Genomic DNA, 57,671 nt, shown 5'->3' on the forward strand with positions numbered 1-57,671 from the left:
TGCCCGCGCCATCGCCAAGCGTCCCGATGTCTTGCTCTGCGACGAGCCGACCGGCGCGCTGGATTCCAAAACGGGCATCCGGGTGATCGAGGCATTGCTCAGCATCAATGCGCAGCTCGGCACCACGACACTAATCATTACGCACAACGCCAGCATCCAGAATGTTGCCGACCGCGTGCTGTTTTTTGCCGACGGTCAGATCTCCAAAATTGCCAGGAATGAGGTGCGCCGGACTGCCGCCGAGCTCGTCTGGTGATCCGCATGCGCGCGCTGGATATCAAGCTTCTTCGCGACTTCGCCCGGCTCTGGGCGCAGGCGCTGGCGATTGCACTCGTCATTGCCGGAGGCGTAGCGACGCTCATTCTCGCTGTTGGTTCCTACCGTTCCCTCGAAGAGACGCGCACCGCATACTACGAACGCTACCGGTTTGCAGACGTCTTTGCCACGGTGAGCCGCGCGCCAAGGACGCTTGTCGACCAGATCGCCGAGATTCCCGGGGTTGCTTCGGTCGACGCGCGAATAGCCAAACTCGTGCTGCTCGACATACCAGACTATCTGGAGCCGGCCACGGGCGAGGTCATCTCCCTGCCGCAGAGCGATGACGCTTCGCTCAACCGCCTATACATGCGCGTTGGTCGCAAGCCGGAGCCTGGACGAGCCGAAGAGGTCGTGGTGAACGAAGGCTTTGCCTTGTCCCACGGCTTTCAGCCCGGGGCCCGCTTCTCGGCAATATTGAACGGCCGAAAGCGTGAACTGACGATTGTCGGGATCGCGCTGTCTCCCGAGTTTATCTACGCGGTCGGGCCTGGCGACATCATGCCGGACGACCGCCGCTTCGGCCTCATCTGGATGTCGGAAAGAGCGCTCGGCAGCGCCTATGGCCTCGATGACGCGTTTTCGTCCGTTTCATTGAAGCTGCTGCGTGGCGCGTCCGAGAGCGAGGTGATGATGCGCCTCGACGCCATGCTCGAGCGCTATGGCGGACGAGCGGCCTATGGCCGGAAGGACCAGACTTCGCATGCCTGGCTGAACCACGAACTCGACATGCTCAATAACATGAGCCGAACGCTGCCACCGATTTTCCTTCTGGTGTCGGCATTTCTGGTCAATCTGACGCTCAGCCGGCTCGTTGCTCTGGAGCGCGAGCAGATCGGGCTCATGAAGGCGCTGGGATACGGCAACGCCAGCATCGTCGCCCACTACCTCAAGTTTGTCGTCGTCATCGTGATGATCGGCATTGTGATCGGCAGTGCGGCCGGCACGTGGCTGGGCACGCGCATCACCAGTCTGTTCGGCGACTTTTTCCATTTTCCGTTCCTCGTTTTCACCGGGAGCCCGGACGTCTACGTCATCGCAGCCGCGCTCAGCCTCGTCGCTGCAATCATCGGAGCGGTGCGCGCGCTTCGCGAGGTCGTGCGATTGGCGCCTGCCGTCGCAATGCAGGCGCCGGCGCCTCCGCGCTATCGGCGACTGCTGCCGGCGAGCTTCGGCGTCGACAGGCTCATGTCGCAACCGACCTCCATGATGTTGCGCAACATCACCCGCCATCCAGTCAGGTCATTATTCACGACGCTTGGAATTGCACTGGCGACAGCCATCCTGATCGTTTCACTTTTCACTGGCGATGCGATGGAGCAGCTCATCGACGTGACGTATTTCCTGGCCGACCGTCAGGACGCCACTGTCAGTTTCGTCGAAAAACGCCCGCGGGACGTCGTTCTGCAGATTGCGCGGCTTCCGGGCGTTCTCGCTGCCGAGCCCTACCGCGAGGTGCCGGTCCGCATCAGGAGCGGAAACGTCGAGCGCCGGATCATGATCAGCGGCAGGCCGCGAGATGCCGATCTCAACCGCATCATAGATGTCGACCTACGTCCAGTCGTTCTGCCGGAAGCGGGCCTGGCGATTTCGAGCATGCTTGCCAGGATCCTCGGAGTGAGGGTCGGCGATTCCGTCGAGGTCGACCTGCTCGAAGGAACGCGGCGGACCGTTGTCGTGCCTGTGGCGGCGCTGGTCGAAGATTACTTCGGCATCCGCGGGATGATGGATTCAGAGACGCTCGCGCGCCTGATGCGCGAAGCGCCGTCGCTGAACAGCATCAACGTTAGCCTCGACCAGAACAGCCGGGAGCCGTTCTATGCTGCCATCAAGGGCATGCCTATCGTCAGCGGTCTGGCACTGCAGCGCGTCTCGCTGGCGAATTTCCGCAAGCTGGTCGCCTTACTCATCACGACAATGGCCAGCATTTACACCGCGCTGGCTGCCGTCATCGCGTTTGGTGTCGTCTACAACAGCGCCCGCATCTCGCTTTCCGAACGCGCGCGAGAGCTGGCCAGCTTGCGTGTCCTCGGCTTCACTCGCGGAGAAGTGTTGCGCATCCTCCTCCTAGAACTCACCCTGCTCACCTTGATCGCACAGCCGCCTGGATGGGTCATTGGTTATGGGCTGGCCTGGATCATGCAGAAGAACCTGGCCGGCGAATTGATGCGGGTGCGTCTGATCGTCGAGCAATCCACCTATGTTCTCGCTAGTGCGATCGTAATAGCTGCGGCCGTGCTGTCGGCGCTCGTTGTTCGTCGAAGACTTAACGAGCTGGACCTAGTCACCGTTCTCAAGACGCGGGATTGAACCATGCGCACGATTTGGATGAAGCGAACGTTGGGCATTGCGGCCTTGGTGGCGTTGAGCGCCGGCGCCGTCTGGTCCGCATGGCCGCGGCCGATTGCAGTGGATCTGGCAACACTGACGAGAGGCCCCATGGAAGTCACGATCGACGACGAGGCAAAGACGCGCGTGCGTCACGTCTATACGGTGTCCGGCCCCATCGCTGGCAAGGTCCTGCGCATCTCTCCACCTCTCCACATCGGGGACCAGGTCACAAAGGACGAAACTGTCGTGGCGGTGATGCAACCGACGCTGCCGAGCTTTCATGATGCGCGCACCCATGAGGAGCTGCGGTCGGCGCTGGCTGCGGCCGATGCGGCGGTAAGCCTTGCGGCAGCCGAAATGCGCCGTATCGAAGCCGCGCTTGCATTTTCGCGAACGGAGTTGGGGCGGGCCGAAGCGCTTGCGCGCACCGAGGCGATCTCCCTGAAGGTCCTCGACGGAGCCAGGTTCGACGTCGAGACCAATGAAGCGGCCTTGGCCAGTGCGAAGGCTCAGCTGGAGGTTCGCCGAAATGAGCGCGACAGCGTTGCAGCACGGCTAGGTGAACAGTCGGGGGTCGCCCCGGATCCAGATCCGGCTTGCTGCATACAGTTGCGCGCTCCCGTGACAGGCAGCGTCCTGAAGATCATTCAGGAGAGCGAAGGAGTGGTCCAAGCCGGTGCACCGCTGATCGAAATCGGTGATCCGGTCGATCTCGAAATCGTCGCGGACCTGCTGTCGACCGATGCTGTCCGGATCAAGCAAGGCGCGCCCGTGTGGATCGACAACTGGGGTGGACCGCCGCTCCAGGGCCGCGTCTCCCGCGTCGATCCAGCCGGTTTCACCAAGATTTCCGCACTTGGCATTGAAGAACAACGCGTCCGCACGACCATCGACTTCGCCGACCCTCCCGCGAAATGGTCGCCTCTGGGACATGATTATCGGGTGATCGTGCATGTCACGATCTGGAAAGCCGATGATGTGCTGACCCTGCCGGTGGGCGCCCTGTTCCGACAAGGCGACGACTGGGCGGTGTTCGCGGTCCGGGATGGCCGTGCGCGGGCAACGATCATTAAGGTCGGTCAGCGAAATAGTCGGACGGCACAGGTTCTGGCGGGCCTTGCAGCAGGGGATCGCGTGGTCCTGCACCCGAGTGATAGAATCACGGACGGAGTGACCGTAGCGGAGCGTCTTTCACAATGAGGTGGAGCCTTGCGACAGGCCTTTCGCCTGGCGCAGCCGAAACCCGCACCTTGGAGGCGATCGTTCAGCCATTTTGTCGTCCGTCACAATGTTACAAAAGTCCTTGTAAGTTATTGATTTAATTGGGCTCGTTCAGAGTTCAATCCTTCTCGCAGCACCAGCCTATCTCCTTGAAATCATTGAAGCCCTTGATTTGCAAGGCATTGCGGCCATTGTCTTGTTGCAAAATTCGTAACAAATGGTTGCAAGCGTCATGGCCCGGAGCCAATCGGTATTTCTTATTACGCGACGGCCGCTACTACGCTCGGCCGGTCATTCTGAAGGACCTTCGCCCTGCCATGGCGGGAAAGACGTAACTTCGAACGCCCCTCCGAGCTGACCGCCGCGCCGCGCTGAAGAAACTTCCAGGGGCAGTTGCGACCATTAAACGGTGATCATGACCTTCCTTGCCGCAAGTGGTTCGCGCACCTGACTCGTGTTATCGTAGTTTCGGGAGACGGCGGACGCGCCGTGAGTGCCCGCCCGCTCCCACCATGGGAGGAACAAATGGCTTATTACGTATTGCTGTCAAATTTCACAGATCAAGGTATCAAGAGCATAAAGGATACTCAGAAACGCGCTGAGGCCTTCAAGGCGATGGCCAGCAAGAACGGCATCAAGGTTCACACCCTGTTGTGGACGCTTGGTCAACATGATGTCGTGGCGATTGCCGAAGCCGACGACGACATTGCTGCGACCGCAATGGCCTTATCGATCGCATCGCTAGGCAACATCAGAACTCAGACATTGAGAGCGTTCGACGCGGCGGATATGGCCAAGATAATGGCAAAGATGGCCTGACCGCCGCTGGGCTGCCTTGCGCAGACGATTGAAGCCGACCGCTGAGCCGAACGGCGGCAGGCCTGTCTGTTTTCCATTAAGCGAAACCCCGGCAGAGCCGGGGTTTCTTGAGGGACGTTCAACTCGACGCATGGGGCCTTTCCGGCTGGATCTACGCGGTCATGACCTCGTAATCTACTTGCCTAGGCCAAGCTGGTTCATCAGGTCCTGGTTGTCCCAGAACAGCCATTCGTGATCCAGGCCGACTGGTACCGATCCTGGAAGGCTGGAGCATGACCGGCTTCAGCCTCTATGCAATCTATCTCAGTCGGAAATTCCTGCCTGCGACAGTCCGGGTCTTGATCAATTACCTGGAAGAGGTTTCGTCCGCTCAACATCCCCGGCATCTAGGCGACGAAACCGGCTGAGGCTCGCGTAGTTCTTGCGCGGCCCTTTGACCCGCCACGCCTCGGCCCATTCGTCGGGGCCACGAAACACGAAGCGCCCGGCATAGACATCGGCGCCGCAATGATGCTGGACGATCTGTGTTGCCTTTGGCTCGAGCTCGATGAAGTCGCTGCCGTCGGCACGAAGAATCCGGATCGAACGGTCGCGCCGCTCAAGCCGGTAGGCCCGGCTCGCCGGCATCGCATGAGCGCCGATTTGTATGACGCCGCGCTCGGTGAATGCATCCGCGGTCACCACGGCGTTGCCGGTGAAATTGTATGTCGCACCGGCAAGGAAATCGATCATCGTGCGGCGGACCGTCCAGTCGCCGGCAAGGCCGTCGGCGATGCTCTGCCACGGCCTGGCGTCGGCGCCGGCCGCATCTTCGGTCAAATAGATGCGATCCACATTATACCCGTAACAATACCGCGCTTCGTGTCATGGATAACATTAAAGGCCCGGACAGCGTCGGGCAAAGCCATTCGACCGTGACGCCTGTCAGGGTCGTAAGACCGGGGTGACTTCGTTTCGTAAAGCGGCTCGCCGTTTCTCAGAAACGATGAGCCGCTTTGGAGACACAGCGCCGGCGGCTCACGCCACCGACCAGCCACCATCGACCAGGATGTTGGCGCCGGTGATCAGCGATGCCGCCGGCGAAGCCAGGAACACCACGGTTCCGGCGACGTCGATCGGGTCGCCGATGCGGCCGAGCGGAATGTGGCCGAGCACATGCGCATGAAACTCCGGCTCGGCCAGCGAGGGGCGCGTGCCATCAGTCCAGATGAAGGTCGGCGCCACGCTGTTGACGGCGATGCCGTGCTGCGCCCATTCGGCGGCCAGGCAGCGGGTCAGATGGTTTATCGCCGCCTTGCTCATGCAGTAGATGGCCTCGCCCTTCAGCGTCACCGTGCCAGCCTGCGAGCTGATGTTGATGATGCGCCCACCTTTCTGCGCAATCATCAGCTTTGCCACCGCCTGGGTGGTGAAGAAGGTGCCCTTGAGGTTGACGTTGACCGTCAGGTCGAAATCGTCCTCGGTGACGTTCTCGGCCAGGTTTTCCGGCCCGAGCCCGACATTGTTGACCAGAACGTCGATGCGGCCGAAGGCGGTATGCGCCTCGGCGACCGCCTTTCGCACGGTGGCAAGATCGGTCGCATCCATATGCACGGCAAGCGCTCGCCGGCCGATGCGCTCGATCTCGGCGACAAGCTCGGCCCCGTCGGCCTTGCTGCGCACGCCCACGATCATGTCGGCGCCAGAGCCGGCGCAGGCCAGCGCACAGGCGCGGCCAATGCCGCGTGAGGCCCCGGTGACCAGCACCACCTTGCCGGCAAGGTCGAATTTCGGCGTGTAATCCGTTGTCATTGCAAACCCTCCCCTAAGAAAGCCGTCAAGCCTGAATTGCATTATCCGGCGGCCATGCTGAACAGTATCCGCTCGCAAGCTGAAAGCCAGCCGGCGCCGTGCGCATCACGTGCTGGTCGATCTGGGCGCGGCCCGCAAGGACAAAGCGATGGCCGAGGAAGCCATCGCCGCTTGTCAGGAGGCGCTCGGCATCTTCCGCGACAAGAAGATGGACGATCTCGCCGCCGGTTCGGAAAAGAACGTCGCCGAAGCGCAGGCGCTGCTCGCCGAACTGCACTGAAACTGGAGTGCCGCGCTCCAGCGGGCGGACGAATGGTCGTGACGCCAGCATTAACGCTATAGCGCAAGCAAATGTCATCGGCTCGCCATGGCATGACAGGGAAGCGATGTGGCAGTATCGGCACTTGCGCCGGTTGCCGTCACCATCCAGGACACTTGCGCGACTATGTTCAGTTGGAGCGCTAGATGACCGTACTCACCCGCCGCAGGCTTCTAAAAACAGCCGCGGTAGCCGGCGTCGGCGGGGTCGGTCTTGCGGCGATGGCCAGGCTCGGCGGCTGGGCCGCGGCCGTTCCGGAGCCGGTGGTGCTCAAGACGGCAAAGGTTCAGGCGAAGTTCATGGATGTCGGCGAGACCCGGGACGTGCTGACTTATGGTGAAGGCGGAATGCCGCCGGTGCTCAGGATGAAAAAGGGCGAGCCTTTCGCCGCGCGCCTCGTCAACGCCATCGACGATCCGACGACCATCCACTGGCACGGCATTCGCGTTCCAAACAAGATGGACGGCGTCCCCTTCCTGGTTCAGCCCTACGTCTACACCGGCGATCATTTCGACTACGCCTTCACGCCGCCCGATGCCGGCACCTTCTGGTATCACCCGCATTGCAACACGCTGGAGCAGATGGGCCACGGCCTGACCGGCGTGATCGTGGTCGAGAATCCCAACGATCCGAAATTCGACGCCGAGGCGGTCGTCAATCTGCGCGACTGGCGGCTCGGGGACGACGCCCAGTTCATCCAGCAGTTCCGCCCGCGCGATGCCGCAAAAACCGGAACCTATGGCACGGTGCGCACCGCCAACTGGCTCGACCAGCCGCAATTCGACGCGCCGGCCGGCGGGTTGGTGCGCCTGCGCGTCGCCATCACCGACGTCACCCGCATCTACGCCTTTCGCGTCGAGGGCGCCGAGGCCGCGGTCATCGCGCTCGACGGCAATCCGGTGCCGCAACGTTTTTCGCCCGATGCCTTGCTGCTTGGACCGGGACAGCGCATAGACCTCGCCATTCGCATGCCCGACCAGGAGGGCGCCATCGTCAATCTGGGCGATGTCAGGGGCACCAAGCCCAAGACGCTCGCCACCTTGCGCAGCACCGGCAGCTCGCTCAAGCGGGACCTGCACGACCTCGCGCCGCTGGAAGCCAATCCGGTGGCAGAGGTGGACCTCACCAGCGCCAGGCATATTGCGCTCTCGCTCAGCGCCACGGCCGAAAACGTGCCGAGCGATAGCATATGCGGCCCGCTCGGCTACAGTTTCTGGGCCATCAACAAGGTGCCGTGGCCCGGCGACACGCCGGACCCGACCGCACCCTTGGCCGAGTTGAAGCTCGGCAAAAGCTATGTCATCGACATGGAGAATCTGACGCCGCAATCGCATCCGATCCATCTGCACGGCATGAGCTTCAAGGTGCTGTCGTCATCGACGCGCCAGGTGCAGCCGGCAATCTCCGACACCTATCTCATTCAGCCCAATGAGAAGGTGCAGCTCGGCTTCGTCGCCGACAATCCCGGCGACTGGCTGCTGCACTGCCACATTATCGAGCATCAGAAATCAGGCATGACGAGCTACGTCAGGGTGGTGTGACGCCGCACCTGTTCCTGCTCGACGGGGCGTATTGTCGGAGAAATTGCCACTGTCCGCCGGTTTCGTTGGCAAAGCAGGGTCGTTCCCTGCTATTCCCGCCTGCAAATCAAGAAGCCGTGGACACGCTTGCATGACCAATGTTGCCCTGACCGGACTGGCCCGCGATCTCGCCAGGCGCGCCGCCGAGGGCAAGCCGGTGCGCATCGGCGTCATCGGCTCCGGCGAAATGGGCACCGATCTGGTCACGCAAGGCATGCTGATGCCGGGCATTTCGATCTGCGCCATCTCGACGCGCCGCCCGCACACCGCGCGTGACGCCATCCGCATCGCCTACGGCGACGAAGCGATGGCGGTCGAGGCCGACACGGCATCGAAAGTCACCACCGCGATCGAGTCGGGGAAAATCGCCATCACCTCGAACGAGACGCTGGTCACCAATCCGCTGATCGACGTCGTCATCGACGCCACGGGAAAGCCCGGTGTCGCCGCAGACTTCGACCTCAAGGCAATGGAGCATGGCAAGCATCTGGTGATGATGAACGTCGAGGCCGATGTCACCATCGGCTGTTATCTCAAGCAGCAGGCCGACCGGCTCGGTGTCGTCTATTCGGTCGGCGCCGGCGACGAGCCGTCGAGCTGCATGGAGCTGATCGAGTTCGCCTCGGCACTCGGCTACACCATCGTCTCGGCTGGCAAGGGCAAGAACAACCCGCTCAACCACGATGCCGTGCCGGACGACTATCGCGAGGAAGCTATCCGCCGCAACATGAACCCGCGCATGCTGGTCGAGTTCGTAGACGGCTCGAAAACCATGGTCGAGATGTGCGCCATCGCCAACGCCACCGGACTGGTGCCCGATGTGCCTGGCATGCACGGCCCCAAGGCCGACCGCGACCAGCTGGCAAAGGTGCTCATTCCACGCGCCGATGGTGGCATCCTGTCGAAGAAGGGCGTCGTTGATTACACGATCGGCAAGGGCGTGGCGCCCGGCGTCTTCGTCATCGTCGAGGCCACGCATCCGCGCATCGTCGAGCGCATGGACGATCTGCATATCGGCCACGGCCCCTATTACAGCTTCTTCCGGCCCTATCATTTGACATCGCTGGAAGTGCCGCTGACCGCGGCGCGCATCATGCTCTATGGCCGGCCCGACATGGTGCCGCTGCCGAAGCCGGTCGCCGAAGTCTGCGCGGTCGCCAAGCGCGATCTCGCCGTGGGCGAAACGTTCGATGCCATTGGCGAGACCTGCTACCGTTCCTGGACCATGACCGCTGAAGAGGCGCGCGCCCACCGCGCCGTGCCGGTCGGCTTGCTCGAGGGTGGCAAGGTGCTGAAACCGGTCAGGAAGGGCGAATTGCTGACCACGGACAATGCCACGCCCGACCAGACGACAAGGCTGTACGCCCTGCGCAAGCTGCAGGATGAGATGCTTTACGGGGGCTGAAGTCTACTTCCCCAGTTCCACCGACCTGAGCCGCGCCGCTTCCACCGCCTCGGTCAGCAGCTTCGTCAGCCGGTCTTGGCCCATCAGCACCGCAAGTGCTGCGGCGGTCGTGCCGTTGGGGCTGGTGACCTGCTGGCGCAGCACGCCGGGATCCTCGCCGCTTTCGGCGGCGAGCGCGGCGGCGCCATAGACGGTCTGCATGGCCAGCAGCCTGGCGGTCTCGGTCGGCAGACCGGCCTTCTCGGCGGCGACCGTCAGCGCCTCGATGAAGTGGAAGATGTAGGCCGGACCGGAACCCGAAACCGCGGTCACCGCATCCATCAGGCCTTCATCGTCGATCGTCGTCACCACCCCGCTCGCCGACAGCAGCTCGGCGACGAAACGCCTGACATCGTCGGTCACCAGCGGGTTGGAATAGACCACCATCATGCCTTTGCCGATCGCGGCCGGCGTGTTCGGCATGCAGCGGATGACCGGCGCGAGATGGCCGAGGATGTGCTCGAACGTGGCGACCGGCGTGCCGGCAGCGATGCTGACGAAGGTGGTCCTGCCATCGGCGAAACGCTTGTAGGCAGCGGTGACGTCGCGGATCACTTGCGGCTTCACGGCGATGACGACGAGGTCGGGCTCAGCATCGACCGGGATGCCGTTGGCATCCTCGGCGACACCGCAGCCAAGATGCTCGGCGCGCTTGCGCAACTCGGCATTGGGCTCGACCACGAACACGGCATGCGGCGCAAGCTTGCCGGATTTCAGCCAGCCCGCCAGCATGGCGTAACCCATATTGCCGCAGCCGGCGAGAACAAGCCTGATCGTCATTGAGAGCCTCCGAGACAGGCTTCTCCTTAAACGCTCACCGACGGGCGGGGAAGACCCTCAAGGCTGGCTGGATCAGGCCAGCCGGTCAAGGTCGCCGGCGCACCGCGATCGGCCGCAGCGACACTTGCCTCAGGCCAAGCACGCCGAGCACGAAGAACAGCCAGACCGGGTCGCCGCGATGAAAAAAGAAGCTTTCGAGAAAGGCGTTCAGCGCCGTGAACAGCACCACCATCATGAAGAAATCACCGAGATAGATGTTCTCCTTGCGCGGCGGGATGCGCATGTAGTCGCGCAGCGGCGCGATCAGGAAGGTGTAGACGGCCACACAAAGCGCCGGAATGCCCATCAGCACGGCGATGTCGAGATAGCCGTCATGGCCGTGCACGATGGTCCTGATGTCCCAGGGCCGGTCGAAAGGCTGGTCCTGGCTGAGCAGCAGCGGCGTGCCCCAAAAACTTTCATAGCCGTAGCCGGTCCACGGCTTCTTCGCCAGCATCTCACCCGAGAACTCCCACAGCGTCGTGCGCCCTGTATAGGTGAGGTCGGGGAAGTAGGTTGCCGCCAGCTCCTTGACCGGTGGGATGAAGACGATGCCGAGCGTGCCGACCGCCGTGGCGATGATCGCCAGCGCAAACAGGATCGGCGTGCCGAACCGCATTCCGATCAGGCCGGGCAGCACCACGATCAGGATCGAGAACGGCACCAGACCCGCCGTCGTCTTGGAGCCGGTGTGCAGCATGAAGACCATCGCCGCGCCGAAGATCGCCGCGCCCCAGAACCGCTGCCCACGCCGGAAGAGATAGAGCCCGGCGAAGCTGAAGCAGGCCATGACAGGGCCGGCGATGTTCTTGTGAGCGAAGACGCCGCGCCACAGGCCGGCATGCTCGGGCTCCTGCGAGTCCGCCGTGTGCAGGGCTTCATGCGGAAAAACGATGAGGCCGATATAGGACAGGCCGATAACGACGATGGCGGTGAAGATGATGACTTTCGAAAAACTGTCGGCGTCGCGCGGCAGCACCAGGACCGTCGCTATCGTCAAAATACCGAGCAGCGTGAAGAAGGCCGCGCGCATCGCCGAGGACGGGTCGGTCGCGTTGACCACCGAAAGCATGAAAAAGCCGAGCATCAAGATCCAGGACGGGCTGAGCAACGAGCGCACCACCTTGGGGTCTGCGAACGTCAGCAGTGAGAAGATCGAAATGGCGCCGAGCGAACTGAAGCCGAGCTGGTTGACGATGTCGCCTCCGTCGCCGGTCAGTTCCGCACCTGCCGGCTGAAACGGCCGGAACGACACGATGATGACGGCAAACAACAGCGCGGCAATCGCCGTCGCCACGCCGTCGCGGGTGACGATGCCGCCCAGCAGCAGCTCGTCAGTTCTTCTCAGGCTGCCTGTATTGCTCATTGGCGTATCCGAATTCGGCAAGCACGCGGCCGAGCGCGACATAGACGGGATAAAGCGCTGTCGACGGGGAGCCTGTTCGCGCCAGCTTGACTGCACCGCGCAGCGGCGAGGCGGCAAGAAGCGCCAAGCTTTTAGCAAAAACCTTAACCCCGGCCAACGGTGTGCCGGCGCGTTTCTTCTTCTCGACCAGTGTCGAGATCACGCCGTTGCGCAAGGATCGGGCACGGATCCAGTCAGCCTCGACGCGCCTGGCCGGGACGCCTTCGCGCACCTTGGCCTCGGCGCACCAGCCAAGCACGAACCCTTTCTGCGCCGACCGGCTGAGAAAGTCGGAATCGCCGCCACCCATGAAATTGAAGCGGAGGTCGAGGAAGGGCGGCCCCATGGTGGTGAGCACGTTGCGCCCGACCAGAAGATTGCCCGAGGAATAGAGCGCCGCAACACGGCCAGTTTCGCGATAGGGCGGCGCAAACACCGGGTGCTCGGCCCATTTCGCATGGGCCGGATCGGCAAACACCGGTACTTGCGGCCCGCCGACAATGTCGGCGCCGAGTGTCTCCGACGCATTGCACATCCGCTCCAGCCAGTCGGCGTCGGCGATCTCGTCATCGTCGATGACCAGCAAATGCCTGAAGTCCGGAAAATGCAGGATCGCGGTTTGCCAGCCGGCATTGTAGGCGCTGCAGTTGCCGCGCTCATGCGCGATGATGACCATGCCCGTCATATCGCCGCGCTCGAACAGCGGCACTGCCGCCTTGGCGCCTTCACGCGCATCGGCTTCGTTTTCGATGACGATGACGGCAAAACGCCTGGCAGTCGTTTGCGCCTTGAGCGACGCCAGCGTTTCCAGGAGCAGTTGCGGCCGCTTGAAAGTCGGCAGCGTGACGACGGCTTCAATGGTGTCGGCGGCGAGCCCCGGAGAGCGTCCCGCGATCGATACCGAACCGTCCGATGGCAAAGGGATCATCCGCTCCAGCCGCATGTATTAAATCTGGCTTCCGATAGCACCGCGATGATAACGTTTCGTTAATCACCTTTCGCAGCGAGCCTGCTGATCGGTGCCTTTCATCCGTTGCGTTGCGTGACTTAATCAAGGGTTCACCCAGCTTTGATAGTGGCTGACGCCTGGATAGGTGAGATGCATCTGCTGTTCGCCACATCGATCGTGCCCGACGGCGCACTCGCTTCGGGCTATGAGATCGCCAACGCTGCGATCATCGCCGCCTTGCGGCGCGCCGGCGTGCGCGTCACCGTCATCGGCTTTATTTGGCCGGGCAAGGCGGCAAGCGACCCCGAAAACACAATCGTGCTCGGCGCCGTCGATGTGCGCACGGAAAGCGCATCGGCGATGCGGAAGCTCGCCTGGCTCGGCAAGGCGATGCTGTCAGGACTCACCTTCGCTTCCGTGAAGCTGCGCGCGGTTTCCGACAGCGAAGTCCGCGCCGCCATCGAACGTGCCGGCCCCTTCGACGGCTGTGTCCTGAATTCCGTGCAGTTCGCTGGCGCCTTTGAAAAACTGTTCGCCGACCGCCCATCGATCTTCGTCGCCCACAATGTCGAACATGCTTCGGCCAGGGAGAATGCGGCCGCAGCAAACAGTCGCTTCCAGCGCCTGCTGTTTGCCCGCGAGGCGAGGCTCCTCAAGACCATGGAAGAGCGGCTCTGCCGCCGGGCCCGCTTCATCTTCACGCTGGCCGAGGAAGACCGCGCCGCACTGGGTGTTGCCTCCGATGACCGCTCGGCGGTGCTGCCGCTGGTGACCACCGCCACGGCGCCGAAGCCGGTAAAGCCGCGCATCATCGATTGCGACGCGGCGCTGATCGGCACCTGGACCTGGCAGCCGAACCGAATCGGCCTCGACTGGTTCCTGGAAAAGGTCGTGCCGCATCTTCGCCGGGACTTTCGCATCAGGATCGCCGGGAACATGCCGTCCGACATCACCTCCGCGCATCCCGGTGTCGAGTTCGTCGGCCGCGTGCCCGACGCGCAGGCTTTCGTGCGCGCCGCCGCCGTCATTCCGCTGATCAGCACCGCCGGCAGCGGCGTGCAGCTCAAGACCATCGAAACCTTCGAGCTTGGCCTGCCGTCGGTCGCCACCAGCCGCTCGCTGCGCGGCATCGACCATCGCCCGCCCAATTGCGTGGTGTCGGATGATCCGGCCGCCTTCGCCGGCGCGCTGGAAGCGGCGGCGGCCGATGTCAGGGATGTCGACGGCACCGCATTCCATCGCAGTCAAATGAAGGCACTCGACGCCGCGATCAGGCTCGGCCTGGAAAGGCTCGGGCCGGTCGGGCAGGAGGTGTTTGCATGAACATGCACACCGCCCGCGCCGCCCTTGGGCTCGATACGCTGAAGATGATCCTCGGCATTTCGGTCCTCGCCATCCGCTGGGATGACGCGATCGCGCTGCTGGCCCGGCTGATTGCCGAGCGGCGCTTCACCAAGATCAGTTTCCTCAACGCTCACAATGCCAACATCGCCTATACCGATCCGGTCTTTGCCGAAGCGCTCGACGATTTCCTCATCCTGCCCGACGGCGTCGGCGTCGATCTGGCGGCAAAGCTGCTCTACGGCGCACCATTCCCGGACAATCTCAACGGCACGGATTTCATTCCGGCCTTTCTGCAGGCATCGGCAAGGCCGCTGACCGTCGGGCTGCTTGGCGCCACCCGCGCCAACGCCGAGGCGGCGTCGATCAAGCTGGCTGCGCTGGCGGTGCAGCACAAATTCGTCGTCATCCATGACGGCTATTTCTCGCCCGCCGAAGAGCAGGCAATCGTCGACCGCATCGAGGCGTTGCGGCCCGACGTGCTGCTTGTCGCCATGGGCGTGCCGCGCCAGGAATTGTGGATCGCCCGCCATATCGATGCTCGCCACTGCACGCTGCCGATCGCCGTCGGCGCGCTGCTCGATTTCCTCTCCGGCTCCGTGCCGCGGGCGCCGCTGTGGATGCGCCAGTTGAGGCTCGAATGGCTGTTCCGCCTGTGCATCGAGCCGGGCCGGCTGTGGCGCCGTTACGTCGTCGGCAATCCCTTGTTCCTGTGGCGTGTCGTCAGGCAGAAATTCTCGCATCGAACCAGGCCTGCCGGAGAGCTGCGGTGAACAGCCGCTTCGTGCCTGATGCCGCCGCCGACACGGGCGTCCTGCCGCAGACGCCGACAGCGGCGGTGGTGACCGCCAGCTATGCGCCGGATTTCGAGCGCTGCCGTCTGCTGTGCGAGACCCTCGACCGCCATGTCTCCGGCGTGGCGCATCACTACATATTGGTTGAGCATCGCGACGTGGCGCTGTTTCGCCAATTGGAAAACAGCCGCCGCACCGTCGTCGACGAACGCGATCTGCTGCCGCGCTGGCTGCGCGTGTTCGACGATCCGATGAGCCTGTTTCGCCGCCGCCTCTGGCTCAGCTTCAAGACCCAGCCGCTGCGCGGCTGGCATGTGCAGCAGCTGCGCCGCATCGCCATCGCTGGGCATGCTGGGGAAGACGTGCTGGTCTTCTGTGATTCCGACGTCGCGTTCGTCAAACCGTTCGATCTGAACGCCTTCTGGCGCGACGGCAAGGTGCGGCTGTTCCGGCGCGACGGCGTGCTGTCGAGCGAGGGTCACGACGAGCACCGCATCTGGTCGCGCAATGCGGGCTCGGCGCTTGGCATCGATCCATCCGAAGTTTCGACCCACGACTATATTTCGACGCTGATTGCCTGGCGCCGGCAGACCGTGACGGCGATGTGTGCCGAGATCGAGAAGGTGCATGCGCGCGGCTGGGTCGAGGTCATCGGTTCGGCACGCCGATTCTCCGAATGCATGATCTATGGCCGCTATGTCGACGATGTGCTGCAAGGCGCCGGCCATTTCCACGGCCCGGAAGAATTCTGCCGCGTGCACTGGACCGGCGAGGCGCTGTCGGACGGCGAATTTCGAAGCTTCGTCGCCGCCATGGCGCCCGAACAGGTGGCAATCGGCATGCAATCCTTCATCGGCACCGATATCGGCCGCATCCGCCGCCTGATCGGGCTGGACTAAATAGCTTTTGCCGGCTTGCGCATCGCTGAATAAGTCAGCAGCGCCGAGGCGAGATAGAGCAGCAGGAACACGACATTGAGCGACAGCACCAGCGTGGGCGTGTCGGCAATCGTGGTCAGCACATAGGTCAACAGCACCGCCTTCAGCCCGGCCAGCAGGCCGAGATTAAGGGCGCGGATCGCGGTCTGCCCGCGCGCGAACAAAAGCTCGGCCTGGTATTCGACCAGGTTGCGCAGTCCCGGCACGCCGATCGCCAATGCCACCAGCGGTGCTGCCTCGGCGACGTTCCGGCCCAACGCATTGGGGAAGAAATGCAGCACGATGCCGAGTGCCGCCAGCGCCAATGTCGACACCAGGAACACGCCGGCTTCGATGCCGCTCTTGACCCGCAGTCGCGACAACAGTTCCGGCGCCCGCATCATCCGCTGCACCAGCATCATCGAGAAGGTGCGGATCGGGATTGCCGTCAGATCGACCAGCCGCATGATGATGGCATAGATGCCGGCCAGGTGCGGCCCGCCGATCGCCAGCACGAGCAGCTTGTCGAATTCCGACTGCAGATAGAACAGCACTTCGGCGCCGGCGACATAGATCGAATCGGCAAGCCGCCTGAGGTAGAGTTCGGTGCGCAGCCTGAGCCGCTGGCGTGGATAATAGAAGCCGAAGGCGAGCAACAGCGAGGCAGCGTTGGCGCCGATATAGAACAACGACCACACCCAGACGCTGTGCTGACCCGAAAGCATGAACAGCACCGCGCCGAGCGCGCGGAACGCCGTGGTCACGATCGAAAGCACGGCGGCGCGGCCGAATTTGCCGAGCCCATTGTTGACGATCAGCACCACCTCGACCGGCCGCCACAAAAGTGCCTCGGCAAAGACGATTGCGGCAAAGACGGCCAGCGGCACGGTGCTGGCGAAGAAAATCAGGTAGACGACGTAGGAGGCCGCCGCCAGCAACGGCAACGACACGGCGCCAAGCAAGAGGAAGCCGGCTGTGAAGGTGCCGATCAGGTTGGGTCGGATGGTGGCGGTCCGGTAAAGCGCCGAGATGAAACCGAAGGCAAGGATGCGCGACAGCATGACGCCGGCCGCCGAGGCGGTGGCGAACATGCCGAACTCGGCGATCGACAGCGTGTTGGCGAGTGCGATGAAATAGGCGAGCGAGAACACCAGCCGCCCGCCGGCGCCACTGATCGCAGAGAGATAGTCGCGGACCAGCTCCCGTCGTTCGGCCACGAAGGTACCGATCCGGGCGAGTGTCCGCCTTTGCGGTGTGTCGCTGGCCTGCATCATGTCGAGGAAAGCCATAGGCTGGAAAGTTTAACGTGCGGTTCTGACCATCCTTTTACGCCCTCGACAATGTGCGGCAGAAGCGAGAAACTTCGGCTTCGGACCAAGGAAATTAACCTTTTGTTTCCCATGCCTGTTTAGCGTGGCTTAACGATTGGCCGACCGCCGCTCCCAAGCCGCCAAGGGTAAAGTTTCGAGACAATGGTCGACAGGGAAAACCGTGAAGACTGGAGGCGCGAGCGCTCCCTCTTGGCGCTTGGCAAAGCTGTGCGCGGCGACGAGGCAGCGGATGCGTCGCCGGTTTCGATCGGCGACCGGGCCGACCCGTCATGGCGCGAGGACGCCGCCACGCGTCACCGGATCGCCCGCTCGCAGCGCGAGGCGCGGTCGAATCCCGCGCCAGCGTCACCGCCCGAGCCGCCACGAGCCGACCGCGAACCCGTTTCGGGCGAGGCGTCTGACTTTAGACCGCGTGACGAGGCTACCCGGTTCGAAGCCTACCGTTCGCAACCCGCTTATGAGCCCCGCTATGCCGACGAGCAGCGGCCGGACCGCGACGATGACGACGATCAGCAATGGAAGCCGCTGATCGATCCGTTACAGGTCGTCCGCGGCATCACCCGGTCCAAGCTGTTGATCGTCTCGACGACGATACTGGGGACGGTGCTTGGCGTTGCCGTTGCCGTCTCGACGCCGAAGAAATACGAAGCCACCACGCAGATGGTCATCGAGCCAGGTGACCTGAAGCTGTCCGACAACGATCTCACCCAACCTGTCGGGCAGCCCGACGCGGCGCTGGCCGTTGTCGAAACCCGTATCAAGATGGTGACGTCCGGCAAGGTCCTCGACAAGGTCGTCGCCGATCTCAATCTCGTCGACGATCCGGAGTTCAACGGACAGGGGCCCGGTGGCCTTGGCGTCATGTCGCTCATCCGCTCGATACTGTCGCGCCAGGATGGACCTGGCGGTGCCGGCGAAGTGCGCCGCCAGGCGCTGGCGGTTGGCAATCTGGCCAAGAGCCTGTCGGTCGAACGCAGCGGCAAGAGCTTTGTCGTTTCCATCAGCGCCACCACCCAAAGTGCCGACAAGTCGGCGGAGATCGCCAACACGACGAGGGACGTTTTCCAGCAGGAGGCGGCCCAATACCAGTTCGGGATGGCCGGACGCGCGACGGACCAGCTGACGGCCAAGCTCGATGACCTGCGCAAGGATGTCGAGACGGCCGAGCGCAAGGTCGAGGATTTCAGGGCCACGCACGATCTCGTCGACGCGCAGGGTCATCTGATCAGCGACGACCAGATGCTGAAGCTCAACGAGCAGCTCTCCGTCACCCGGGCCCGCACGCTGGAACTCAATGCCCGTGCCGCGTCGGCGCGTTCGCTGGACGTCAATTCGGTTATCAACGGCACCTTGCCGGAAGAAATCAATTCCAACACGATGAGCGAACTGCGCGCGCAATATGCAGCTTTGAAGCAGGAGGCCGACCGCGCCGCCGTGCGTCTGGGGCCGCGTCATCCCGAATACCAGGCGCTCAATGCCCAGCTCGACGGCTCACGCGAGCGCATCGCCGGCGAACTGCGCCGCATCGCCTCGTCGCTGCAGGTCGACTTGAAGCGCTCGGTCCAGCTTGAACAGGATCTCGCTTCCCGCCTGGCCCAGGCAAAGGTGCAGAGCGGCGACGTCAACAGCGACCTGGTCACCTTGCGCGAATATGAGCGTGATGCCACTGCCAAGCGCTCTGTCTATGAACAATATCTTCTGCGCGCCAAGCAGACCGGCGAACAGGTAAAAATCAACACCACCAACATCAACGTGCTGACCGAAGCGCAACCGCCACTCGAACCCAACGGACCGTCGCGGGCTGTAATAGCGCTGGCCGGCCTGCTGCTCGGCCTTGCTTCCGGCATCGGCCTAGGTGCGATGCGCGGCGCCTTTGCAAGCCTGCGCGACGCCGCCAATTCGCGCTCGAGCGGCCGGATGGACGAGCGCCGGCCACCGGTCGAAGACAAGGTCTATCGCGCGCCGCTGCCTGCACCTGCAGCACCTCCGGTGCAGCCGGTCGAGACGGCTCCCACCCGGAACCCAGGTCTGTTCGGCGGGATGCTTTCGGCCGTCCGCAAAGCCATGCCAGGCGGCGAGGCGCCGCTGGAAAGACCCGCCAAGACAGGCCACGCCCAACCAGCCGCGCCGGCCATCGCCGAGCGCACAAGACCGATGCAGGAGCCTGCCGGCTATCGTCAGCCGGACTTCCGACACGAGGCTCCGCACGCCAATCCCTATGAGCAGTACCCTGCCTCGCAGCCCGCTCAGCCGGCCGACTACGCCTATTCGCAGCAGCCGATGCCCGCAGCGTCCGAGCTGTGGCCTTCTACGCAGACCGCGGGGGCGGCGCCGGACGGCCAGCAGGCGCAAATCGACGATATTCGCGCCGGCCTGCGCGAATTTCGCGAGGCGGTGCGCGAACTCACCGAAAACCGTTCGCGCCGCCGCTATTTCTGAGCAATTCCAGGAAAAGTGTGAAACGGTTTTCCCGGGAAAAGCGCGTAGCGCGCGTTCCCTTGGGAATTGCGTCAAAACAAGAAATAGAGCGGTTCAGCCTTTGCGTGAAAGGATGAGCCGCTCTGAGCCCGCCGGCACGGAATAAAAGCGGCCGGTTTCGAGTTTACGGCATCTGACGGCGCTTTGACGGGATTGCCCAAGCGAAATTTCGTGAAAATGCCGCGCAGCATGGCGCTCAAAAAGCGCTGCCGTCGGGCTTGACCCGAACGGGCGGAACGTTTGGAACAACGACATGCGCGAAACAACGTTCAGGGCGCGCGGCGCGCCTTGGCTGGAATGATATCGAGGATGGTTCATGGCCGAAGTGATTGACGGAAAGAGCGTCGCCGAAGACGTGGCTCAGAAGGTCAAGACCTTGACCGCGGACTTGATCGCCAAGGGCAAGGCCAAGCCCGGCCTGGCGGTGGTCATTGTCGGCGAGGATCCGGCAAGCCAGGTCTATGTCGCCTCCAAGTCGCGCACCGCCAAGGAATGCGGCTTTCATTCGCTCCAGCACACGCTGCCGGCCGACACGTCCGAAGAAGCACTGCTGAAGATCATCGGCGAGCTCAACGCCGATCCGGCCGTCAACGGCATCCTGGTGCAGCTGCCGCTTCCCGCCCATATCGATGCCGGCAAGATCATTCAGGCCATCGCGCCGCAAAAGGATGTCGACGGCTTCCACTTCATCAATGTCGGCAAACTCGGCACCGGCGAACTCGAAACCGCCTTCGTGCCTTGCACGCCGGCAGGCTCGATGCTGCTGATCGAACGCGTGCGCGGCAAGGATCTTTCCGGCCTCAACGCGGTGGTCGTCGGCCGCTCCAACATCGTCGGCAAGCCGATGGCCAATTTGCTGCTTGCCGCCAATTGTACAGTCACCATCGCCCACAGCCGCACCAAGGACCTGCCGGCGCTGGCCCGCACCGCCGACATATTGGTGGCGGCCGTCGGCCGGCCAGAAATGGTCAAGGGCGATTGGGTCAAGCCGGGCGCCACGGTGATCGATGTCGGGATCAACCGCATTCCGGCACCCGAGAAGGGCGAAGGCAAAACCCGCCTCGTCGGCGATGTCGCCTATGCCGAGGCGGCGAAGGCCGCTGGCGCCATCACCCCGGTGCCCGGCGGTGTCGGACCGATGACCATTGCCATGCTGATGGCCAATACGTTAGCCTCAGCATACCTTGCGGCCGGCTTGAAGCGGCCTTCCTTCTGACCGAGAAAGCAGCTTCTTTGCCGAACCCCATTGTTCCCTCTGAACGGCCGGTCATGGATGATCCCGTTCAAGGCGGCCGGCAATTCGCGTTCCTGCTGGTCGACAAGTTTTCGATGTTTTCGCTGGCCGCGGCAATCGACACTTTCCGCTCGGCCAACCGCCTGCTCGGCCGCGATTTTTACGGCTGGACCACGGTCTCGGCCGACGGTGACCCGGTCATGGCCTCCAACGGTCTGCCGCTCAAGATCGACTATGCCGTCGCCGACTTGCCGCCGGTCGACATCCTGTTCGTGTCGGTGGGCTTGTCGATCGAGTTCCCCGGCAAGAGCAAGGTGCTGGCGGCGCTGCGCAGCTGGGGCCGGCGCGGCAACGCGCTCGGCGCGCTGTCGGTCGGCTCTTATCTCCTGGCCGAAGCCGGCCAACTCGAAGGCTATCGCTGCACCATCCATTGGGAGAATCGCGCCGGCTTCGTCGAGCGCTTTCCCGATATCAACTGCACCGGCAACGTCTTCGAGATCGACCGCAAGCGCTACACCTGTGCCGGCGGCACTACCTCGATCGACCTGATGCTGGAGATCGTGCGCGGCGATTTCGGCTCCAACCTTGCCAACGGCGTCGCCAACCAGTTCCAGCACGAGCGCATCCGCTCCGCCGGCGACCGCCAGCGCGTCGGGCCGGAACGCGACCTGACCGGCAAGTCGGAGAAGCTCAGGCGTATCGTCGAACTGATGGCCGACCATCTCGACGAGCCTTTGTCGGCGGTGCAGCTTGCCAAGTCGGCGGGCCTGTCGGTGCGCCAGGTCGAGCGCCTGTTCCTGCGCCATTTGAGCGTGACGCCCGGCCGCTATTACATGCGGCTCAGGCTCGAGCGCGCGCGCGAATTGCTGCGCCAGACCAATATGCCGATCCTCGATGTGGCGATCGCCACCGGCTTCACCTCGCACTCGTATTTCGCGCAGAGCTACCGGCTGCAGTTCGGCCGTCCGCCTTCGGAGGAGCGGCGTACCACCTACTGATGCGGCGCCGAGCCAGCCTCGGAACAGGTCTCGGCCGGCGCCAACCCTGTTACACTGCAACCGTTCGTGACACGCTCTAGGCTTGTGTCCGAACGCGCCGTCAAATAGCTTCCGGCGCGGACCAGAGGGCGGCCTCAAGGAGATTCCAATGGCGGGACTTTTGCGGAGCGTCGCTGCGGCGCTGCTCCTTTTGTCGATGACGTCGCTCGGCTTTGCCGCGAACAAGGTCATCATCATTCTTGACGCCTCAGGCTCGATGTGGGCCCAGATAGACGGCAAGCCGAAGCTCGAAATCGCGCGCGAATCGCTCAGAACCGTGCTGCAGTCAGTCCCGGCCGACGACGAGATCGGCTTCATGGCCTATGGCCATCGCGAGAAGGGCAGCTGCGAGGACATCGAGCTGATCGTGCCGCCGCAGGCCGGCTCGGCCAGTGCCATTTCGGCCGCTGCCGACAGCCTGAAATTTTTGGGCAAGACGCCGCTGACCGCTGCCGTCAAGCAGGCGGCTGAAGCCTTGAAATACACCGAGGACAAGGCGACCGTCGTTCTCATCACCGACGGGCTTGAAACCTGCCAAGGTGACCCGTGCGCGCTGGGCAAGGAACTGGAAGCGTCGGGCGTCGACTTCACCGCCGATGTCGTCGGCTTCGGCCTGACCGCCGACGAAGGCAAGCAGATCGCATGCCTGGCCGACAACACCGGCGGAAAATACATCCAGGCTTCGGACGAGAAGGCGCTGCAGGAAGCGCTGGTCGAAACCGTCGCGGCCCCAGCACCAGCGCCTGAACCCGCTCCGGCGCCTGCTCCGGCACCGGCGCCCGAACCGGCCAAGCCGGAATTCAACCTACTGCCGACCTTGGTGCTTGCAGAAGGCGGTGATCCGGTTACCGACGGCAATGCCTGGGAAATCTACAAGGCAAAATCCGACGGCACGCGTGGAGACAACGTCACCACCGAATACGGGGCCTACAGGGGCAATCTGGAGCCGGGCGACTACATCATCGTCGCGCGTGACGGCGAGGCCAAGACCGAACAAAAGCTCAAGATCGAGGCAGGCCAGGTTTACAGCCCATTGTTCACGCTGAACGCTGGCACGCTGATCATCCATCCGCGTCCCAGCGCGGGGGCGGATGTCGTCGATGGCGCGGCTGTCGTGGTCGACTATCCGGGCGCTGACAATCCGGCGACCTATTACGGAACCACGAAAGTCGTGTTGCCGGCCGGCGACGAGAAGGTGACAGTCACGATCGGGCAGGGCGTGGTAAGCGAAACAATCCCGCTCGCTGCCGGCAAGACCGTGGAAAAGGACATGATCGCCGGCGTCGGACATGTCGTTGTCAATGCCTACTATGTCGCCGGCGGCGACAAGGCCGACGGTTCCGGCATCGGCTTCAAGGTGCTCAAGGCGAAAAAGAAGATCGACGGAACGCGGCAAGAAGTGACCTATGCCTATGGTCCAGACAGCAAGTTCGATCTGCCGCCCGATGACTACGTGTTGATCACGACGGTCGACCTCGCCGTCGTCGAGCAGCCGTTCACCGTCAAGGTCGGCGAGTTCGACGATGTGAAGGTCGCCATGAACGCAGGTGTATTGGCAATCACCGCGCCCGGCGCATCGAAGATCGAGATTTTCGAGGCCAAGAAGGACATCAACGGCAATCGCAAGTCACTTGGCTACGCCTACGACCAGAAGTATCAGGCGGCGATAGCAGCCGGCGATTATGCAGTCGTCTCGGAGAAGTCGGACAACAGTTCGAAGGAAGGCACCGTAACGGTCAAGGCCGGCGAGCGAGCCGAGCTCACGGTGCAATAGGATCGTTCGCACGAATGCAAAAAAGGGCGGCCACCAGCCGCCCTTTTTCATATACGAGGCAACAATGCGTCAGGCCGTGCCGAAAGCACTGGCGCCATGATCGGCGCGGCCGACCAGCTGGCGGAAACCGGCGAACAGCTCGCGGCCGAAGCCGAACTCGTTGCCGATGAGATCGATGTCGGCCGTGCGGCGCAGCGCGAGCTCAGGCCCAGGCACCAGCACTTCCAGCGTGCCGGCGTCGGCGTCGAGCCGGATGATGTCGCCGTCATGGATCCGGGCGATAGGCCCTTCCTCGACCGCTTCCGGCGTCACATGGATCGCCGCCGGCACCTTGCCGGAAGCACCCGACATGCGCCCGTCGGTGACCAGCGCGACGCGCTGGCCGCGATCCTGCAGTATGCCAAGCACGGTGGTCAGCTTATGCAGTTCCGGCATGCCGTTGGCCTTCGGCCCCTGGAAGCGGATGACGGCGATGAAGTCACCTGTGAGCGTGCCGGCCTTGAAGGCTTCGTTGAGGCCTTGCTGACTGTCGAACACCTTGGCCGGCGCCTCGATGACGCGGCGTTCGGGCTTCACGGCGGAGGTCTTGATGACGGCATGGCCGAGATTGCCGGCCAACACCTTCAGGCCGCCGGTCGGCTGGAAGGCTTTGGCGAACGGCGCCAGCACTTTCTCGTCGCCGCTCTGCAGCGGCGAGGCTTCGCGCACCACGCTGCCGTCTTCGCCGAGCTTGGCCTCGACCGCATAGGGCCGGAGGCCTTCGCCCCACACCGTCTGCACATCCTCATGCAGGACGCCTTCGTCGAGCAGTTCGCGGATCAGGAAGCCAAGCCCGCCGGCGGCATGGAAATGGTTCACGTCGGCGAGCCCGTTCGGATAGACACGGGCCAGAAGCGGCACCGCTTCCGACAGGTCGGAAATGTCCTGCCAGGTCAGCGTGATGCCGGCTGCCGCCGCCATGGCGATGAGGTGGATGGTGTGGTTGGTCGAGCCGCCGGTGGCGTGCAGGCCGACCACGCCGTTGACGAAAGAGCGTTCGTCGATCATGCGGCCGACCGGCGTGTAGGCGTTGCCCAGCGCGGTGATCGCCAGCGCCCGCTTCGTTGCCTCGCGCGTCAGCGCGTCGCGCAGCGGCGTGCCCGGATTGACGAAGGAGGCGCCGGGCGTATGCAGGCCCATGATCTCCATCAGCATCTGGTTGGAGTTGGCGGTGCCGTAGAAGGTGCAGGTGCCCGGCCCATGATAGGATTTGGACTCGGCCTCGAGCAATTCAGCGCGTCCTGCCTTGCCCTCTGCATAGAGCTGGCGAACCTTGGCCTTCTCATCATTGGGCAGGCCCGTCGTCATCGGTCCGGCCGGCACGAACACCGCCGGCAGATGGCCGAAGGTGAGGGCCGCGATCACCAGCCCCGGCACGATCTTGTCGCAGACGCCGAGATAGACGGCGGCGTCGAACATGTTGTGCGACAGGCCGATTGCCGCGGCCATGGCGATCACGTCGCGTGAGAACAGCGACAGCTCCATGCCCGGCTGTCCCTGGGTTACGCCGTCGCACATGGCCGGCACGCCGCCGGCCACTTGCGCGATGCCGCCAACTTCGCGCGCGGCATCCTTGATCAGCGCCGGAAACGTCTCGAACGGCTGATGCGCCGACAGCATATCGTTGTAGGAGGTGATGATGCCGAGGTTCGGCACCTTGTCGGCGCCGAGGGCCAGCTTTTCAGACGGGCTGCAGACGGCAAAGCCATGCGCGAGGTTGCCGCAGGACAACACCGAACGGTTGGCGGTGCGGCTCGAGGCCTCGGCGATGCGCCCGAGATAGCGCTCGCGGCCGGCTTTCGAGCGCTGGCGGATGCGTTCCGTGATGGCTTCGATGTCGCGTCTGGCTGTCATGGTCGGTCCTTTCGAGCCCCGGAAAACGTCCTCCCACTGTTTGCCGGGGCTGCTTTTCGTGAAAATCAGGGTGCCCAGAACACCTCTACCGGTATGGGGGCTGCTTCGAGCACTTTGCGAATGGGCTTCTTCGCACCCGGTCCCATCGCATTCTCGAAGGCGGTGCGCTTGTCCTCGCCTTCAATATGCAGCGCGATGAAGCCGGCGGCGATGATGCGCGCCATCGATAGGGTCAGCCGCGGCTCGCCGCCGCTCGGTGCATGCACCGGCAGCACGATCCTGCGCGAAGCAGGATCGAGCAAGTCGCTGAGGTTATCTGCATCGGGAAAGAACGACGCGGTGTGGCCGTCGCCGCCCATGCCGAGCACGACGACGTCGAGCGGCCAGGCCAGTGCCTTGAGTGCCATGTCGTCGGACGCTGCGGCAGTCTCGATGCTTGCGGCCTCGTGATACATCGGCACGAATTGCGCGGCTGCCGCCGCGTTCTGCAGCAGGTTGGCGGCTACCAGCCCGGCATTCGAGCGCGGCGAGGAGGCCGGCACGAACCGTTCGTCGACCAGCGTGACCGTCACCTTGTTCCAGGCGATCGGAATGGCCGACAGCGCTGTAAAGAATTTCGCCGGCGTGGTGCCGCCGGAAACGGCAAGCAGAGCCGTGCCGCGCTCGTCGATGGCCTTGGTCAGCCGCGCCGCGACGTTGCCGGCAAGGGCTGCCGCCACGTCCTGGCGCCCGGCAAAGCCGTTCCAGCTGTAGGCGGGCTCGCTCAATTGCTCTCGTGCCATGTCCGCCCGTCGCGTTCGATCAGCGCAATCGAGGCCGAGGGGCCCCATGTGCCGGCCGTATAGCCTTGCGCTTCCTGCCTGGCGCTTTCCCAGGCGTTCTGGATCGGATCGATCCACTTCCATGCCGCCTCGACTTCGTCGCGGCGCATGAACAGCGTCTGGTTGCCGCGCACGACATCCATGATCAGCCGTTCATAGGCATCGGGCGCGCGACCGTCGAAAGATGTTGCGAAGCTCATGTCGAGAGGGATCTGGCGCAGCCGCATGCCGCCCGGGCCCGGATCCTTGATCATGATGAACTGTTTGACGCCTTCGTCGGGCTGCAGCCGGATGACCAACTGGTTGGCGAAGATCGGTCCGGCGCTGTCGCCGAAGATCGAATGCGGGATTGGCTTGAACTCGATGACGATTTCAGAGACCCGGGTCGCCAAACGCTTGCCGGTTCGGAGGTAAAATGGAACGCCGGCCCAGCGCCAGTTGCCGATCTCGGCCTTGATGGCGACGAAGGTCTCGGTGTTGCTGTCCTTGCCGAGCTCGTCGACATAGCCTTTGACGGCGCCACCGGCCGAGGCGCCGGCACGATACTGGCCGCGCACGGTGTGCTTGGGCGCTTCATTGCCATTGATGCGCTTCAGCGCGCGCAGCACCTTCAGCTTCTCGTCGCGCACGGCGTCCGCATCCATCGACGACGGGGCCTCCATGGCAACCAGGCAAAGCAGTTGCAGCATATGGTTCTGCACCATGTCGCGCAGCGCGCCGGCCTTGTCGTAATAGGTGACGCGGTCTTCCAGCCCGACGGTCTCAGCGACCGTGATCTGCACATGGTCGACATGCGCCGAGTTCCACAGCGGCTCGTAAAGCGCATTGGCAAAGCGCAGCGCCATCAGGTTCTGCACCGTCTCCTTGCCGAGATAGTGGTCGATGCGGAAGATCTGGCTTTCGTGGAAGTCGTCGCCGACCAGGTCGTTGAGCTTGCGCGCCGAAACGAGGTCGCGGCCGATCGGCTTTTCCAGCACGATGCGCGAATTCGGCGTGATCAGATTGTGCGCTTTCAGCTGGTGCGAGATGTCGCCGAACAGCGCCGGCGCTACCGCCAAGTAGAAGGCGCGGACGCGGTCGCTATCGCCGATCGCCTTTTTCAGCTTGTCGAAGCCGGCGCCCGTCGTCGCGTCGGCCGACACGTAGGACAGCCGCGCCAGGAACGTCTTCAGCTCCTTGGCGTCGATATCGGCCGGCTTGACGTGTTCGGAAATCGCTTGGCTGGCGAAAGCCTGGAATTCCTCGTCGCTCATCTTCGAGCGCGACGTGCCGATGATGCGGGTCGGCTCGGAAAACTGATGGTCGCGCTGGCGATGGTAGAGCGACGGCAGGAGCTTGCGTTCCGACAGGTCGCCGGTGCCGCCGAAGATGATGAAGTCGAAGGGATCGACGGGGATGATCTGGCTGGTCATGGTCTGTCCGCTTTGACGCCGCACACTGTGACGCGGCTGGATATAATCTAATCGATTTAAATTATCCAGTGCCATGGTGTCACATCAAGGACCAATCACTGCATATTGATTCGGTCCAAATGTGCCTTGACACTGGCTGCCACCCGGAGGCTTTTCGTCAAGGTATGGTCCCGGGGAGCTTTTCGCACCTGCAACATAGAGCGGGAATGTGACGAAAGCTAATGCATGTCGCTCAAAAGTGGCCCCGGTTTTGAGAGTACGACATGCATCAAAACAAAGAGAGAAATGCGCTTGCGAGGTGATCTTGGAATGAGCGGGAAAAGCATGCGTCTGGAAAACAAGGTCGCCGTCATCACCGGTGCGGCAGCGGGCTTCGGCGAAGGCATGGCCAGGCGCTTTGCCGAAGAGGGTGCCAAGGTCGTCGTCGCCGACCTCAACGCCAAGGGCGCGGAGCGTGTCGCCGCCGACATCGGCGAGGCCGCGATCTGGACCCAGACCGACGTTTCGCAGCGTTCCGAATTCGACGAGATGGTCTATGCCGCAAAAAACGCCTTCGGCCGCATCGACATCATGGTCAACAATGCCGGCTATACCCATCGCAATGGCGACATGCTCGACGTCGACGAGGCGACCTTCGACCTGATCACATCAGTCAACATGAAGGCGATCTACCATGCCGCACTTGCCGTGGTGCCGATCATGGAGCGGCAGGGCGGCGGCGTCATCCTGACCACGGCTTCGACCGCAGGTCTGCGGCCGCGGCCGGGCCTCACCTGGTACAATGCCTCGAAAGGCTGGGCGATCACCGCCACCAAGTCGATGGCGGTCGAACTCGCGCCCAAGAACATCCGTGTCAACTGTCTCTGCCCTGTCGCCGGCGAAACCGCCATGCTGGAGAAATTCATGGGCGCCGACACGCCCGAAATCCGCGAGAAGTTCCGCGCCTCGATCCCGCTCGGCCGGCTGTCGACGCCGCTCGATATCGCCAACGCTGCGCTGTGGCTCGCATCCGACGAAGCCGCCTTCATCACCGGCGTGGCGCTGGAGGTCGATGGCGGCCGCTGCATCTGAGCAATTTGAGGGAAGTACCTCTCTGTCTGCAAGGCGTGGCGGCAGAGTAACGTCATCAAGAGTTCGCATCGGTTCGCCGATCGGCCGAGGAACGAGCAGTTGACGTCGTCACGTCAGGCCCCAGTTTGACTTCACGATCCACCGAAAGGCATAACGGATCGGGGTTGGTGTTGACGGGAGATGAAGATCAAGCAGCCGAAGGCACGCAACGATCTGGGCTGGCGGCTGCGGCTTTACCTGGCCAGACGTGCGCGGGCGCGAAGCAAGGCGACGTTCATCGGCATTACCGGAAGTTCCGGCAAGACGACGGCGGGGAGCCTGCTTGGACATATCCTGGCGGGCCACGGTTCGGTCTATACGCAGGTTCTGGCCAACACGATGAAGCTGTTGGTCTCGACGCTATCCAGGCGAATGAGGAAGAGCGGCAAAACCGACTTCGTCGTCTTCGAGGCGGCTGCGTTCGGTCCGGGTACAATGAAGCCGATGGCCGAGTTGCTTCGCCCTGATGTGGCTGTTGTCACGATGGTCCGGCTGGAGCATCGCGCCAGTTTCAAGACTCTGGAAAACGTCGCGCGTGAAAAGAGCGCACTGGTCGCGGCGCTGGAGCCAGGTGGCTTCGCAATGCTCGACGCCGATGATCCGCATGTGCTGGGCATGGCTTCAGTGAGCGATTGCCGCGCCGTCACATTCGGCACATCGGAGCAGGTGGATTATCGCGTCAGCGATATCGAGGCCGCCTATCCCAAGCCGTTGCGATTCTCGCTCCACTGGCGCGGCGGTGTGCTCGATATCGAGACGCCGTTCCCCGGCGCGCATTTCTGGCTGCCGACGGTCGCGGCCGCGGCAACAGCTCTTGAATTGGGAGTGCCTGCGCAGATCGTAAAGGACAGGACCGCGACGTTCCAGCCCCTGGAGAACCGCGGCCAGGTGCTCGCCCCCGCTGGCGGCCCCCACTTCATCGTGGATGCCGCGAAGGCGCCCTGGCATTCTCTGACCCTCGCTTTCGACATGGTAGCCAGATCCACATTCGGGCGAAAACGCATCGTTCTTGGCCAGCTATCGGATTTTGCCGGCTCGAACAGCAAGTATGCCCACGCCTACAGCAACGCACGCGAGATCGCAGACCAGGTGATCTATGCCGGCGATCACGCCCATCGCTCCAAGGCAAGCCAGTCTGATCGCGATAGCGGCCGCTTCATCGAACTGCGCACGGCAAAGGAGGTGTCGGACTACGTCGCGCAAACCGCGCAGCCGGACGAACTGATCCTGATCAAGAGCTCATCCAGCCTTCACCTCGAGCGTGTCGCGCTTGCCTGGACCCACAACGTCCAGTGCTGGGTTTCGGTGTGCGGCAAAACTGAGGGATGCGAGCAATGCGGTCTCTACGAAGTGCCGTTTGAGCAGCACCGCGAGTTTGTGGCGCAGAAAAAATTGAAGCGCCGCAAGCACAGACTGCTGCGGCTCATCGGTCGCTAAAGCTTTTTGGCCCGAGCACGCCGCGCCCCGTTTGACTCGGGAACTCGGCACGACGCATATAAGGCAGGGCTAAAAACCGGCGGGTTGTGAAACTGGAATTCCTGAAAATTCGCAAGGACTTGGGGTGGGCGCTGCGACGGCTGCAGGCGCGCTGGGTGCGAGCGCGTAACAAGGCGACGTTCATCGGCATTACCGGCAGCTCCGGCAAATCCACATCCACCAGCCTGCTTGCACACATACTGGGCGCGCAAGGCAAGGTGCATCTACAGGCCCAAGGCAACACAATGCCTGCGCTCATTCGAACGCTTTACAAGCGCCTGAGGAGGGCTGGCAAAGTCGATTACGTCGTTTTCGAAGCCGGCGCTTCCGACTTTGGCACGATCAGCGCCATGGCGCAGATGCTGAAGCTGGACGTGGCGGTGGTTACGATGGTCCGGCTGGAGCACTTCGGCAAATTCAGGACTCTGGACGCTGTGGCGGCAGAGAAGCGGGCGCTGGTCGACGCACTCCGACCCGATGGGCTTGCGGTTCTCAATTGCGATGACCCACTGGTGCTCGGTATGGCATCTGGCGCGAAGTGCCGGATTGCGACCTTTGGCCAAGCCGAAAAGGCAGACTACCGCGTGAGTGACGTGTATGCCGCGTATCCGGAATTGCTGCGGTTCACCCTTCATTGGCGCGGTGGCAGCCTGAAAATTCATGCGCCTTTTCCCGGCGGGCAGTTCTGGCTGCCGACTGCAGCCGCGGTGGCCGCCGCCTTGGAACTTGGCGTCTCGCCAGAGAAAATTGCTGGGCAAGTGGCATCGTTTGAACCGTTACCCAACCGCTCCACCGTGCAAGAGGTACAAGCAGGTCCGCAATTCCTGGTCGATACCGCCAAAGCGCCCTGGCATTCGATCAACATTGCCCTGGAGATGATTGCAAAGGCCAAGGCCTCTCGTAAGCGCATTGTGCTTGGGCAGATATCCGACTACGCCGGCTCGTCGAGGAAATACGGCACCGCCTACAAGATCGCGCGCGAAATCGCCGATGAGGTCATCTACACGGGCGACAATGCGCATCGCTCGCGCGCCAGCCAGGCCGACCGCGACAGCGGCCGTTTCATCGAGCTTCGCAGTGCCAAGGAAGTTTCGGATCATATCAAACAGACGGCAGTCCCAGGAGAACTAATTCTGCTGAAAAGTTCGTCCAACCTTCATCTGGAAAGGATCGCGCTCGCCTGGACGCACGATGTGAAATGCTGGATTCCGGCATGCGGCAAGTCAGAAAGCTGCCAAATGTGCGGCCTGTATGAGGTGCCGTTCGAGGAGCACTCGGATTTCCTGGCAAAGCGCAAACTTGCCCGCAGAAGACACCGTTTCAGATGGTTGCTCGGTGGCTGACCAGAATCTGGCGGCTTGGTCCCGGGCAGCCTCGACGACGTCGTTGTCTCACGCCCCGGTCTTGATGTAGCTCTTGTAAATCCAGCCGCGCTTGCCGTTGTAGACGATCTGGCACCATTTCTTGCAGCTCACCACCTGCACCGATGACTTGGCGGGCACGGTTCCCATGGCGGCGGCATTCTTCTTCGGACCGGTGCGCATTGTCACTGTCCTGAGTATGCGTCCGGTGGCATCGGCAGCAGCCACCTTCTGTGGCTGGGCCTTGGCCTGGGCATCATCCGCTGCCGCGGAAGATTGCGCATCCGGCAGTTGCGGCTTCGGTGTCGGGATGGCGGCGGTTTCCGCGCCGTCGGTGTGACCGTCCTTCGCAGCGGCGTCTGGTGCAGCAACCTTGGACAGCTGCGTCGTGGCATCACTCTGTGCCGACGGCTCCTCGTAAGCTGCCGCGTCGGCCGGTTTGGCGGCTGTCTGCTCGGTCGCGGCCTGATCGGACGGCGTGGCTTCAGCGTCGCTGTTCGATTGCGGCGCAGTCCAGCGCGGATCGTTGGCCGCTAGCGCCGGTATCGCGGTCGCCCCAGCAGCCACCGTCGGCGAAACCGCATCGCCCTTACGTGCGGCCTGCGGCGCCGCTACCGCGGCAACTGTGGCCGCAGGGGTGACCGGGGCGATCTTGGTTGTCTTGACCGGGATGGTTGGAACGCTCTGCTGCGAAAGAGGCTGTGTGCTGGCGCTCGCCTGCCGGTCGTTGGCCGGCAATGCCAGCCAAAGCGCGATACCCGCAACGCCAAGCAGCGCTGCGGTGCCGACCGCGGCGATCACCAGATGCGAATTCGTGCGCACCCCCTGCCAGAAGGAGGGCCGCATGTCATAACCGAACTGCATGGCAAAGCGCCGTCGTTCCGGCGCACCGAAACTGAAGGGCTCGTTCACGTTTGCCACCTCCAACATGCGGCCGATGTTCTATCGATCAGCGCCGGAAGGCCGGCATTCGATCGGCATCGGTCCCAAAAACAAGCGGGCAGGCCCGCAAAAGTCCCCGTTCACTCACCCAGAACCGGCACCTTTTACCCGCGATTGTGGCATCAGTGCGCCCCAACCGTGGATTCTGCACCCTTGTTAAGGATTCTGCAATGTGTCGCTCAAGCAACGAATATTACAGACGGAATCGCTTGTTGCTCTAGATTCGATCGCGCAGCGCAAACCAGTTGAGCGCCAGGAACAGCAGCGGCGTGCGAAAGCGTCGACCGCCGGGGAAGGCCGGGATGTTCAAATCCTCGATCAGCTTGAGCCGATCGCGGTTGCCGGCGACGGTTTCGGCATAGAGTTTGCCGAAGAAGTTCGACAGCATGACGCCGTGACCGGAATAGCCGCCGGCCGAGATCACATTGGGCATTACCTCGCGCACGAATGGTTTTCTGGGCACGGTGATGCCGACATAGCCGCCCCAGCCATGCGTGATCTCGACATCCTTCAAGTCGGGATAAAGTTCGGAGATCTGCCGGCGGATATGGATGTGGATGTCCTTAGGGTCGTTGACACCATAGATCTCACGCCCGCCGAACAGCAGGCGCCCATCCTTCGATTTGCGGAAATAGCGCACGACGAAACGCGAATCGTCGACCGCCTCGCCGCCCGGCAGCACTTTCGAGTCCGCCCCGAGTGGAACGGTGGCGCCGATGAACGACCCTATCGGCATGATGTGCGCGGCACTCACCGGCTCGAGCGTGCCGCCATAGGCGTTGACGCCGATCAGGCATTTCTGCGCGGTGATGGTGCCTCTCGGCGTCGTGACCCTGACCTTGCCGCCGCTGGACGTTATGCCGGTCGATGGCGTCTGCTCGAACAGGTGGGCGCCGGCAGCAGTCGCCACCTTTGCCGTGCCGGTCACCAGTTTCATCGGGTGGATGTGTCCTGTGCCGGTGTCGCGGGTGCCGCCGAAGTAGCGTGTGGAGCCCAGTCGTTCGGCCGTTTCCCTGGCATCCATGAAGGCGATGTGCGGATAGTTGAAGCGGCCCGCCATGATCTCGGCATGCGCCTTGTAGTCGTCGACATAGCGCTGCTTGTGCGCCACCGACAACTGACCGGGCATATAGTCGATGTCGATCTGGTTGACGGCGGCGAATTCGAGCAGGTGCGCCTTGGCTTCCTCGGCAAGATCGAACAGCGCCTTGGCGCGGGAGAAGCCGTATTCGGCCTCCATCTCCTCGGCCCAGGCGCGCTGGCCGGTGCCGAGCTGGCCGCCATTGCGCCCGGAGGCGCCGTCGCCGAAGCGATACGCCTCGATCAAGACGACATCGGTCCCGGCTTTGGCCAGATGTGCTGCCGCAGAAAGGCCGGTAAACCCACCGCCGACAATGACGACGTCGCATTGGCGATCACCGTCTAGCGAAGGGTACTCGGGCCGTGGCCCAGCTGTATCCTCATACCAGGAGCGGCCGGGAGAAATGGGGGATTGGTAAGGCATGATGCTCGCTAGGGCAGTAGGGCAGTAGGGCAGTAGGGCAGTAGGGCAGTAGGGCAGTAGGGCAGTAGGGCAGTAGGGTGGGGCTATTCCGGAGACAATTTGCGGATCAGAAGTCGCAAGAGCGTTCCGACGCTCTCGCTGGTGGTCATCAAAGCGTTGACAGCTTCGTGCGAGGCGATCCCGACACGTTGCGCAATCAAAAGATGCGTCTCCAATTCCTTGAGGGAGCCTTGGGCAATTCTGAGAAATTGCTGATAGGAAGCCCGGCTCTCTCGACCGTAGCCCTCGGCGATGTTGGCGGGAACGGAGGTCGCCGCACGGCGTACCTGACCTGCCCGTAGCGCTCATCCTTTGGCCAGGCTCTGGTTGTTTCGTAGATTGAAACCGCCAAATCCATAGCCTGCTGCCAGACAATCAAATCCCGGTACGATTCAATCTTGGCTGCCATCCTCGCCCTACTGCCCTACTGCCTTACTCCCCTATTCCCCTAAACATTCAGCAACAAATACTCCCGCTCCCACGGGCTGATCACTTCCATGAAGGTCTCGAATTCCGCCCGCTTGATCGCCGCATAGGTGGCGGCGAAGGACTTGCCCAGGAGGGCGCACAATTCCTCGTCGCCTTCGAACAGGTCGACGGCCTCGAGCAGGCCACGTGGCAGGTCGATCTCGTCTGCATTGGCGGTGGTGAGCACCGGAGGCTCGGCCTTGATCTTGTTGGTCATGCCGATCAGCCCGCAGGCAAGCGACGCCGCCAGCGCCAGATAGGGATTGGCGTCGGAAGACGGGATGCGGTTTTCGACACGTCGCGCCGCCGGGTCCGAGCGCGGCACGCGGAACGCCGTGGTGCGGTTGTCATAGCCCCATTTGTTGTTGACCGGCGCCGAGGCCGACTGCGTCAGCCGGCGGTAGGAATTGACATAGGGCGCGAACATCACCAGTGCATTCGGCACATGCTTCTGCATGCCGCCGATGAAATGGAAGAAGTCGTCGGTTTCCGAGCCGTCTTCGGCCGAAAAGATGTTCTGTCCGGTCTTCTTGTCGATGATCGACTGGTGGATGTGCATGGCCGAGCCAGGCTGGCCCTGGATGGGCTTCGCCATGAAAGTGGCATAGATTTCGTGCTTGAGCGCCGCCTCGCGGATGGTGCGCTTGAACATGAACACCTGGTCGGCAAGCTCGATCGGGTCGCCGTGGCGCAGATTGATCTCGAGCTGGCCGGCGCCCTCCTCGTGGATCAGCGTGTCGATCTCCAGGCCCTGGCTTTCGGAGAAATGGTAGATGTCGTCGATCAGCTCGTCGAACTCGTTGACGCCGGCGATCGAATAGCCGGCGCCGCCGCCGATGGCCCGTCCCGAACGCCCGACCGGCGGCGTCAGCGGATAGTCCGGATCGGGGTTCTTGCGCACCAGGTAGAATTCGATCTCGGGCGCCACCACCGGCTTCAGCCCGCGCTTGTCATAGGCAGCCAGCACGCGCTTCAGCACGTTGCGCGGCGTGAACTCGACCGAGCGGCCGTCCTGGTGGACGAGGTCGCAGATGACAGCTGCCGTCGGGTCTTCTTCCCACGGCACCACGGTCAGGGTCGACAGATCCGGCATCAGCTTCAGATCGCCATCGTCTTCCGGATAGTGGAAACCGTTACCATCCTCGGGATAGCCGCCCGAAATCGTCGTCATGAACACTGCCGAAGGCAGCGCCAGCGAGGTGTTGGAGGTGAATTTCTTCGACGGCATCATCTTGCCGCGGGCGACGCCAGCCTGATCGGGTGTGATGCATTCTATGTCTTCGATGCCGCGCCATTCCAGCCAGGCGCTGACTTCCTTCCAGTTCTTCACGCCGCGTTGGTTTTTCACGAAGGCAGGCGTGCGGACGCGTCCTCCGCGGCTCGACGGACGGACTTCCTTTTTTGCAGGCGGCATCATTCACCAGATTGGGTTGCGGATTTTGGAGTATAGCCGGGGCGGGTGATGGAAGGGAAGGGGAGGCCACCCGATAGGTTGTGCCAGCAACGGGATGGACTTCGGCTAGAAGGGTTTGCCGGGCAGCGCGTTCGTATCCAGCCATCGATGCAAAGCGCCGGCATAGAGCCTGCGCCATCCGGTCTGCGGTGCGGTCAGAAACCAGGATTGGCGCAAATCCCAACTGTCGCTGCACAAATCTCTGAGCCGGGTGTTGATGATGCCTTTGCCGGACAGCGGATAGACGGAGAATTCCGAAAAGAAGACGACGCCGTTGAGGTCGTAGAAATCGCAACGCATGTGATCGAACGGCGCTGTCAGTTTCTCCGCGATTTCAAGCATGCGCGGGAAGGATGCAGGCAGGTCAATCTTCACCCATTGGGGGCCGCTTCCCGGCGGCGGCGGTGCATAGTTACCGTCACGGTCGAAATGACATTTTTGTTCGTTGCCTTGCTCGTCCCGTCGTGCGGCATAGACATAGGCGGTCGTCCCGCTAGACACGTGGAACTTGTATTCCAGGCGGATCGGCTCACCGTTCTCGATCAGCATCTCTTCCACAAGGATGCGCCTGGTGGCGTCACTGTAGCCCCATTCGCCGAATTTCCTGCCATAGCGGCGGCGCATCCAGCGAGCGGTACGCCGGCGCAGCTTGGCTCTGTCCACAACGCCATTGCGGATCATCATGTTCCAGCGGCAGCCGTGATTGGCTTTCACGACGACATTGCCGGCAAACAGCTCTGCCGGAATCTTTGTGGCGTCGGCCCCAGACCATAGGACCTCAGCAGTCCTGAGTTCTGGACAGGTGGACAAAGCGTAGGTTTTCGAAGCGAGCTTGTCGCAAGCCGTCGTGAAAAACGGATTGTGGTCGAAAAGCTTTCGCCACAAGAACTTGTCCGCATAGGAAGCGGGTCTCGCCGGATCCGGCAACACGCCACTATGGTCGAATGTGCGTTTGCAAATCATGGGATGGCGCACCAGGCACCATGCCCGCGCCAAGGCGAGGATCACTCGATCGCTCGTTCCAAGAGCCGGCACGATCAGCCCAACTGCCGGGTGGAAGATGAACCGCCTCGTCGGGCGACGAACACGTCTCTCGTCATGTTTCGCGAAATGCTCGTGCGGCCAATGACCTCAAGCCGGGGGTCAAGTGTGCGTTCCGCATTTTCAGCCCAAAGCCTGCCTAGCGAAACTGGCTCCCACAACACGATCTGCACAGTGTCTGGCGCGGTATCGGCTATACGAGACACGACGGCTGCCTTGGGCGAAACCATGCTCGCGACATAGACAACCTCAGCGTCGCTGTAATCATAATCGCACCCGTCGCAAAGCTCGGCCCGCATGCGCATATAGCCGAGCTTGGCCGCGAGCCTGTTTGCCGTTTCGACGGCTTCGGGCACGATGTCGAGGCCGATGATCTCAGGGACCGTTGTCTGATCGTGAATACGGAACATGGTGAATGGTCGCCCGCCGCAGCCGACCATGACAGCGAGGCGGCAATTATCGAAATCGACATGATCGAAGACTTCGTCGAGGCGGTTATAGGCATCCTTTGACGATAGCACGCCTATGCTTGTTTTCCCTGCCGCGATCCGTCCGAACGATGCCGGACCATCCAGATCCTGATCCAGCATCTGCCTGATCTCGGCGGTGTCCTGCGCCTGCACCATCTTGCCGAATGCGGCGGTAAGCGCCGGTCGGTACGAGAAGAGTTCCGGGTGGGCGTCAAGCAATCCTTCGCCGGCATCGTGTCCCATGGCGATACCGAGATCTCGGATGGCATTGATGAGCTCGGTCGGATTATGACCTTGCGAGGACCCCAGAATCCGCTCCAGCCTATCCTTCCAGACGCTCGGTTCCGTCATATTGCCCAACCCATAACCCTTGCCTTAGCTAGCAGCGCCCGGCGACAACGTCTACACCACGACATTCACGCAAACGGGCAGTCGACCATGCAGCCTCGCAAACGTCTGACAACCATCGGCTTCGATGCCGACGACACGCTGTGGCAGAACGAGCAGTTCTTCCGCATGACCGAAAAGCGCTTTGCGGCATTGCTCGCCGATCATGGCGAGGTCGAGCACATCTCGGCGCGGCTGCTCGAAGCCGAAAAGCGCAACCTTGCCGTTTACGGCTTCGGTATCAAGGGGTTCACCTTGTCGATGATCGAGACGGCGATCGAGGTGACCGAGGGCCGTGTGCCGGCCTCGACCATCGCCGAAATCCTGGCTGCCGGCCGCGACATGCTGGGACATCCCGTCGAGGCGCTGCCGCATGCGCGCGAGACCGTGGAAAGGCTCGCCGGCGCCTATCATCTGGTGCTGATCACCAAGGGCGATCTCTTCGACCAGGAACGCAAGCTGGAAGCCTCCGGTCTCGGCGACCTGTTCGACGCCGTCGAGATCGTCAGCGACAAGAGCGCCGCCACCTATGCCCGGATATTCAGTCGCCATGGCGGTAGCCCGCAGAACAGCATGATGGTCGGCAATTCGCTGAAGTCCGACATTGTGCCGGCCATCGAGGCCGGCAGCTGGGGCGTCCACGTGCCGCACGAACTGACCTGGGTGCTGGAGCACGTCGAGCCGCCGGTCGAAGCTCCCCGCTTCCGCTCGATTGCCGATCTTGGTGAACTGCCGGCTTTGATCGAAAGCATCGACAGGAAAGGTTGACCGCCTTACCTCGTTTCAGACAGTGAGGCGCGGAGTGCGATCAGCCGCGCCCGAGACCGATCAGCCGGTCGATCACCGGCTGCAGCCTTTCGGTGGTGATCGGCTTGGTCACCACCACATCGACCACGCTGGACAGGCCGAGGCTTTCGGGCGTGCCGGTCTTGGTTGAAAGCAGGATCACCGAGGGAAGCGACCGGCCCGACGCTCGCCGCAAGGCATCGATGGCCGACATCAGCGCGTCGCAATCCTTGTTGTCGGCGCCGCCATCGAGAACGACGGCGCCCGGAATGAGGGTGCGCAGTGTCTTGGTCGCCATTTCGAGTGACTCGGAGATCGGCCTCAGCCCGGACTTCTCGACGATCTTCGACACCACCACCCGGTTGATCGGCGATTTTCCGACGACCAGCACGTGGGAGAAATCCGTTGATATCTCGGAGTTCGCATCCCTGCTTGTCGACTTCAGATGTTTGGCGGTGTCGGTCTCGCGATTCACAGGGCACATGGGCGTTGCGGGCTCGGCGCTGCTTCAATGCAGGGTTGAAATACGGGAGCCAATTGGCGCGAGATCGCGCGCCATGTCAAGCTGAAATGGCGGAGCCGGGAAATATAGCCAGAAATATTAAACCGCGAAACCAAGGTCTGTTTTCAGACTGTAGTTAAGTTCGCGCCCAGAAGCGAAAGTCACCCGCGCTGAAAACGCGCGGGTGACGTTGAAATCAGCCAGTGCATGACCGTGTCAGAAGGTTCCGCAAGCACAAAACTTCCGTAAGGGAAGATCATCCGTGACTCTGCTGCGTGACGATCACCGGGATCAGCAGGTCACCCCAATTGCCGTCGCCGCCATGGTGCCGGGCCGAGCGCACCAGTTCCACCGAGACGCCCGCCTCGACTGCCTTCATCACCGATTGATTGAGCCTGTGCAGGTCGTTGGCCAGCATGCGGATGGTCGCCTGCTGGTCGACGCTCATGGTGGTGGACTGCTCTTCTGCACGTTCCTTGACACGGCTTATCGATGCCATTTTTCTTCTCCTATGTCCCTTGCCCTGTTGGGCGTTTCCTCTGGTTGTTTGCTGTTATTCCGCTGCCGGCTTGAACTGGGCATGCTCGGTCGATTCATGCATGGCGGTGGTCGATGACTGGCCGCCGCTGATCGCCATGGACACCGCATCGAAATAGCCGGTGCCGACCTCGCGCTGGTGCTTGGTCGCGGTGTAGCCATGGACTTCGGCCGCGAACTCGGCTTCCTGCAGCTCGGAATAGGCCGCCATCTGCCGCGCTTTGTAGCCGCGGGCCAGCTCGAACATGCCGAAATTGAGCTGGTGGAAACCGGCCAGCGTGATGAACTGGAACTTGTAGCCCATGGCGCCTAGCTCGCGCTGGAACTTGGCGATCGTCGCGTCGTCGAGGTTCTTCTTCCAGTTGAACGATGGCGAGCAATTATAGGCGAGCAGCTTGCCAGGGTGATGCCTGCGCACGCCCTCGGCGAACTTCTTGGCCTGCGCCAGATCGGGCTTCGAGGTTTCGCACCAGATCAGGTCGGCATGCGGCGCATAGGCAATGGCGCGCGCGATGCATGGTTCGATGCCGTTCCTGACCTGGTAGAAGCCTTCGACCGTGCGGCCGGCATCGTAGTCGACGAAGGGCTGGTCGCGCCCGTCAATGTCCGAGGTCAACAGTTTTGCCGCTTCCGCGTCGGTGCGCGCCACGACCAGCGTCGGCGTGCCCATCACGTCGGCCGCAAGGCGCGCCGCATTGAGGTTGCGGATATGCGCTGCGGTCGGGATCAACACCTTGCCGCCGAGATGGCCGCACTTCTTTTCCGAGGCCAGCTGATCCTCATAGTGGACGCCGGCGGCGCCCGCCTCGATGAACGCCTTCATGATCTCGAAGGCGTTGAGCGGGCCGCCGAACCCGGCCTCCGCATCGGCGACGATCGGCGCGAACCAGGTATCGACCGACAGGCCGTTGCCTTCCGAGGTCTCGATCTGGTCGGCGCGCTGCAGCGTGCGGTTGATGCGCTTGACCAGTTCCGGCGCCGCATTGGCGGGATAAAGCGACTGGTCCGGATACATGGCCGACGCGGTGTTGGCGTCGGCGGCGACCTGCCAGCCAGAGAGGTAGATCGCCTTCAGCCCGGCGCGCACCTGCTGCATCGCCTGGTTGCCCGACATGGCGCCGAGCGCGTTGACGAAGTCTTCCTCGTGGATGAGCTTCCACAGCCGGTTGGCGCCCATTTCGGCAAGGCTCTGGCGGATCTGGACCGAGCCGCGCAGCCGCTTCACATCGTCCGGCGAGTAAGGCCGTTCGATGCCGTCGAAGCGGCCTTCGGGCGCGGATGGGACGAGATTGTAAAAATCGGTCATTTTTCACTCCAGATCAATCGATGTCAGTGTCAGCAACGCCACGCTCTCGGAAATTTGCGCCGTCGGTGTGTGACATCATTTACATTGCGGCGCGAAGAGAGCCTAGAGAAACCGCGATATCTCGCAGAAAATAAAAGAAAACCTGTGTTGTGTTTGACGGGCGAGCGCTGTAAATTTGTCACGATTGTAAAAACCGATGCGCGCTCATGGCGCGCAAGCGGTGTAAAATTCCTGTCAAGGACAGCCGATGGCCGACCAGAAGATCTTTGCGGGACCGCGCATCCGCCGCATCCGCCTCGCCAAGGGCCTGACCCAGACGGCGATGGCCGAAGGCCTCGGCATCTCGCCCTCCTATCTCAATCTTATCGAGCGCAACCAGCGGCCGCTGACGGTGCAGCTGATCCTGAAACTGGCCTCGGTCTACAAGGTCGACCCGCATGAGCTGCAGGGCGAGGCGAGGGGGTCGATCTCGGCCTTGAAGGAGGTGTTCGGCGACCCGCTGCTTGCCGGCGAATTGCCGGGCGACCAGGAGCTGATCGAGCTCGCCGAGGCTGCGCCCAACGCGTCGGCCGCGATGATAAAGCTGTTTCGCGCCTATCGCGAGCAGGCCGAGCGGCTGTCCGATCTCAACGAGCTGCTGGCGCGCGAGGGCAGGGCAACAGCACTTTCCGGCGCACGGCTGCCGATCGACGAGGTGCACGAGATTTTCGAACGCCGGCCGAACCATTTTGCAGCACTCGAGGAAGAGGCCGAGGCCTTCACCTCCGTGCTCGACCCGGGCGATGATCTGTTCGGCGCGCTAAAGGCCTGGCTGAAGCGCGAATACGGCATCGTCGTCAAGGTGTTGCCGGTCGCCACCATGCCGAACTGGCGCCGCCGCTATGACCGCCATTCGCAGCGCCTGTTCCTGTCCGAACGGTTGTCGCCTTTCGACCAGTTGCGCGAGGTCGCCATGGAGGCCTGCCTGATCCGCATGACCGTCGCAGTCGCCGGCGAAATCCAGGCGCTGAAGCTCGGCACCGATGAAGCCCGCCGGCTCGCCCGCTTCGAACTCGGCCGCTACGCCGCCCATGCCTTGATGATGCCGTACCAGTCGTTCCATGGCGCTGCCGTCCGCGCCCGCTATGACATTGATGTGTTGCGCTCACGCTTCGGCGTTTCCTTCGAGCAGGCGGCCAACCGTCTGACCATGCTGCAGCGTCCCGGCGCGTCCGGTGTGCCGTTCTTCATGCTCGAGGTCGACAATGCCGGCAACCGCTTCCGCAAGGCGGGCGGTCAAGGCTTTCCACAGAGCCGTTTTGGCGGCGGCTGTCCGAAACTGCCTGTGCATGCCGCCTTTGCACTGCCTGGCCAGATCCTGGTGGAGGCTGTGGAAATGCCTGACGGCGCCGAGTTCCTCTGCATCGCCCGCACGCTCGAGGGGCCGCAAGGCTCGTTCTCGGAGCGCCCGCGCCGTACCGCGCTGCTGTTGGGCTGCGACATCGGCTTTCGCGACGAGATCGTCTATGGCGCGGGGCTGCCGGCGTCGGCAAAGACCGGACAGGGCGCCGCCACGGCGATCGGCCCAGCTTGCCGGCTGTGCGAACGCATCGGCTGTCTCGCCCGCGCCGAGCCGCCGGTGACCCGCCCGCTCGGCCTCGACGAGATGGTGACGGGCTTGAGCGCCTTCGACTTTCAGTGATGCTTGTCGAGGTTGTGGGTCCTCGAAGAGGCGCCTGCACATTAGCGACGAGAAATATAGATCCTGTCCCAGCCGAGGCGATCGAAATATTGATTAAGCATCGGCGCTGCGGTATCGAAATGTGAGGGCAGCCAAGGGGGGATGGCTTATATGGACAGGAAAGTTTTGTGGCTTGGCGTGGCGCTTGCCTTTTCGGCAGGGCCTGCTCTGGCGGAAAAATCCTCTGAATTCTTCAAGGGCTATCAACAGTATAGCGACGACGGCAAGGCATTCCTGGACAAGATCAATCCGAAGACCGGCGCGGTCGACCTTCCGGAAGGCATCCATCTCGATCTCAAGGACAAGTTCTACTTTCTGGACAAGAAGGATGCGACATCCGTTCTGACCGAGGCCTGGGGCAACCCGCCTGATACCGCCTCTGAAGCGATCGGCATGATTTTCCCGGCCAAGTATGAACCCATCGCCGGCAACGGTTGGGGCATCGAGCTGCGCTATGAAAAGATTGGCCATGTCGATGACAGCGACGCCGCCGCCATCGACTACGCCGAACTGCTGAGCAGCATGCAGGCGGACACTTTGTCGGCCAACGATCAGCGGGTGAAGGTCGGCTATCAGCCGATCAAGCTGATCGGCTGGGCTTCGCCCCCTGTCTATGATTTCGTCCACAAGCGGCTGCACTGGGCAAAGGAGCTGCAGTTCGGCGACGATACCGTCCACACGCTCAATTACGATGTCCGTTTCCTCGGCCGGGAAGGTGTCTTCGTGATGAGCTACATCGCCACGGTGGAGCAATTGCCGGAAATCAAGCAGAGCCTGGATGAAGTGCTCGGCGTTGCCGACTTCAACACCGGCAAGAAATACACCGACTTCCTGCCAGGCACCGACACCGTCGCCGCAGTCGGCATTGGCGGCCTCATCGCCGGCAAACTGGCGGCCAAGGCAGGGCTCATTGCGGTCGCGCTGATCGCGCTGAAGAAGTTCGGCATTCTCCTGTTGGTTCCGCTGGCCGGTCTCTGGCGCTTCATCCGCGGCAACAAAACCACGTCGTAGGCGCCATCGACTTTTTTGACTAAATGCCGCCGGCTGGCAGGCGGTGCGCCAAAGGGAATGCCGGGCTGGATCACGTCCGGCCGTAGCCTTTGCGCTAGGCGAATGCGGCACGTTTCTGTCGTCCATTGTGCATCATGCCATTCCGAGATAGCCGACAGTCGCAGCCCATGACCGACACCGCGTCAATGCCGATAATTGCTTCGCCGACCGTGTCGCCGCGCGACGAGCGCATCGGCTTCCTGCTGGTATTCCTGTCGGCGCTGATGTGGAGCTTTGGCGGCACCATTGCCCGTTTCATCGACACCAGCGACAGCTGGACGGTGGTGTTCTGGCGCTCGCTGTGGGCGGCTGCGTTCCTGATTTGCTTCATGGCCTGGCGCGACGGCTGGCGCGGCGTGCCGCGGCTGTTTCGCGACATGGGCCTGCCCGGCCTTGCCGTGGCCGTGTGCTTCGCCACTGCCTCGACCTGCTTCGTTGTCGCGCTCGCCTACACCACGGTCGCCAATATCCTGTTGATGCAGGCCGGTGTGCCGCTGCTGGCGGCATTGCTTGCCTGGGTGCTGTTTCGCGAACGCGTCGCCGTCGCGACCTGGGTGGCGATCGCCGCCGTCATCGCCGGCGTCGCCATCATGGTGTCGGAATCGCTCGACGGCGCCGTATCGCCGATCGGCGACGGCCTGGCGCTGTTGATCGCCATCATGTTCTCGATTGCCACCGTCATCACCCGTCGCTTCGCCCATGTCCGCATGACACCGGCGACCTGCCTCGGCACGATGCTGGCAGCGGCGTTTGCCGCGTCGCAAGCCACGCAGTTCGCGGTTTCCACCCACGACATGGCTTTCCTGTTTGCCTTCGGCGTCGTCAATCTCGGCCTTGGCCTTGCTTTCTTCGCCACCGGCGCCCGGCTGGTCCCGGCGGCCATCGCGGCACTGCTCGGCACGTTCGAGCCGATCCTTGGCCCGATCTGGGTCTGGCTCGTCCATGCCGAGGTGCCCTCGGTGCGCACCATCATCGGCGGCGCGGTCGTGGTTGCCGCGCTGCTCGTCCATATCGGGCTTGAATTCAAGCGCCAGGCGCGGCCGGCGCGGCCCGGCGTCACCGGCCTGCCTTCCCCGAATTGACCCGCCTTTCCCCTAATTGAGGGAGCCGCACGCCTTAATTGACCGGGCGTCTCCCGCGCGGGCCATTGACAACCTTGCTGCCACACGGGCAGGCTGGGGGCACGGCAACAACAAGACAGGCTTATCTTGCCAAGTGTCCCCGCCGGTCGGACCAAGACCGGATCACAGCGTCGTATCCCTGCCCGCGCCACGGCGAAAGCCTCTGACGGCGTCGGCGTACCCGCCAGGCGGGAACACAGAGCCATCATCTGCCGCTTGTCGAACCGCCCGAATGGCGCCGGCAGTTCACGCTTGTGGCTGCCCGGAAAGCTCAATACTCTGAAGCAAATGCCCAATCGCGCTGGAACAGCGACGAATTGGCGAAGGAACACTCATCAAAGGAGAACAGCATGATCCGCAAAGCGCTCTGGCTTTCGGCAACCTCGGCATTTCTGACGCTTTTTACCGTCGGTGGCCATGCCGAGGACCGCGTCGTCAATGTCTTCAACTGGTCGGATTATATCGACAGCTCGATCATCGACGACTTCACCAAGGAAACCGGCATCAAGGTCGTCTACGACACCTTCGATTCCAACGAGATCCTCGAGACCAAGCTGCTTGCCGGCGGCAGCGGCTATGACGTCGTCGTGCCCAGCGGCAACTTCTTGGCGCGCCAGATCCAGGCCGGCGTGTTCCAGAAGCTCAACAAGTCGAAGCTGCCGAACATTTCCAACATGTGGGACACGGTTTTGGAGCGGACCGCCAAATACGATCCGGGCAATGAATATTCGGTCAACTACATGTGGGGCACGGTCGGCATCGGCTACAATCTCAAGAAAGTGCAGGCGGCGCTCGGCACCGACAAGATCGACAGCTGGGATGTGTTCTTCAATCCCGACAGCCTGGCCAAGCTGAAGGACTGCGGCGTCTATGTGCTGGACTCGCCGGCCGACATCATCCCGGCGGCACTGAAATATCTCGGCCTCGATCCCAACAGCACCTCGCCCGACGACATCGCCAAGGCCGAGGAAACCTTGCTGAAGGTGCGGCCATATATCCGCAAATTCCATTCGTCCGAATACATCAACGCGCTCGCCAATGGCGATATCTGCCTGGCGGTCGGCTGGTCGGGTGACGTCTTCCAGGCGCGCAACCGCGCCGTGGAGGCCAAGCAGGGCGTCGAGATCGGCTATTCCGTGCCCAAGGAAGGCGCGCAGATGTGGTTCGACCAGATGGCGATCCCTGCCGATGCGCCGCATGTCGCCGAGGCACTCGAATTCCTCAACTACATGATGAGGCCGGAAGTGATCGCCAAATCGTCCAACTATGTGCTGTACGCCAATGGCAACAAGGCTTCGCAGCAGTTCGTCGACAAGGCGCTGCTGGATGATCCGGCGGTCTATCCGGACGCCGAGACCTTGAAAAAACTCTATACGGTCCAGCCCTACGATCCCAAGACGCAGCGCCTGATCACGCGCAGCTGGACCAAGATCGTCACCGGCCAGTAAGCAAATGCGACATGGCCCCGGTAGTCACCTGCCGGGGCCATTCTTCTCTGGGGCAAGAAGCAAAAAAACAGGACGGAGTGGGACATGAAATCGCTTGGCAGCATCCGCAGGGATTTCGCGCCATGGAACGACCCGAACGCCAAGCCATACATTCAATTCGAAAACGTCACCAAAAAGTTCGGTGACTTCACCGCCGTCAACAATTTGTCGCTGACCATCTTCGAGCGCGAGTTCTTCGCCCTGCTCGGCGCGTCCGGCTGCGGAAAGTCGACGCTGCTGCGGATGCTTGCCGGCTTCGAGGAGCCGACCGCCGGCCGCATCCTTCTCGACGGTCAGGATTTGCGCGGCATCCCGCCCTATCGGCGCCCGGTCAACATGATGTTCCAGTCCTATGCGCTGTTCCCGCATATGACGGTGGAAAAGAACATCGCCTTCGGCCTCAAGCAGGAAGGCATGCCGGCGCCAGATATCGAAAAGCGCGTCGCCGAGATGCTGAAGCTGGTCAAGCTCGAGCAGTTCGCCAAGCGCAAGCCGCACCAATTGTCCGGCGGCCAGCGCCAGCGCGTCGCGCTCGCCCGCTCGGTTGCGAAGCGGCCGAAAGTGTTGCTGCTCGACGAGCCGCTCGGCGCACTCGACAAGAAGCTGCGCGAGGAAACGCAGTTCGAGCTGATGGATCTGCAGCAAAATCTCGGCCTCACCTTTGTTGTTGTCACCCACGACCAGGAAGAGGCGATGACGATGGCCGACCGTATCGCCATCATCGACAAGGGCGAGGTCATGCAGGTGGCGACGCCGGCGGAAGTCTATGAGGCGCCCAGCTCGCGCTTCGTCGCCCACTTTGTCGGCAATGTGAACATGTTCGAGGGCAAGGTCGCCGAGCGGGCGGCAAATACAACACGCATCACCGGCGCGACAGGGGCCCAGATCGTCGTCGAAAACAGCACCGATACCGCAGCTGGTTCCAACATCGTCTTCGCCATCAGGCCGGAGAAGATCAAGGTAACGTCGAAGAAGCCGGCGGACGCCGTCAATGCGCTGGAGGGCGAAGTCTACGACGTCGCCTATCTCGGCGACATGACCGTTTACCACATCAGGCTGGATGACGGGCAGATCATCAGGGCAAGCGCGCTCAACGCGGCGCGCGTCACCGAGGATCCGCTGACCTGGAACGACCGCGCCTGGGTCTCCTTTCGGCCGGATGCCGGCGTCGTGCTGACACGGTAGGGGGCGGCCATGTCCAACATCGCCATCACGGACGGCGGCCCATCAACAGCGGCCAAACCATTGCTGACGCGGCTCGGCGCCGGCTTCGTCAGCCGGCTCGTCATCATCGTTCCCTATCTCTGGCTGCTGTTCTTCTTCTTCATCCCGTTCATCATCGTCTTCAAGATTTCGCTGTCGCAATCGGCGATCGCTATGCCGCCCTACACGCCGGTGCTCGACTTCACGGACGGCATTTCCGGTTTCTTCGCCGGCTTCCGCGATCTCAACTTCGACAATTATGTCTGGCTGACGCAGGACGCGCTTTACTTCAAAGCCTATGTCACCAGCGTCATCATCGCTGCAGTCTCGACAATCCTGACCTTGCTCGTCGGCTTCCCCATCGCCTATGGCATGGCGCGCGCGCCGGCGACGATCCGCCCGACCTTGCTGATGCTGGTGATCCTGCCGTTCTGGACCTCATTCCTGATCCGAGTCTACGCCTGGATCGGCATCCTCAAACCTGAAGGGTTGCTCAATCAGCTGCTGCTGTCGCTGCACATCATCAATCAGCCACTGATCATCCTCAACACCTACACGGCGATCTTCATCGGCATCGTCTATTCGTACCTGCCATTCATGGTGCTGCCGCTCTATTCGTCGCTGGAGAAGATGGATTATTCGCTGATCGAGGCAGCCAAGGACCTCGGCTGTCCGCCGACCGCCGCCTTCTGGAAGATCACCTTCCCGCTGTCGCTGCCCGGCGTCATTGCCGGTTGCCTGCTGGTGTTCATCCCGGCGGTCGGCGAGTTCGTCATTCCCGACCTGCTCGGCGGCTCGCAGACGCTGATGATCGGCAAGACATTGTGGAACGAGTTTTTCGCCAACCGTGACTGGCCGGTGTCGTCGGCCGTCGCCGTCATCCTGCTGCTGCTCTTGATCGTGCCGATCATGATGTTCCAACAGGCCCAGGCACGCGCCCAGGAGCAGGATAAATGAACGCCACCTGGAGCCGCTTCAACGTCACCTCGGTCGTGCTGGGCTTTGCCTTCCTCTATCTGCCGATCGTGCTGCTCGTCGTCTTCTCGTTCAACGAATCGAAGCTGGTCACGGTCTGGGGCGGCTTCTCGACCAAATGGTATGTCTCGCTGTTCCACAATCAGGGCCTGATGGACGCCACCTGGGTGACCGCGCGTGTGGCTGTCATCTCCGCCACGCTGGCAACCGTGCTCGGCACGCTGGCGGCGCTGACGTTGACCCGCTACACCCGCTTCAGGGGCCGCATCCTGTTTTCCGGCATGGTGTTTGCGCCGCTGGTCATGCCGGAAGTCATCACCGGCCTGTCGCTGCTTCTGCTCTTCGTTGCCGTCGGTCTCGACCGCGGGTTCCTCACCGTCACGCTTGCTCACATCACGCTGACCATGTGTTTCGTCGCGGTGGTCGTGCAGTCGCGTTTGGTCTCGTTCGACCGGTCGCTGGAAGAGGCCGCGATGGATCTCGGCGCAACGCCGGTGAAGACCTTCTTCCAGATCACGCTGCCGGTCATCATGCCGGCTATCGTGTCCGGCTGGATGCTGGCCTTTACCCTCTCGCTCGACGATCTGGTCATCGCCAGTTTCACCTCTGGCCCCGGCGCCACCACGCTGCCGATGAAGATCTACAGCCAGGTGCGTCTCGGCGTGACGCCGGAGATCAATGCCGCCTGCACCATCCTGATCGCCGTCGTGGCGGTAGGCGTTGTCATCGCCTCGGTCGCCAACAAACGGCGTGAGGTGCAGCGTCAGCTCGACGAACAGACCGCGCAGCGCGGCTGATCCCGAGCAATTCCGTTCGGAATTGCGTCAAACAAACAGGGCACGGCAGCCCCCCGCGAGGGGCTGCCTATTCGCCTGAGATGCCGCGGCTGATCGGCGAGATGAACGGTGTGCTCCAGGTGCCGCCGACGAAGAAAGACGACTGGTTGGGGCCCTGCTGGCCATTGGCGGGCGCTGCCGCCGGATCGGCCTGGGTGATACCGCCCGACAGCGCCAGCCCGCGTCCGCCATAGGACGCGATGCCGGACAGCCAGATCTTGTATTTCGCCGAATTGGCCTCGGCCTTGTCCAGCCGCGCCACGCCCTTCGAGATGGTGGCCTTGAGCTCGGCGCCGTCGATCGGCAGCGTCCCGTCCGAGACATCGTCGAGCGCGAAGAAGCCGCCCTGTTCGGTGTGCTTCAGAAACGCCGGCAAATTGAGCCCGCTCAGTGCGCCCGGCCCGAACGTCGCCGAGACCGAGCCGTCAGCGTTCTCGAAGATCGAGTCCCACGATTTCCCCGGCCCTTTGAGGATAACCGAGACCGAGCCGGTGCTGGCCGGCACCAATCGAGTCATGCCGGCAGCCGTGCCGAAAGCGGCGCCGTCAATGTCGGAGGCGAGCAGCCGGATCTCGACCTGCGAACCCTCCGGCTTGCGGTCGAAGCGCAGGCTGCTCTGAACGTTGCCGCCAAAGGCCGACGCATCGGAGATATCGAAGACGGCAAGCCCGTTCTTGACCTGTGCGGTGGCGGCGACGTCGGCAAGCTGGATTGCGCCGGCCGAGGCATGCGCCGCCGATAGCCTCAGATCCAGATTGACGCGGTCGGCAAAGCTGGTGTCGATTTCCCCGGGGCCGGTTTCGCCGGTGGGCGCCAGCGGCGTGAAGGCGGAGAACAGCGACCTGAGATCGAGCGTATCGAAGGCGAGCGTGCCGGAAATCACCGGCAAGGCGTCGCCGAACGAGAAGTCCAGCGCCCCCATTCCCGGGTTGTTGTCGAGCGCGACCGCCGTGTTTTCGAACTTGATGCGGCCGGCCGTCGCCGTGATCTTGCTCGAAATCGACACCGAGCCGATTGCGGCGCCCGGTGCAATTCCGGCCTGCGACCATTCCAGCACGCGCCGCAGCGACGGTGCGGCGAATTTCACCTGGCCGTCGAAATAGGCGTTTTGCGACATCCCGGCCGTGCCGTCGAATGAGAAGCTGGCAGGGGCCGCCTTGAACGAAAAGGTGATTGGCGCAGCACCGCCGGCAAACAACACCAGCGGCTTGGCCGAGGACGCATCGACGGTGACGCTTTCGCCGCGCCAGATGCCGGTCGCCGACAAGGTCGCATTGCTGTTCATCGCCGCCCAGCTAGCCTGGCCGCTGAGGCTGGTCAGCAATTCGACGTCCTTGCCGCCGATGGAGGCGACCATGCGGCCGTCCCTGAACTCCACGGTGCCGAACGGATCGGTCGGCAACTTGCTCAGATCAGGCTTCGCCGGATCGGCGCTGACCACGCCGCGCGCGGTGTCGATGGAGCGCGTGATGCGCCCTCCGGTCGGCATGGCGGGCAGAAACATGCCGTTTGCGGTGCGCTGGACCCGGATCGTCGGCCGCACCAGCCGCGCCGTCGAAAACACCACATCGCCCTGCAGCGCCGCCATGGCTGAAAGGTCGACCTCGACCCGCTCGGCTTCGATCACCGGCGGCGCGTCGGTCTCGGTCCACTGCGAGAGCGTGACGTCGCTCAATATGGCGCGGAAGTTCGGCCACACCTCGATACGTGGGGAACCGTCAATGGTGACCCTGAAACCGCTCCATGCGCTCATCTCCCAGGCGATGCGGTCGCGCACGATCCGGGTCGAGGCAATCAGCGGCAGGGCGGCGACGACCAGCGCGATGACGAGCACGGCAACGCCGATCGCCCATATTCCGTGCCGGATCAAAGGTGATGGCATATCGCCCCGTATGCTTTCATTCCGACAAAAATCGCCCGACGGGTGTAACCCAGCGCTGACGCATTTCAAGTCTTTATGGCCCGGCGATGGCAATTGCGCACACCTGGCCGAGTTTAGCTGAACAAAATCTTGCTCTGCTGCATGGCGATAGGCATAAGCGATGCAGCTTCAGCCTGCTACGAGGCGCGGCGTTTTTGGGACAGCGGCGCCTGTAAAGCTGGGGCTAATGCATGTCGCCCGGAAGTGTGCAGCGGTTCCGGGACAGCGACATGCATAGAAACAAAAGCATATCAGTCTTGCGACGCGACCGGCTTCAAGGAGGATCGATCATGGCTGCCGAAGCACCGCTCTGGACCCCGACGCAAGACCGGATCGATGCAGCGCCGCTGACCGCCTTCATGAAGGCGGCGGCAGCCAAAACCGGCGCATCCTTCGCCTCCTACGCCGAGCTGCACCGCTGGTCGGTCGAGGATCGCGAAGCCTTCTGGAGCCTGCTGTGGGACTTTTGCGGCATTGTCGGCGACAAGGGCGAGACCGTGCTTGTCGATGGCGACAAGATGCCCGGCGCATCGTTCTTCCCCGATGCGACGCTCAACTTCGCCGAGAACCTGCTGAAAAAGACCGGTTCCGGTGCGGCAATCGTCTTTCGCGGCGAGGACAAGATCGAGCGGCGGCTGTCGTGGAACGAACTGCACCAGCTGACCTCGCGCTTTCAGCAGCTTTTCCTGTCGCTCAAGGTGAAAAAGGGCGACCGTATCGCGGCGATGATGCCCAACATGCCGGAAACCGTCGCCGCCATGCTGGCCGCCGCCTCGATTGGCGCGGTCTGGTCGTCCTGCTCTCCCGATTTCGGCGAACAGGGCGTGCTTGACCGTTTCGGCCAGATCGAACCCGTCGTCTTCATCGCGCCGGACGGCTACTGGTACAATGGCAAGGCAATCGAGGTTGCCGACAAGATCGCTGCCGTTGCCACGAAGCTCGAAACCGTCGGCAAGGTGCTGATCGTCGACTATCTCGGCACGTCGCGCGATATCGCAGGGATTATCGACAAGGCCGTGGCGCTGGAAGAGGCGCTGTCGCCTTTTGCGGCAAAGTCCGTCACATTCGAGCGCCTGCCGTTTGCGCATCCGCTCTACATCCTGTTTTCGTCGGGAACGACCGGCATTCCCAAATGCATCGTCCATTCGGCCGGTGGCACGCTGATCCAGCATGTCAAGGAACACCGGCTGCATGCCGGCCTCGTCGAAGGCGACCGCTTCTTCTACTTCACCACCTGCGGCTGGATGATGTGGAACTGGCTGGTGTCGGGCCTGGCGTCAGCCGCGACGCTGCTGCTCTATGACGGCTCGCCCTTCTACCCTGACGGCAATGTGCTGTTCAGCTTCGCCGATGCCGAGAAGATGACCTTCTTCGGCACCTCGGCCAAATTCATCGATTCCGTGCGCAAGGCCGGCCTCAAGCCGATCCGCAGCCATGATCTGTCGACCGTGCGGGCGATCTCCTCCACCGGCTCGCCGCTGTCGCCCGAGGACTTTCGCTTTGTCTATGACGGGATCAAGGAGGACGTGCACCTTGCCTCGGTCTCCGGCGGCACCGACATCGTCTCCTGCTTCGTTCTGGGCGTCCCGACGCAAGCTGTCTGGACCGGCGAGATCCAGGGACCCGGCCTCGGCCTTGCCGTCGATGTCTGGGATGATGACGGCCAGCCGATTCGCGAGGAGAAAGGCGAACTGGTCTGCACAAAAGCGTTTCCGTCGATGCCGATCGGTTTCTGGAATGACCCCGAGGGCAAGAAATACCAGGCCGCCTATTTCGAGCGCTTCGACAACGTCTGGTGCCATGGCGACTTCGCCGAATGGACGGCGCATGGCGGCATGATCATCCATGGCCGCTCCGACGCGACGCTCAATCCGGGCGGGGTGCGCATCGGCACGGCGGAGATCTACAACCAGGTCGAACAGATGCCGGAAATCCTCGAAGCGCTGTGCATCGGCCAGGATTTCGACAATGACGTGCGCGTCGTGCTGTTCGTGCGGCTGGCCGCCGGCGTGACGCTGGACGAGGATCTGGAAAAGCGCATCCGGGCGAAGATCCGCACCGGCGCCAGCCCGCGCCACGTGCCGGCAAAGATCGTTGCCGTCTCAGACATTCCGCGCACCAAATCGGGCAAGATCACTGAGCTTGCGGTGCGCGACGTGGTCCACGGCCGCGCCATCAAGAACAAGGAGGCGCTGGCCAATCCGGAGGCGCTGGAGCTGTTCAGGAACTTGCCGCAGCTGGCGGAGTGACCGCCGCCGGCATGGTTAACGAGATATGTCGGTCGAATTTACCTAGATTTCACGAGTGGTACACATTCGTAAATTTTTTGGGCGGCCGGTAAGGAGTTGTTAAGGCCCGGCGTCGATAGTCACACGTGACTTGAGGGAGAAATCCCGTTCCTCGTCCCCTGAGGATCAGATTCGCTCAAGCCCCCGTTGTGACAGCAAAATCCCTTTAAGGCGTCCTGTTGGACGCCTTTTCTTTGTGCCGGTTCTGGATGGAGCGGCTCTATTCCGCCAGAACACGCGTCGACGGGAAGGCGACCTCGACCAGCGTTCCTTCGCCGGGTGTCGAGGTGATGGTGAAGCGGGCGCGGTTCGCCTCCACCATCGCCTTGGTCAGCGGCAGGCCGAGGCCAGTGCCGTCACCACGTCCGCGCTTCAGCGCGTTGATCTGCTTGAACGGCTTCAGCGCCTGCTCGATCTCGGCATGGCTCATGCCGATGCCGGTGTCGCGCACCCGCATGACGACGTCGCCGGAGGTTTCATAGGCGGTCGACACGATCACCTGGCCGCCGGCCTGCGTATAGCGGATGGCGTTGGACAGGATGTTGAGCGCGATCTGGCGCACGCTTCTGAGGTCGGCGACCACTTCCGGCAGCCGCGAAGCAAAGCTGGAGCGGATGATGACGCGCTCGCGATTGGCCTGCGGCTGCATCATCGCCACCGTCTCGCCCAGCGTATCGTTGAGCGACACCGCCTCGTAGTCCATCTCCTGCTGGCCGGCCTCGATCTTCGAGATGTCGAGCAGGTCGTTGACGAGGTCGAGCACGTGGTTGCCCGAGCGGTTGATGTCGCGCAGATAGTCGCGGTAGCGATCATTGGCGACCGGGCCGAACTTCTCATCCACCATCAGCTCGGAGAAGCCGATAATGGCGTTGAGCGGCGTGCGGATTTCGTGGCTGATGCGCGCGAGAAAATCGGTCTTCTGCGAGGAGGCGCGCTCAGCCACCGCGCGCGCCTGGGTCAGGTCCTCTTCGGCGCGCTTCCACTGCGTGATGTCGCGCACCACGGCGCAGAAGCCGCTGTCGTTGGGCAGCCGGCCTATGGTCATGAACAGCGGAATGAAGCGCCCCTGCGCCTCCCGCCCGATCACCTCGCGGCCATCATTCATGACGCTCGCCACGCCGGGCTCGGACAGGCCGTTGAGATAGTCGCGCGCCGCGCGCTGGCTTTCGATGGCAAACAGCGAAGCGAACGGCTTGCCGGTTACCTCGTCGCTGTCGAAGCCGAACAGCGCCTCGGCCGGCCGGCTGATCGAGCGGATGTCGCCGTCACGGCCGATCAGCACCACGCCATCGGTCGCGGTGTCGATGATGGTGCGCATTTCGGCAATGCGCGATTTGAGCTCGGAAACGTCGGGCTGCGTCTGTTCTTCAGGTGCCACATGCGCAGCCACCGGCGCCTCATCGTCGCCGGTGCGCCGCACCACCAGCATCAGCGCCTTGCCGGCGCGCCATGGCACCGAACGCAGGATGGCTTCGATCGGAAATTCTTGGCCCTCGCGCGTCTTCAGCCGAAGCGCGTGGTCGCTTTCATCTGCCGCTTCAGAATAGGGATCGGCAAATAGCGCGTCGAGGCCCCCAGCATCGCTCAAATCCTCAAGCGTGTCATAGCCGGTGAGGCCGAGGAATTCCTCATTGGCGTAGTGAAGCTCGTCACCGGAATGGATCAGCAGCGGCACCGGCAATTTGCCGAGCAACGAGGTGTCCGGCGCCTTGTGTTGATCTCCGGCTGAAAATGCCGAGGGCACGAACCCTTCAAGCTTGAGCGGCGGCACTTTCAGGCGCGGCGGTTCTGCCGGCGCGGTGTCCGCAGCACCGGCCTTGTCACCGTCTTGCACGGCCGAACCGGTCGCCTCGCCGGCCGGGGCCCAATCCTCATTGTCCTCGGCATCGCGGAAATCGGCGGCAGTCATGCTGTCGTCTTCGCCGGCATCGGCCGGCGCCTCGGCAACAGCCGGTTGCGGTTCGGAAGCTTCGACGGTCTCTTGTGCGCCCGTCTCTACCGGCTCGGAAGCCGGCGCCGGTTCGCTACCGGAAGACGTCGCCGCGTCGCCTTCGCCGGTGACGGAGCCTGGTTCGGGATCGGCATAGTCGAGCAGCGAGCGCGACACGATCGGCGCTTTCGTCTCGCCCGCATCCTTGTTTGCAGCCGCTTTGTCCGGCTCGGCGCCGTCGAGCCGCGCCAGATCCTTTTCGTCCTCGGCGTCGCCTTCGGGCGGTTCGGCCTCAGCCGTTTCGCTTTCAATTGCCGGTGTTTCGGATGCGGCTGCCGGGATGGCTTCGTCCGTGGCCTCGGCGGGTTGCTGGGCTGGCGCGGCTGTTTCAGCCTGGTCCACCTCGACATGATCCGGCTTGGGCTGATCTGCCTTGGCGTGGTCCGGCCCGGCCACCTGATCTGGCTTGGCAGGTTCGGCCGGCTTGCTGGTCTCCGGCTGCTCCGTCGGGGGATTGTCCTTCTTCAGCCGCTCGCCGATCTCTCGGAAAGCGCTGCGTTCCAGCGTCGACAGGCCCTTATCATTGGCGGGCTGCCGATGCTCGGCCAGCCGAATGACCTTGTCGGCGAAACGCCGTTCCTGCTTCGGCACGATGGTCAGTGCAGGCACTTCGCCCTCGAACGGATCGGCCGCCTTGGGAGCTTCCGCCACGGTCTGTCCCGCGGCTGGCTCGGCTGCCGCCGGTGGCGTGCCGTTGGGGACCAGCGCCATGCCGATCGCTTCCGGATCGACCACCGCATCGCTGGCGCGGGCGACGCCGAACCCACGGAACCCTTCGAAGGCGCGGCTGCGGCCATAGACGGGGAGTGCCGCCAGATCGACAGGAATCTTCAGGTCAGTGCCGGTCACCGGCCACAGCACCGAGCGGCCCGACCAGGTGTCGCGCCGTTCGAGCAGGCCGGCGATCTCGCCAGAGGCATCGAGGCCGAATGTTGTCGCGACATCCTTGAAGCGGCGGCCGATCACATCGGCGGCGGGCTTGCCGACGATGTCGGTGAATTCCGGCGACAGCGCGCTGAATTTGCCCTCGGCGTCGGTGCGCCAGACGAAACGCAGCGGCGGCGCCGTGCGGTCGATCTCGCGGGCGGCGGGTGGCGCAGCCGGTGAGGTTACATTGGAGGGCAGGGTGGGCGAGGTGGCAACAGTACTGTCCGGCTGTGGGTTCACGGCCGACACAACCGATTCCGGCTCGGCTTCGGTCGGGCTGTCCGGCTCGCTCGCCTGCGGCTCTTCGCCGGCATGGAAGTACCAATGATCATGTTGCACAGGCGCGCTGTCGTTCGCCGCCTGCTCGCGGCCGGTCGTTTGCCCGCGATCGTCCGCCTTTGTATCGGCTGACGCCGAAGCATCATGCTCAGTCGCTGTCGGAGCGGCCTCGGCGACGTCTGGCACGACCGCGAGCGATGCGCCCTGATTCCCGCTTTCTGCGGGTTGGTCGGTTACTGCATCCGCCGTTACTGCTGCCGCGTCCTCTGGGGCGGCTTGCGTCGGGTCCGCGTCCTGCTGCGCTGCAGCAGGTTCGGCATCCAGCTCACCGACGGGGTTTTCCTCCCCGAGTTGATCCTCGTCGATGACCACCAGCAGATGCCTGGACTCGGTCAGACGGGCAAAGCCCGCCGGATAGGACGTGGTACCGCCCGGGACCAGCCGCTTGACGATGCGGTCGTCCTGGC

At 62.9% G+C, this 57,671-nt stretch carries 45 protein-coding genes and 1 pseudogene (2 of these 46 cut by a window edge); 26 read left to right on the plus strand and 20 right to left on the minus strand.

The window, feature by feature from the left end; translation table 11 throughout:
- The 4 genes from AC1D1N_RS23340 to AC1D1N_RS23355 form a co-directional block, all read left to right on the plus strand.
- Positions 1-256, plus strand: partial view of an ABC transporter ATP-binding protein gene (locus AC1D1N_RS23340; protein WP_436261902.1) — the 3' end only. Its footprint begins 452 nt before the window's first position; 256 of the gene's 708 nt are visible here — the last part of the coding sequence; the start codon falls outside the window, past its left edge; its stop codon occupies positions 254-256.
- A 5-nt stretch (positions 257-261) separates the two neighbouring features.
- Positions 262-2,625 (plus strand): ABC transporter permease, encoded by a 2,364-nt coding sequence (locus tag AC1D1N_RS23345; RefSeq protein WP_477351323.1) that lies wholly within the window; start codon positions 262-264, stop codon positions 2,623-2,625.
- A 3-nt stretch (positions 2,626-2,628) separates the two neighbouring features.
- Positions 2,629-3,846, plus strand: a complete 1,218-nt coding sequence (locus AC1D1N_RS23350; protein WP_477351325.1) for an efflux RND transporter periplasmic adaptor subunit — start codon at positions 2,629-2,631, stop codon at positions 3,844-3,846.
- A 546-nt stretch (positions 3,847-4,392) separates the two neighbouring features.
- On the plus strand, positions 4,393-4,686 hold the full coding sequence (locus tag AC1D1N_RS23355) for a GYD domain-containing protein (RefSeq protein ID WP_436258292.1): 294 nt from the start codon (positions 4,393-4,395) through the stop codon (positions 4,684-4,686).
- A 342-nt stretch (positions 4,687-5,028) separates the two neighbouring features.
- On the opposite strand, the gene AC1D1N_RS23360 is transcribed toward AC1D1N_RS23355, so the two are convergent.
- Positions 5,029-5,520, minus strand: coding sequence for a DUF6314 family protein (locus tag AC1D1N_RS23360; RefSeq protein ID WP_477351330.1), 492 nt, complete (start codon positions 5,518-5,520; stop codon positions 5,029-5,031).
- 183 nt (positions 5,521-5,703) lie between these two features.
- Positions 5,704-6,477, minus strand: a complete 774-nt coding sequence (locus AC1D1N_RS23365; RefSeq protein WP_352592857.1) for an SDR family NAD(P)-dependent oxidoreductase — start codon at positions 6,475-6,477, stop codon at positions 5,704-5,706.
- 109 nt (positions 6,478-6,586) lie between these two features.
- Here AC1D1N_RS23365 and AC1D1N_RS23370 point away from each other — a divergent pair, with 109 nt between their 5' ends.
- The 3 genes from AC1D1N_RS23370 to AC1D1N_RS23380 all read left to right on the plus strand — a co-directional run bounded on the left by AC1D1N_RS23370 (position 6,587) and on the right by AC1D1N_RS23380 (position 9,781).
- Positions 6,587-6,757 carry a hypothetical protein gene (locus AC1D1N_RS23370; RefSeq protein WP_477351333.1) on the plus strand — a complete coding sequence of 57 codons (171 nt, stop codon included), beginning with the start codon at positions 6,587-6,589 and terminating at the stop codon, positions 6,755-6,757.
- Positions 6,758-6,942: 185 nt separating this feature from the next.
- Positions 6,943-8,337: a multicopper oxidase family protein gene (locus AC1D1N_RS23375; RefSeq protein WP_477351334.1), complete on the plus strand. Its 1,395-nt coding sequence runs from the start codon at positions 6,943-6,945 to the stop codon at positions 8,335-8,337.
- Between the two features lie 130 nt (positions 8,338-8,467).
- Positions 8,468-9,781 carry an NAD(P)H-dependent oxidoreductase gene (locus AC1D1N_RS23380; RefSeq protein ID WP_477351336.1) on the plus strand — a complete coding sequence of 438 codons (1,314 nt, stop codon included), beginning with the start codon at positions 8,468-8,470 and terminating at the stop codon, positions 9,779-9,781.
- Positions 9,782-9,784: 3 nt separating this feature from the next.
- Here the strand turns inward: AC1D1N_RS23380 and proC are convergent, their stop codons facing one another.
- The 3 genes from proC to AC1D1N_RS23395 all read right to left on the minus strand — a co-directional run bounded on the left by proC (position 9,785) and on the right by AC1D1N_RS23395 (position 12,972).
- Positions 9,785-10,600, minus strand: coding sequence for a pyrroline-5-carboxylate reductase (gene proC, locus AC1D1N_RS23385; RefSeq protein ID WP_477351338.1), 816 nt, complete (start codon positions 10,598-10,600; stop codon positions 9,785-9,787).
- Between the two features lie 85 nt (positions 10,601-10,685).
- A complete protein-coding gene (locus AC1D1N_RS23390; RefSeq protein ID WP_436258297.1) occupies positions 10,686-12,005 on the minus strand; it encodes an O-antigen ligase family protein in 1,320 nt (439 codons plus the stop codon).
- On the minus strand, positions 11,974-12,972 hold the full coding sequence (locus AC1D1N_RS23395; RefSeq protein WP_477351340.1) for a glycosyltransferase family 2 protein: 999 nt from the start codon (positions 12,970-12,972) through the stop codon (positions 11,974-11,976). The genes AC1D1N_RS23390 and AC1D1N_RS23395 overlap by 32 nt, the downstream gene beginning before the upstream one ends.
- Positions 12,973-13,143: 171 nt before the next feature.
- Between AC1D1N_RS23395 and AC1D1N_RS23400 the strand changes: the two genes are divergently transcribed.
- Genes AC1D1N_RS23400 through AC1D1N_RS23410 form a run of 3 tightly spaced genes read left to right on the plus strand, consistent with a single transcriptional unit; the run spans position 13,144 to position 16,027 of the window.
- On the plus strand, positions 13,144-14,316 hold the full coding sequence (locus AC1D1N_RS23400; RefSeq protein WP_477351342.1) for a glycosyltransferase: 1,173 nt from the start codon (positions 13,144-13,146) through the stop codon (positions 14,314-14,316).
- Positions 14,313-15,107 carry a WecB/TagA/CpsF family glycosyltransferase gene (locus tag AC1D1N_RS23405; protein ID WP_477351344.1) on the plus strand — a complete coding sequence of 265 codons (795 nt, stop codon included), beginning with the start codon at positions 14,313-14,315 and terminating at the stop codon, positions 15,105-15,107. Before AC1D1N_RS23400 ends, AC1D1N_RS23405 begins: the two co-directional genes overlap by 4 nt.
- On the plus strand, positions 15,104-16,027 hold the full coding sequence (locus AC1D1N_RS23410) for a DUF6492 family protein (RefSeq protein ID WP_477351346.1): 924 nt from the start codon (positions 15,104-15,106) through the stop codon (positions 16,025-16,027). Before AC1D1N_RS23405 ends, AC1D1N_RS23410 begins: the two co-directional genes overlap by 4 nt.
- Here AC1D1N_RS23410 and AC1D1N_RS23415 read toward each other — a convergent pair.
- Positions 16,024-17,319, minus strand: a complete 1,296-nt coding sequence (locus AC1D1N_RS23415; protein ID WP_477351348.1) for a lipopolysaccharide biosynthesis protein — start codon at positions 17,317-17,319, stop codon at positions 16,024-16,026. The two genes, AC1D1N_RS23410 and AC1D1N_RS23415, sit on opposite strands and share 4 nt — an antisense overlap.
- 198 nt (positions 17,320-17,517) lie before the next feature.
- Between AC1D1N_RS23415 and AC1D1N_RS23420 the strand changes: the two genes are divergently transcribed.
- The 4 genes from AC1D1N_RS23420 to AC1D1N_RS23435 all read left to right on the plus strand — a co-directional run bounded on the left by AC1D1N_RS23420 (position 17,518) and on the right by AC1D1N_RS23435 (position 23,899).
- Positions 17,518-19,815 (plus strand): GumC family protein, encoded by a 2,298-nt coding sequence (locus AC1D1N_RS23420; RefSeq protein WP_477351349.1) that lies wholly within the window; start codon positions 17,518-17,520, stop codon positions 19,813-19,815.
- Positions 19,816-20,170: 355 nt separating this feature from the next.
- The gene (folD, locus tag AC1D1N_RS23425) at positions 20,171-21,070 is read left to right on the plus strand and encodes a bifunctional methylenetetrahydrofolate dehydrogenase/methenyltetrahydrofolate cyclohydrolase FolD (RefSeq protein WP_477351351.1); all 900 of its coding nucleotides are present in this window, start codon (positions 20,171-20,173) and stop codon (positions 21,068-21,070) included.
- A gap of 53 nt (positions 21,071-21,123) precedes the next feature.
- Positions 21,124-22,086 carry a GlxA family transcriptional regulator gene (locus AC1D1N_RS23430; protein ID WP_112561945.1) on the plus strand — a complete coding sequence of 321 codons (963 nt, stop codon included), beginning with the start codon at positions 21,124-21,126 and terminating at the stop codon, positions 22,084-22,086.
- Between the two features lie 148 nt (positions 22,087-22,234).
- Positions 22,235-23,899 carry a vWA domain-containing protein gene (locus tag AC1D1N_RS23435; RefSeq protein ID WP_436258305.1) on the plus strand — a complete coding sequence of 555 codons (1,665 nt, stop codon included), beginning with the start codon at positions 22,235-22,237 and terminating at the stop codon, positions 23,897-23,899.
- Between the two features lie 69 nt (positions 23,900-23,968).
- On the opposite strand, the gene edd is transcribed toward AC1D1N_RS23435, so the two are convergent.
- The 3 genes from edd to zwf all read right to left on the minus strand — a co-directional run bounded on the left by edd (position 23,969) and on the right by zwf (position 28,025).
- On the minus strand, positions 23,969-25,792 hold the full coding sequence (gene edd, locus AC1D1N_RS23440; protein ID WP_477351353.1) for a phosphogluconate dehydratase: 1,824 nt from the start codon (positions 25,790-25,792) through the stop codon (positions 23,969-23,971).
- 65 nt (positions 25,793-25,857) lie between these two features.
- A complete protein-coding gene (gene pgl / locus AC1D1N_RS23445; protein WP_477351355.1) occupies positions 25,858-26,574 on the minus strand; it encodes a 6-phosphogluconolactonase in 717 nt (238 codons plus the stop codon).
- Positions 26,556-28,025 (minus strand): glucose-6-phosphate dehydrogenase, encoded by a 1,470-nt coding sequence (zwf, locus tag AC1D1N_RS23450; protein ID WP_112561949.1) that lies wholly within the window; start codon positions 28,023-28,025, stop codon positions 26,556-26,558. Before zwf ends, pgl begins: the two co-directional genes overlap by 19 nt.
- 324 nt (positions 28,026-28,349) lie before the next feature.
- Here zwf and AC1D1N_RS23455 point away from each other — a divergent pair, with 324 nt between their 5' ends.
- The 3 genes from AC1D1N_RS23455 to AC1D1N_RS23465 all read left to right on the plus strand — a co-directional run bounded on the left by AC1D1N_RS23455 (position 28,350) and on the right by AC1D1N_RS23465 (position 31,954).
- Positions 28,350-29,096: an SDR family oxidoreductase gene (locus AC1D1N_RS23455; protein ID WP_352558744.1), complete on the plus strand. Its 747-nt coding sequence runs from the start codon at positions 28,350-28,352 to the stop codon at positions 29,094-29,096.
- A gap of 180 nt (positions 29,097-29,276) precedes the next feature.
- Positions 29,277-30,572 carry a Mur ligase family protein gene (locus AC1D1N_RS23460; protein ID WP_477351357.1) on the plus strand — a complete coding sequence of 432 codons (1,296 nt, stop codon included), beginning with the start codon at positions 29,277-29,279 and terminating at the stop codon, positions 30,570-30,572.
- A gap of 86 nt (positions 30,573-30,658) precedes the next feature.
- Positions 30,659-31,954, plus strand: a complete 1,296-nt coding sequence (locus AC1D1N_RS23465; protein ID WP_477351359.1) for a Mur ligase family protein — start codon at positions 30,659-30,661, stop codon at positions 31,952-31,954.
- Positions 31,955-32,002: 48 nt separating this feature from the next.
- On the opposite strand, the gene AC1D1N_RS23470 is transcribed toward AC1D1N_RS23465, so the two are convergent.
- From AC1D1N_RS23470 to AC1D1N_RS23495, 6 genes and pseudogenes are all read right to left on the minus strand, one after another.
- Positions 32,003-32,884, minus strand: coding sequence for an SH3 domain-containing protein (locus AC1D1N_RS23470; protein WP_477351361.1), 882 nt, complete (start codon positions 32,882-32,884; stop codon positions 32,003-32,005).
- Positions 32,885-33,131: 247 nt separating this feature from the next.
- A complete protein-coding gene (locus tag AC1D1N_RS23475; RefSeq protein WP_477351363.1) occupies positions 33,132-34,418 on the minus strand; it encodes an NAD(P)/FAD-dependent oxidoreductase in 1,287 nt (428 codons plus the stop codon).
- 83 nt (positions 34,419-34,501) lie between these two features.
- Positions 34,502-34,866: pseudogene (locus tag AC1D1N_RS23480) on the minus strand (four helix bundle protein).
- Between the two features lie 39 nt (positions 34,867-34,905).
- Entirely contained in the window at positions 34,906-36,342 is a 1,437-nt protein-coding gene (locus AC1D1N_RS23485) for a glutamine synthetase family protein (RefSeq protein ID WP_162712151.1), read from the minus strand.
- Between the two features lie 102 nt (positions 36,343-36,444).
- Positions 36,445-37,263 (minus strand): ATP-grasp fold amidoligase family protein, encoded by an 819-nt coding sequence (locus AC1D1N_RS23490; protein WP_477351365.1) that lies wholly within the window; start codon positions 37,261-37,263, stop codon positions 36,445-36,447.
- A 152-nt stretch (positions 37,264-37,415) separates the two neighbouring features.
- Complete coding sequence (locus AC1D1N_RS23495; protein ID WP_477351367.1) at positions 37,416-38,240, minus strand: hypothetical protein; 825 nt, start codon at positions 38,238-38,240, stop codon at positions 37,416-37,418.
- Between the two features lie 87 nt (positions 38,241-38,327).
- Here AC1D1N_RS23495 and AC1D1N_RS23500 point away from each other — a divergent pair, with 87 nt between their 5' ends.
- Positions 38,328-39,044 carry an HAD family hydrolase gene (locus AC1D1N_RS23500; RefSeq protein ID WP_477351369.1) on the plus strand — a complete coding sequence of 239 codons (717 nt, stop codon included), beginning with the start codon at positions 38,328-38,330 and terminating at the stop codon, positions 39,042-39,044.
- A 40-nt stretch (positions 39,045-39,084) separates the two neighbouring features.
- Here the strand turns inward: AC1D1N_RS23500 and AC1D1N_RS23505 are convergent, their stop codons facing one another.
- The 3 genes from AC1D1N_RS23505 to aceA all read right to left on the minus strand — a co-directional run bounded on the left by AC1D1N_RS23505 (position 39,085) and on the right by aceA (position 41,407).
- On the minus strand, positions 39,085-39,546 hold the full coding sequence (locus AC1D1N_RS23505; protein ID WP_477351371.1) for a response regulator: 462 nt from the start codon (positions 39,544-39,546) through the stop codon (positions 39,085-39,087).
- Between the two features lie 274 nt (positions 39,547-39,820).
- Complete coding sequence (locus AC1D1N_RS23510) at positions 39,821-40,063, minus strand: SMc00767 family acetate metabolism repressor (RefSeq protein WP_006202762.1); 243 nt, start codon at positions 40,061-40,063, stop codon at positions 39,821-39,823.
- Between the two features lie 54 nt (positions 40,064-40,117).
- The gene (gene aceA, locus AC1D1N_RS23515) at positions 40,118-41,407 is read right to left on the minus strand and encodes an isocitrate lyase (RefSeq protein WP_477351373.1); all 1,290 of its coding nucleotides are present in this window, start codon (positions 41,405-41,407) and stop codon (positions 40,118-40,120) included.
- Between the two features lie 247 nt (positions 41,408-41,654).
- Between aceA and AC1D1N_RS23520 the strand changes: the two genes are divergently transcribed.
- From AC1D1N_RS23520 to AC1D1N_RS23550, 7 genes are all read left to right on the plus strand, one after another.
- Positions 41,655-43,088 (plus strand): helix-turn-helix domain-containing protein, encoded by a 1,434-nt coding sequence (locus AC1D1N_RS23520; RefSeq protein ID WP_477351375.1) that lies wholly within the window; start codon positions 41,655-41,657, stop codon positions 43,086-43,088.
- Between the two features lie 150 nt (positions 43,089-43,238).
- Positions 43,239-44,138: a DUF2167 domain-containing protein gene (locus AC1D1N_RS23525; protein WP_477351377.1), complete on the plus strand. Its 900-nt coding sequence runs from the start codon at positions 43,239-43,241 to the stop codon at positions 44,136-44,138.
- 167 nt (positions 44,139-44,305) lie between these two features.
- Positions 44,306-45,259 carry a DMT family transporter gene (locus AC1D1N_RS23530; protein ID WP_477351378.1) on the plus strand — a complete coding sequence of 318 codons (954 nt, stop codon included), beginning with the start codon at positions 44,306-44,308 and terminating at the stop codon, positions 45,257-45,259.
- A 389-nt stretch (positions 45,260-45,648) separates the two neighbouring features.
- Complete coding sequence (locus AC1D1N_RS23535; protein ID WP_477351380.1) at positions 45,649-46,746, plus strand: polyamine ABC transporter substrate-binding protein; 1,098 nt, start codon at positions 45,649-45,651, stop codon at positions 46,744-46,746.
- 84 nt (positions 46,747-46,830) lie between these two features.
- Entirely contained in the window at positions 46,831-47,970 is a 1,140-nt protein-coding gene (locus AC1D1N_RS23540) for an ABC transporter ATP-binding protein (protein ID WP_436258315.1), read from the plus strand.
- Positions 47,971-47,979: 9 nt separating this feature from the next.
- Entirely contained in the window at positions 47,980-48,945 is a 966-nt protein-coding gene (locus AC1D1N_RS23545) for an ABC transporter permease subunit (RefSeq protein ID WP_436258316.1), read from the plus strand.
- The gene (locus AC1D1N_RS23550) at positions 48,942-49,760 is read left to right on the plus strand and encodes an ABC transporter permease subunit (RefSeq protein ID WP_436258317.1); all 819 of its coding nucleotides are present in this window, start codon (positions 48,942-48,944) and stop codon (positions 49,758-49,760) included. Before AC1D1N_RS23545 ends, AC1D1N_RS23550 begins: the two co-directional genes overlap by 4 nt.
- A gap of 67 nt (positions 49,761-49,827) precedes the next feature.
- Here AC1D1N_RS23550 and AC1D1N_RS23555 read toward each other — a convergent pair whose 3' ends face one another.
- Positions 49,828-51,681: an AsmA family protein gene (locus AC1D1N_RS23555; protein ID WP_436258318.1), complete on the minus strand. Its 1,854-nt coding sequence runs from the start codon at positions 51,679-51,681 to the stop codon at positions 49,828-49,830.
- Positions 51,682-52,010: 329 nt separating this feature from the next.
- Here AC1D1N_RS23555 and AC1D1N_RS23560 point away from each other — a divergent pair, with 329 nt between their 5' ends.
- The gene (locus AC1D1N_RS23560) at positions 52,011-53,969 is read left to right on the plus strand and encodes an acetoacetate--CoA ligase (RefSeq protein WP_477351383.1); all 1,959 of its coding nucleotides are present in this window, start codon (positions 52,011-52,013) and stop codon (positions 53,967-53,969) included.
- 259 nt (positions 53,970-54,228) lie between these two features.
- On the opposite strand, the gene AC1D1N_RS23565 is transcribed toward AC1D1N_RS23560, so the two are convergent.
- A protein-coding gene (locus AC1D1N_RS23565; protein ID WP_477351385.1) for a PAS domain S-box protein crosses the window boundary here: on the minus strand, positions 54,229-57,671 show its 3' portion. The gene runs 544 nt beyond the window's last position; 3,443 of the gene's 3,987 nt are visible here — the last part of the coding sequence; its start codon lies beyond the right edge, outside the window; its stop codon occupies positions 54,229-54,231.

This window comes from Mesorhizobium sp. P2_B5, from assembly GCF_056404775.1.

Bases quoted from the DNA above. Each gene is read 5' to 3' on its own strand.
- AC1D1N_RS23345 (WP_477351323.1), top strand. From the start codon at position 262: ATGCGCGCGCTGGATATCAAGCTTCTTCGCGACTTCGCCCGGCTCTGG.
- AC1D1N_RS23350 (WP_477351325.1), top strand. From the start codon at position 2,629: ATGCGCACGATTTGGATGAAGCGAACGTTGGGCATTGCGGCCTTGGTG.
- AC1D1N_RS23355 (WP_436258292.1), top strand. From the start codon at position 4,393: ATGGCTTATTACGTATTGCTGTCAAATTTCACAGATCAAGGTATCAAG.
- AC1D1N_RS23365 (WP_352592857.1), bottom strand. From the start codon at position 6,477: ATGACAACGGATTACACGCCGAAATTCGACCTTGCCGGCAAGGTGGTG.
- AC1D1N_RS23375 (WP_477351334.1), top strand. From the start codon at position 6,943: ATGACCGTACTCACCCGCCGCAGGCTTCTAAAAACAGCCGCGGTAGCC.
- AC1D1N_RS23380 (WP_477351336.1), top strand. From the start codon at position 8,468: ATGACCAATGTTGCCCTGACCGGACTGGCCCGCGATCTCGCCAGGCGC.
- proC (WP_477351338.1), bottom strand. From the start codon at position 10,600: ATGACGATCAGGCTTGTTCTCGCCGGCTGCGGCAATATGGGTTACGCC.
- AC1D1N_RS23390 (WP_436258297.1), bottom strand. From the start codon at position 12,005: ATGAGCAATACAGGCAGCCTGAGAAGAACTGACGAGCTGCTGCTGGGC.
- AC1D1N_RS23395 (WP_477351340.1), bottom strand. From the start codon at position 12,972: ATGATCCCTTTGCCATCGGACGGTTCGGTATCGATCGCGGGACGCTCT.
- AC1D1N_RS23400 (WP_477351342.1), top strand. From the start codon at position 13,144: ATGCATCTGCTGTTCGCCACATCGATCGTGCCCGACGGCGCACTCGCT.
- AC1D1N_RS23405 (WP_477351344.1), top strand. From the start codon at position 14,313: ATGAACATGCACACCGCCCGCGCCGCCCTTGGGCTCGATACGCTGAAG.
- AC1D1N_RS23415 (WP_477351348.1), bottom strand. From the start codon at position 17,319: ATGATGCAGGCCAGCGACACACCGCAAAGGCGGACACTCGCCCGGATC.
- AC1D1N_RS23420 (WP_477351349.1), top strand. From the start codon at position 17,518: ATGGTCGACAGGGAAAACCGTGAAGACTGGAGGCGCGAGCGCTCCCTC.
- folD (WP_477351351.1), top strand. From the start codon at position 20,171: ATGGCCGAAGTGATTGACGGAAAGAGCGTCGCCGAAGACGTGGCTCAG.
- AC1D1N_RS23430 (WP_112561945.1), top strand. From the start codon at position 21,124: ATGGATGATCCCGTTCAAGGCGGCCGGCAATTCGCGTTCCTGCTGGTC.
- AC1D1N_RS23435 (WP_436258305.1), top strand. From the start codon at position 22,235: ATGGCGGGACTTTTGCGGAGCGTCGCTGCGGCGCTGCTCCTTTTGTCG.
- edd (WP_477351353.1), bottom strand. From the start codon at position 25,792: ATGACAGCCAGACGCGACATCGAAGCCATCACGGAACGCATCCGCCAG.
- pgl (WP_477351355.1), bottom strand. From the start codon at position 26,574: ATGGCACGAGAGCAATTGAGCGAGCCCGCCTACAGCTGGAACGGCTTT.
- zwf (WP_112561949.1), bottom strand. From the start codon at position 28,025: ATGACCAGCCAGATCATCCCCGTCGATCCCTTCGACTTCATCATCTTC.
- AC1D1N_RS23455 (WP_352558744.1), top strand. From the start codon at position 28,350: ATGCGTCTGGAAAACAAGGTCGCCGTCATCACCGGTGCGGCAGCGGGC.
- AC1D1N_RS23460 (WP_477351357.1), top strand. From the start codon at position 29,277: ATGAAGATCAAGCAGCCGAAGGCACGCAACGATCTGGGCTGGCGGCTG.
- AC1D1N_RS23475 (WP_477351363.1), bottom strand. From the start codon at position 34,418: ATGCCTTACCAATCCCCCATTTCTCCCGGCCGCTCCTGGTATGAGGAT.
- AC1D1N_RS23485 (WP_162712151.1), bottom strand. From the start codon at position 36,342: ATGATGCCGCCTGCAAAAAAGGAAGTCCGTCCGTCGAGCCGCGGAGGA.
- AC1D1N_RS23495 (WP_477351367.1), bottom strand. From the start codon at position 38,240: ATGACGGAACCGAGCGTCTGGAAGGATAGGCTGGAGCGGATTCTGGGG.
- AC1D1N_RS23500 (WP_477351369.1), top strand. From the start codon at position 38,328: ATGCAGCCTCGCAAACGTCTGACAACCATCGGCTTCGATGCCGACGAC.
- AC1D1N_RS23505 (WP_477351371.1), bottom strand. From the start codon at position 39,546: ATGTGCCCTGTGAATCGCGAGACCGACACCGCCAAACATCTGAAGTCG.
- AC1D1N_RS23510 (WP_006202762.1), bottom strand. From the start codon at position 40,063: ATGGCATCGATAAGCCGTGTCAAGGAACGTGCAGAAGAGCAGTCCACC.
- aceA (WP_477351373.1), bottom strand. From the start codon at position 41,407: ATGACCGATTTTTACAATCTCGTCCCATCCGCGCCCGAAGGCCGCTTC.
- AC1D1N_RS23520 (WP_477351375.1), top strand. From the start codon at position 41,655: ATGGCCGACCAGAAGATCTTTGCGGGACCGCGCATCCGCCGCATCCGC.
- AC1D1N_RS23525 (WP_477351377.1), top strand. From the start codon at position 43,239: ATGGACAGGAAAGTTTTGTGGCTTGGCGTGGCGCTTGCCTTTTCGGCA.
- AC1D1N_RS23530 (WP_477351378.1), top strand. From the start codon at position 44,306: ATGACCGACACCGCGTCAATGCCGATAATTGCTTCGCCGACCGTGTCG.
- AC1D1N_RS23535 (WP_477351380.1), top strand. From the start codon at position 45,649: ATGATCCGCAAAGCGCTCTGGCTTTCGGCAACCTCGGCATTTCTGACG.
- AC1D1N_RS23540 (WP_436258315.1), top strand. From the start codon at position 46,831: ATGAAATCGCTTGGCAGCATCCGCAGGGATTTCGCGCCATGGAACGAC.
- AC1D1N_RS23545 (WP_436258316.1), top strand. From the start codon at position 47,980: ATGTCCAACATCGCCATCACGGACGGCGGCCCATCAACAGCGGCCAAA.
- AC1D1N_RS23550 (WP_436258317.1), top strand. From the start codon at position 48,942: ATGAACGCCACCTGGAGCCGCTTCAACGTCACCTCGGTCGTGCTGGGC.
- AC1D1N_RS23555 (WP_436258318.1), bottom strand. From the start codon at position 51,681: ATGCCATCACCTTTGATCCGGCACGGAATATGGGCGATCGGCGTTGCC.
- AC1D1N_RS23560 (WP_477351383.1), top strand. From the start codon at position 52,011: ATGGCTGCCGAAGCACCGCTCTGGACCCCGACGCAAGACCGGATCGAT.